48 protein-coding genes (2 of these 48 cut by a window edge) are annotated in these 57,671 nt (G+C 73.1%); 28 read left to right on the forward strand and 20 right to left on the reverse strand.

Translation table 11 applies throughout. From position 1 onward, the window contains the following. The 3 genes from AB0F62_RS13780 to AB0F62_RS13790 all read right to left on the reverse strand — a co-directional run. A protein-coding gene (locus AB0F62_RS13780; RefSeq protein ID WP_361796837.1) for a glycosyltransferase family 39 protein crosses the window boundary here: on the reverse strand, window positions 1-1,459 show its 5' portion. The gene continues 17 nt to the left of window position 1, outside the view; only the first 1,459 of its 1,476 coding nucleotides appear in the window; it begins with the start codon at window positions 1,457-1,459; its stop codon lies off the left edge, out of view. Between the two features lie 820 nt (window positions 1,460-2,279). Beyond that, window positions 2,280-3,074: a class I SAM-dependent methyltransferase gene (locus AB0F62_RS13785; protein WP_361796840.1), complete on the reverse strand. Its 795-nt coding sequence runs from the start codon at window positions 3,072-3,074 to the stop codon at window positions 2,280-2,282. Window positions 3,075-3,092: 18 nt separating this feature from the next. Beyond that, window positions 3,093-3,707 (reverse strand): helix-turn-helix domain-containing protein, encoded by a 615-nt coding sequence (locus AB0F62_RS13790; protein ID WP_361797017.1) that lies wholly within the window; start codon window positions 3,705-3,707, stop codon window positions 3,093-3,095. A 104-nt stretch (window positions 3,708-3,811) separates the two neighbouring features. Between AB0F62_RS13790 and AB0F62_RS13795 the strand changes: the two genes are divergently transcribed. Next, window positions 3,812-5,023: a pyridoxal phosphate-dependent aminotransferase gene (locus tag AB0F62_RS13795; RefSeq protein WP_361796843.1), complete on the forward strand. Its 1,212-nt coding sequence runs from the start codon at window positions 3,812-3,814 to the stop codon at window positions 5,021-5,023. Window positions 5,024-5,447: 424 nt separating this feature from the next. Beyond that, window positions 5,448-7,670, forward strand: a complete 2,223-nt coding sequence (locus AB0F62_RS13800; RefSeq protein WP_361797020.1) for an MMPL family transporter — start codon at window positions 5,448-5,450, stop codon at window positions 7,668-7,670. Window positions 7,671-7,765: 95 nt separating this feature from the next. On the opposite strand, the gene AB0F62_RS13805 is transcribed toward AB0F62_RS13800, so the two are convergent. From AB0F62_RS13805 to AB0F62_RS13830, 6 genes are all read right to left on the reverse strand, one after another. Continuing rightward, window positions 7,766-8,314 (reverse strand): hypothetical protein, encoded by a 549-nt coding sequence (locus AB0F62_RS13805; protein WP_361796846.1) that lies wholly within the window; start codon window positions 8,312-8,314, stop codon window positions 7,766-7,768. Window positions 8,315-8,924: 610 nt separating this feature from the next. Beyond that, window positions 8,925-9,290: a tetratricopeptide repeat protein gene (locus AB0F62_RS13810; RefSeq protein ID WP_361796849.1), complete on the reverse strand. Its 366-nt coding sequence runs from the start codon at window positions 9,288-9,290 to the stop codon at window positions 8,925-8,927. Then, on the reverse strand, window positions 9,287-10,276 hold the full coding sequence (locus tag AB0F62_RS13815; protein WP_361796852.1) for a pirin family protein: 990 nt from the start codon (window positions 10,274-10,276) through the stop codon (window positions 9,287-9,289). The genes AB0F62_RS13810 and AB0F62_RS13815 overlap by 4 nt, the downstream gene beginning before the upstream one ends. 153 nt (window positions 10,277-10,429) lie before the next feature. Beyond that, window positions 10,430-10,753: a GNAT family N-acetyltransferase gene (locus tag AB0F62_RS13820; protein WP_361796855.1), complete on the reverse strand. Its 324-nt coding sequence runs from the start codon at window positions 10,751-10,753 to the stop codon at window positions 10,430-10,432. A 10-nt stretch (window positions 10,754-10,763) separates the two neighbouring features. After that, on the reverse strand, window positions 10,764-11,396 hold the full coding sequence (locus tag AB0F62_RS13825) for an FMN reductase (RefSeq protein WP_361796858.1): 633 nt from the start codon (window positions 11,394-11,396) through the stop codon (window positions 10,764-10,766). Next, entirely contained in the window at window positions 11,393-12,505 is a 1,113-nt protein-coding gene (locus AB0F62_RS13830; RefSeq protein WP_361796861.1) for an LLM class flavin-dependent oxidoreductase, read from the reverse strand. Before AB0F62_RS13830 ends, AB0F62_RS13825 begins: the two co-directional genes overlap by 4 nt. 630 nt (window positions 12,506-13,135) lie before the next feature. Between AB0F62_RS13830 and AB0F62_RS13835 the strand changes: the two genes are divergently transcribed. From AB0F62_RS13835 to AB0F62_RS13860, 6 genes are read left to right on the forward strand one after another with little or no spacing between them, the layout of a single operon-like run. Beyond that, window positions 13,136-14,407 (forward strand): cytochrome P450, encoded by a 1,272-nt coding sequence (locus AB0F62_RS13835; RefSeq protein WP_361796864.1) that lies wholly within the window; start codon window positions 13,136-13,138, stop codon window positions 14,405-14,407. After that, window positions 14,404-15,645, forward strand: coding sequence for an aminotransferase class I/II-fold pyridoxal phosphate-dependent enzyme (locus AB0F62_RS13840; RefSeq protein ID WP_361796867.1), 1,242 nt, complete (start codon window positions 14,404-14,406; stop codon window positions 15,643-15,645). Before AB0F62_RS13835 ends, AB0F62_RS13840 begins: the two co-directional genes overlap by 4 nt. Then, on the forward strand, window positions 15,642-16,790 hold the full coding sequence (locus tag AB0F62_RS13845) for an N-acetyltransferase (RefSeq protein ID WP_361796870.1): 1,149 nt from the start codon (window positions 15,642-15,644) through the stop codon (window positions 16,788-16,790). Before AB0F62_RS13840 ends, AB0F62_RS13845 begins: the two co-directional genes overlap by 4 nt. Window positions 16,791-16,798: 8 nt before the next feature. After that, complete coding sequence (locus AB0F62_RS13850) at window positions 16,799-17,698, forward strand: NAD-dependent epimerase/dehydratase family protein (RefSeq protein WP_361796873.1); 900 nt, start codon at window positions 16,799-16,801, stop codon at window positions 17,696-17,698. A 42-nt stretch (window positions 17,699-17,740) separates the two neighbouring features. Continuing rightward, window positions 17,741-19,024: a condensation domain-containing protein gene (locus AB0F62_RS13855; RefSeq protein WP_361796876.1), complete on the forward strand. Its 1,284-nt coding sequence runs from the start codon at window positions 17,741-17,743 to the stop codon at window positions 19,022-19,024. Between the two features lie 55 nt (window positions 19,025-19,079). After that, a complete protein-coding gene (locus AB0F62_RS13860; protein WP_361796878.1) occupies window positions 19,080-20,156 on the forward strand; it encodes a glutamate--cysteine ligase in 1,077 nt (358 codons plus the stop codon). 37 nt (window positions 20,157-20,193) lie between these two features. Here AB0F62_RS13860 and AB0F62_RS13865 read toward each other — a convergent pair whose 3' ends face one another. Beyond that, complete coding sequence (locus tag AB0F62_RS13865; RefSeq protein WP_361796881.1) at window positions 20,194-20,784, reverse strand: TetR/AcrR family transcriptional regulator; 591 nt, start codon at window positions 20,782-20,784, stop codon at window positions 20,194-20,196. A gap of 719 nt (window positions 20,785-21,503) precedes the next feature. On the opposite strand from AB0F62_RS13865, the gene AB0F62_RS13870 reads away from it, so the two are divergent. Continuing rightward, window positions 21,504-24,245, forward strand: a complete 2,742-nt coding sequence (locus AB0F62_RS13870; protein WP_361796883.1) for an AAA family ATPase — start codon at window positions 21,504-21,506, stop codon at window positions 24,243-24,245. Window positions 24,246-24,306: 61 nt separating this feature from the next. Here the strand turns inward: AB0F62_RS13870 and AB0F62_RS13875 are convergent, their stop codons facing one another. Further along, window positions 24,307-25,110, reverse strand: coding sequence for an SDR family NAD(P)-dependent oxidoreductase (locus AB0F62_RS13875; RefSeq protein ID WP_361796886.1), 804 nt, complete (start codon window positions 25,108-25,110; stop codon window positions 24,307-24,309). 619 nt (window positions 25,111-25,729) lie between these two features. Between AB0F62_RS13875 and AB0F62_RS13880 the strand changes: the two genes are divergently transcribed. The 5 genes from AB0F62_RS13880 (at window position 25,730) to AB0F62_RS13900 (ending at window position 31,547) form a co-directional block, all read left to right on the forward strand. Beyond that, window positions 25,730-26,551, forward strand: a complete 822-nt coding sequence (locus tag AB0F62_RS13880; protein ID WP_361796889.1) for an alpha/beta hydrolase — start codon at window positions 25,730-25,732, stop codon at window positions 26,549-26,551. A gap of 213 nt (window positions 26,552-26,764) precedes the next feature. Next, window positions 26,765-27,610: an alpha/beta hydrolase gene (locus AB0F62_RS13885; RefSeq protein WP_361796892.1), complete on the forward strand. Its 846-nt coding sequence runs from the start codon at window positions 26,765-26,767 to the stop codon at window positions 27,608-27,610. Between the two features lie 137 nt (window positions 27,611-27,747). After that, window positions 27,748-28,503 carry an IclR family transcriptional regulator gene (locus AB0F62_RS13890; RefSeq protein ID WP_361796895.1) on the forward strand — a complete coding sequence of 252 codons (756 nt, stop codon included), beginning with the start codon at window positions 27,748-27,750 and terminating at the stop codon, window positions 28,501-28,503. A 373-nt stretch (window positions 28,504-28,876) separates the two neighbouring features. Beyond that, a complete protein-coding gene (locus AB0F62_RS13895) occupies window positions 28,877-29,929 on the forward strand; it encodes a PP2C family protein-serine/threonine phosphatase (RefSeq protein WP_361796898.1) in 1,053 nt (350 codons plus the stop codon). Between the two features lie 115 nt (window positions 29,930-30,044). Beyond that, window positions 30,045-31,547 (forward strand): ATP-binding SpoIIE family protein phosphatase, encoded by a 1,503-nt coding sequence (locus AB0F62_RS13900; RefSeq protein WP_361796901.1) that lies wholly within the window; start codon window positions 30,045-30,047, stop codon window positions 31,545-31,547. A 73-nt stretch (window positions 31,548-31,620) separates the two neighbouring features. Here the strand turns inward: AB0F62_RS13900 and AB0F62_RS13905 are convergent, their stop codons facing one another. Continuing rightward, entirely contained in the window at window positions 31,621-32,400 is a 780-nt protein-coding gene (locus AB0F62_RS13905; RefSeq protein ID WP_361796904.1) for an alpha/beta hydrolase, read from the reverse strand. Between the two features lie 294 nt (window positions 32,401-32,694). On the opposite strand from AB0F62_RS13905, the gene AB0F62_RS13910 reads away from it, so the two are divergent. Together AB0F62_RS13910 and AB0F62_RS13915 are read left to right on the forward strand one after the other, a co-directional pair. Further along, complete coding sequence (locus tag AB0F62_RS13910; RefSeq protein ID WP_361796907.1) at window positions 32,695-33,555, forward strand: aminoglycoside phosphotransferase family protein; 861 nt, start codon at window positions 32,695-32,697, stop codon at window positions 33,553-33,555. Window positions 33,556-33,622: 67 nt separating this feature from the next. After that, a complete protein-coding gene (locus AB0F62_RS13915) occupies window positions 33,623-35,263 on the forward strand; it encodes a hypothetical protein (RefSeq protein WP_361796910.1) in 1,641 nt (546 codons plus the stop codon). Here AB0F62_RS13915 and AB0F62_RS13920 read toward each other — a convergent pair. From AB0F62_RS13920 to AB0F62_RS13935, 4 genes are all read right to left on the reverse strand, one after another. Next, window positions 35,244-35,957, reverse strand: a complete 714-nt coding sequence (locus AB0F62_RS13920; protein WP_361796913.1) for a 3'-5' exonuclease — start codon at window positions 35,955-35,957, stop codon at window positions 35,244-35,246. The genes AB0F62_RS13915 and AB0F62_RS13920 overlap by 20 nt on opposite strands. Window positions 35,958-36,182: 225 nt before the next feature. Next, window positions 36,183-37,430, reverse strand: a complete 1,248-nt coding sequence (locus tag AB0F62_RS13925; RefSeq protein WP_361796916.1) for an SAV2148 family HEPN domain-containing protein — start codon at window positions 37,428-37,430, stop codon at window positions 36,183-36,185. A 123-nt stretch (window positions 37,431-37,553) separates the two neighbouring features. Further along, entirely contained in the window at window positions 37,554-38,846 is a 1,293-nt protein-coding gene (locus tag AB0F62_RS13930; protein ID WP_361796919.1) for a copper amine oxidase, read from the reverse strand. 19 nt (window positions 38,847-38,865) lie between these two features. Continuing rightward, window positions 38,866-39,708: a Tat pathway signal sequence domain protein gene (locus tag AB0F62_RS13935; RefSeq protein WP_361796922.1), complete on the reverse strand. Its 843-nt coding sequence runs from the start codon at window positions 39,706-39,708 to the stop codon at window positions 38,866-38,868. Between the two features lie 234 nt (window positions 39,709-39,942). On the opposite strand from AB0F62_RS13935, the gene glgX reads away from it, so the two are divergent. The 4 genes from glgX (at window position 39,943) to AB0F62_RS13955 (ending at window position 45,978) form a co-directional block, all read left to right on the forward strand. Then, the gene (gene glgX / locus AB0F62_RS13940; protein WP_361796925.1) at window positions 39,943-42,063 is read left to right on the forward strand and encodes a glycogen debranching protein GlgX; all 2,121 of its coding nucleotides are present in this window, start codon (window positions 39,943-39,945) and stop codon (window positions 42,061-42,063) included. A 52-nt stretch (window positions 42,064-42,115) separates the two neighbouring features. Next, a complete protein-coding gene (treY, locus tag AB0F62_RS13945; protein WP_361796928.1) occupies window positions 42,116-44,512 on the forward strand; it encodes a malto-oligosyltrehalose synthase in 2,397 nt (798 codons plus the stop codon). Between the two features lie 396 nt (window positions 44,513-44,908). Further along, entirely contained in the window at window positions 44,909-45,391 is a 483-nt protein-coding gene (locus AB0F62_RS13950; protein WP_361796931.1) for a VOC family protein, read from the forward strand. A gap of 44 nt (window positions 45,392-45,435) precedes the next feature. Then, window positions 45,436-45,978 carry a hypothetical protein gene (locus tag AB0F62_RS13955; protein ID WP_361796934.1) on the forward strand — a complete coding sequence of 181 codons (543 nt, stop codon included), beginning with the start codon at window positions 45,436-45,438 and terminating at the stop codon, window positions 45,976-45,978. 19 nt (window positions 45,979-45,997) lie between these two features. Here AB0F62_RS13955 and AB0F62_RS13960 read toward each other — a convergent pair whose 3' ends face one another. Continuing rightward, on the reverse strand, window positions 45,998-46,552 hold the full coding sequence (locus AB0F62_RS13960) for a DUF1707 and FHA domain-containing protein (protein WP_361796937.1): 555 nt from the start codon (window positions 46,550-46,552) through the stop codon (window positions 45,998-46,000). A gap of 238 nt (window positions 46,553-46,790) precedes the next feature. Between AB0F62_RS13960 and AB0F62_RS13965 the strand changes: the two genes are divergently transcribed. From AB0F62_RS13965 to AB0F62_RS13975, 3 genes are read left to right on the forward strand one after another with little or no spacing between them, the layout of a single operon-like run. After that, window positions 46,791-47,699 (forward strand): GNAT family N-acetyltransferase, encoded by a 909-nt coding sequence (locus AB0F62_RS13965; protein WP_361796940.1) that lies wholly within the window; start codon window positions 46,791-46,793, stop codon window positions 47,697-47,699. Window positions 47,700-47,727: 28 nt separating this feature from the next. Next, window positions 47,728-49,485: a malto-oligosyltrehalose trehalohydrolase gene (gene treZ / locus AB0F62_RS13970; protein WP_361796943.1), complete on the forward strand. Its 1,758-nt coding sequence runs from the start codon at window positions 47,728-47,730 to the stop codon at window positions 49,483-49,485. Window positions 49,486-49,498: 13 nt separating this feature from the next. After that, on the forward strand, window positions 49,499-49,636 hold the full coding sequence (locus AB0F62_RS13975) for a hypothetical protein (RefSeq protein ID WP_361797023.1): 138 nt from the start codon (window positions 49,499-49,501) through the stop codon (window positions 49,634-49,636). Between the two features lie 21 nt (window positions 49,637-49,657). On the opposite strand, the gene AB0F62_RS13980 is transcribed toward AB0F62_RS13975, so the two are convergent. From AB0F62_RS13980 to zapE, 3 genes are all read right to left on the reverse strand, one after another. Next, complete coding sequence (locus AB0F62_RS13980; RefSeq protein WP_361796946.1) at window positions 49,658-50,536, reverse strand: PPK2 family polyphosphate kinase; 879 nt, start codon at window positions 50,534-50,536, stop codon at window positions 49,658-49,660. A 65-nt stretch (window positions 50,537-50,601) separates the two neighbouring features. Beyond that, window positions 50,602-51,981 (reverse strand): alkaline phosphatase PhoX, encoded by a 1,380-nt coding sequence (locus AB0F62_RS13985; RefSeq protein WP_361796949.1) that lies wholly within the window; start codon window positions 51,979-51,981, stop codon window positions 50,602-50,604. A 142-nt stretch (window positions 51,982-52,123) separates the two neighbouring features. Then, the gene (gene zapE / locus AB0F62_RS13990; RefSeq protein ID WP_361796952.1) at window positions 52,124-53,245 is read right to left on the reverse strand and encodes a cell division protein ZapE; all 1,122 of its coding nucleotides are present in this window, start codon (window positions 53,243-53,245) and stop codon (window positions 52,124-52,126) included. 79 nt (window positions 53,246-53,324) lie between these two features. Here zapE and AB0F62_RS13995 point away from each other — a divergent pair, with 79 nt between their 5' ends. From AB0F62_RS13995 to AB0F62_RS14015, 5 genes are all read left to right on the forward strand, one after another. Next, window positions 53,325-54,083 carry a pyrimidine reductase family protein gene (locus tag AB0F62_RS13995; protein ID WP_361796955.1) on the forward strand — a complete coding sequence of 253 codons (759 nt, stop codon included), beginning with the start codon at window positions 53,325-53,327 and terminating at the stop codon, window positions 54,081-54,083. Window positions 54,084-54,278: 195 nt separating this feature from the next. Then, a complete protein-coding gene (locus AB0F62_RS14000) occupies window positions 54,279-54,752 on the forward strand; it encodes an indole-3-glycerol phosphate synthase (protein WP_361796958.1) in 474 nt (157 codons plus the stop codon). A gap of 79 nt (window positions 54,753-54,831) precedes the next feature. After that, window positions 54,832-56,223, forward strand: a complete 1,392-nt coding sequence (gene murC / locus AB0F62_RS14005) for a UDP-N-acetylmuramate--L-alanine ligase (RefSeq protein WP_361796961.1) — start codon at window positions 54,832-54,834, stop codon at window positions 56,221-56,223. A gap of 14 nt (window positions 56,224-56,237) precedes the next feature. Further along, window positions 56,238-56,645 carry a peptide-methionine (R)-S-oxide reductase MsrB gene (msrB, locus tag AB0F62_RS14010; protein ID WP_361796964.1) on the forward strand — a complete coding sequence of 136 codons (408 nt, stop codon included), beginning with the start codon at window positions 56,238-56,240 and terminating at the stop codon, window positions 56,643-56,645. A 97-nt stretch (window positions 56,646-56,742) separates the two neighbouring features. Next, window positions 56,743-57,671, forward strand: partial view of a spermidine synthase gene (locus tag AB0F62_RS14015; protein ID WP_361796967.1) — the 5' end (the start) only. The gene runs 1,150 nt beyond the window's last position; the window shows 929 of its 2,079 coding nt (coding positions 1-929); it begins with the start codon at window positions 56,743-56,745; its stop codon lies off the right edge, out of view.

The following is a 57,671-nucleotide window of genomic DNA, read 5'->3' on the forward strand; positions in this document are numbered from 1 at the left end:
GTGACGGCCACAGCTGCGACCAGGGCTCTTTCGGGCCCGTGCAGAGGACGATCACGGCGTCCTGTTCCTCGTTGTCGATGTCTCGCCCGTTGTTGACATGGCCGGCCCCCTCGCAGCCGGTGAAGTGGCGTTCGACGGGGTCGGCTCCCACCTGACGCACCAGCAGTACCGGACCGGTGGCGGAGTCCGGCGGTGGGCCCCAGTCGGCGAAGCCCATGTGGGCGGAGTAGGGAGCGGGCAGGCCGCGGATGGCTCCGTGGTAGGCCAGAGCACCGGCCTCGCCGTAGTTCTGGGCGAAGATGACGGCACGGGGCCGGTCTGCGGCGGGGACCCCGGACCATGCCTGGTCGACGGCGACGGCGAGTTCGGGCCAGCCGATCTGCTCGCCCTGCTCCTTGTTGACGGCGTTCACGACCCCCACCTCGCCCGGCGGGAGCACCGGCAGCGAGATCAGGGCGCTGACGACCGCCGTCACCGCGACGGCCGGCCACATGGCGCGCGGCCGGGAAGCGGCCGTGACGCAACCCGCGGCGAGCAGCACCAGCAGCAGCGGCAGGCAGTAGTACGGCTTGCCGCCGGAGGCCACGACCACGACGGCGAGGATCAGGTAGGCCGGGGCGAACGCGCGGGCCCAGCGCAGCGCGGGATCGCGCCACAGCCGCAGGCCGCCCGCGATCCACACCGGGACGAACACCGGTGAGAGGAAGACGATCTGCTGGGGCACGAACAGAATGCGGTTCTCGGTGCCGTCGTCCGCGCTGATGCCGCCCGCGACAGTCAGCTGGGGCCAGCCGTGGGCCGCCTGCCACCACAGGTTGGGCAGGGCCACCGCCAGCGCGACGGCGGCGCCGGCGAGCGGCCACCGGCCGCGCAACACGTCCCGGGGACCGGTCGCGAGCAGCGCCGCCAGCAGGGCGAAGGCCAGCAGGGCGACCAGGTACTTGTTCTGCATGCCGACGCCGAGGGCCGCGCCCACCGCGAGCCACAGGCGGCGGTCGCCGGTGCGCAGCAGCCTCAGCAGCAGCCAGCAGACGACCACCCAGGCGAGCATGTCGAAGGTGGCGGTGGAGACCAGGTGGCCGACGGCGAGGACGAAGCCGGAGACCGCCGTGCACGCCGCCGCGAGCACCTGCGCCGCGCGCCCGCCGCCGAGTTCCCTGGCGATGGCGGCGACGACCACGACGGTCGCGGCGCAGGCGAGGGTCGCCACCACGCGCAGCCCCGAGGGCGTGTCGCCGAAGACGGCGGTGGAGAGGCGGGCGGCGAGCGGGGTCAGCGGGGGCTGGTCGACGTAGCCCCACGCGAGGTGGTCGCCGGCGACGAGGAAGTACAACTCGTCGCGGTGGAAGCCGTAGCGGCCGGAGAACACGGTCAGCACGGCGGCTACCGCGGCCGCGACCCCCAGGACCGGCGCGGCGGCGAAGGACGCCACCTCCGCGCGGACGTACGTAGCGGACATCCCCCACCCCCGGTGTTCCCCCGCTGTTCCCCCCGACGACGGTACCGGGGCGGCGGGCCGGGGGCCATGGGAAACGGGGCGCCGGGGGTGACGCGGTGCCGGTGGTCACGCGGTGCCGGTGGTGATGCCGGTGGGTGGGTGCGGGTTCGTCTCGCTCCCTTCGGTCGCACAGCGGCGGGCTGCGGATGGGAGGGTGGGGGCGGGAGCTTCGTTGCGGTGTGCGGGTGGGTGCGTGGTGGGGGTTCAAGCTCCGGAGCGGGGTCCGTTGTTCATGGGCGCGGGTCTCGTCGCCGTCCGCGGGTATAGATGGCTGGTTGCCACGCCTACTCCCGGTGGTGGGCGCGCCCGCCGTGACCGGCGTCTGCGGCTGATTCGAGGTGCTGTCGAGCCGTTGACCGGAGATCGGGCTCTGTTTCGCCGATATGTTCGGCGGAACAGAGCCCGATCTCTGCGCCGGGGGAGATCGGGCCCGCTTTCGCCGACATAGTCGGCGAAACAGATCCCGATCTCGAAAACCGACCTGCCGAACCCGATCCCTGTAGGGGAATTACCCGCAGACGCCGGTTACGGCGGGCGCGCCCACCACGAAGGGTGGGCGTGGAAGCGGCCATCTATACCCGCGGACGGCAACGAGCGGCCAGCCGCCGGAAAGGGACCCCGCTCCGGCGCCTGAACACCCGCCACGCACCCACCCGCACACTGCCGAGGAGAGGAGCCACCACCCTCCCATCCGCAGCCCGCCGCTGTGCGACCGAAGGGAGCGAGACGGCGGGACAGCCGCCCACACACAATCCACCCCGCCCGACTACCCCGAGTACCCCTACAACCCGTCGACGTCGAAGCGGCTCAGCCGCGACCCCCGGGCGCGCGAGGCCCGGTCGAGCAGCGCGCAGAGGACGCGGCGCCCCGGGGTGAGCCGGGCGCGGGCCTCGCGCGGGAGGTCCCACAGGGTGCGGGAGTCGCGCAACCGCAACCCCCAGAGGGCGAGTTCACCGGGATCGTCGCAGCTCCAGCCGACGTTCACGGCGCGCGGGCGGCGGGCCTCAGCGGAGCCGACGGTGTCCATCAGGAGCACCGAACCGGGGAACCGGTCGCGGATGACGTCCACGGCGGCACGGGCCCCGGCCTCGGTGAGGTAGATGAGCACGGCCTCGGAGACGAAGAGGTAGGGGCCGGGGGCTGCCGCGACGGCCGCCGCCCAGTCCGGTCGGGCCGCCGAGCCCTCGACCATGCGACGGCGGTCGTGCTCCGCGAAGAGCTCGCGGCGCAGCGCGATGACGTCCGGCAGGTCGATCTCGACCCAGGTGGCGGTGCCGTTGTCGAGCCGCTCGTGGCGGGTGTTGAGGCCGACGCCGATCTCCACGACGGTGCCGGAGGGATGCTCGTCCAGGAACTCCCGTACCCAGCCGTCGAGGACGACCCCGCGGCAGACGGGGCCGAGCAGTCTCAGCCGGCCGCCGACGCGCGAGAGGTCGCGGTCAAGGGCGTCGGCCACCTCCACCGACCGGGGGTCGCTGGTCAGCGGGCGCCTTCGGCGCGTCTCGGCCGCACGGGCGTGCAGCGGTATGAGCAGGGTCTCCTGGACCGGGCCGAGTGCCACGCGGTGACGCTCCATCCCGGCACCGTACCGCGGTCAGGCGCCGCGCAGGGCGTCCGCGAGGGGGCCGTCGCCGGTGACCTTCGCGCCGTCCGCCGGCAGGGTTCCGCCGAGGTCGTGGAGGGCGCCCGGGGGCAGGGCCAGCACCGCGTCGGGGCGCTCGGCGGGGCCGTCGGCGTACGAGGGGCCCCCATCGCCGAGTTCGATGTGGAAGGCGCCCTCGTCGAGGCGGACCTCGACCACCCCCGACGGCACCCCCGGGAGCGCGGCGAGGTGGCGCATGAGGGGCAGGGCGGCCCAGTGGGCGCGGACCGCGTCGGTGGGCCGGGGATCGCGCAGTTCCTCCGCGCCCCACTCGGCGAGGGCGCCGAGCACGGCGAACAGTTCCCGTCCGCGCCGGGTGAGTTCGTAGACGTACGCGGCACCGGGCGGCGCGAGGCGGCGGCGGGTGACCAGGCCGTCGCGCTCCATCTCCTTGAGCCGGGAGGCGAGGACGTCGGTGCTGACGCCGGGCAGATCGGCGTGGAGGTCGGTGTACCGGCGGGGGCCCGCCAGCAGCTCCCGGACGATGAGGAGCGTCCAGCGCTCCCCGACCGTGTCGAGGGCCCGGGCGACGGCGCAGTACTGGTCGTAACTTCGGCGCGGCATGATCCCCAGTGTAGACAAGGAGTTGGACTTTCCAAGCGCGCACTTGGTAAAACCAAGGAGAGCAGCGTACCGAGCAGGATTGTGGGACCGGGTCGGGAGGCCGTCGCATGGAGTACAAGCAGTCGAGCAAGCTGGCCGAGGTCTGCTACGAGATCCGCGGGCCCGTGATCGAGCACGCCAACGCGCTCGAGGAGGCCGGGCACAGCGTCCTGCGGCTCAACACCGGCAATCCCGCGCTGTTCGGCTTCGAGGCGCCCGAGGAGATCCTGCAGGACATCATCCGCACGCTCCCCGCGTCGCACGGCTACAGCGACTCGCGCGGCATCCTGTCGGCACGCCGGGCCGTGGCCCAGCACTACCAGGAACGGGGGCTCGCCGACGTCGACGTGGACGACGTCTTCCTCGGCAACGGCGTCTCCGAGCTGGTGCAGATGGCCGTCCAGGCCCTCGTCGACGACGGCGACGAGGTGCTCATTCCCGCACCCGACTTCCCGTTGTGGACGGCCGTGACGAACCTGGCCGGCGGCAAGGCCGTGCACTACCTGTGCGACGAGCAGGCGGACTGGTTCCCGGATCTCGACGACATCGCCTCGAAGATCACCAGCCGCACGCGCGCGATGGTGATCATCAACCCCAACAACCCCACGGGCGCCGTGTATCCGCGCGAGCTGCTGGAGGGCATGCTCGACCTGGCCCGCCGCCACCACCTGGTCGTCTTCGCCGACGAGGTCTACGACAAGATCCTCTACGACGACGCCGTCCACCACACGGCGGCGCTGCTCGCCCCCGACGTCCTGTGCCTGACCTTCAGCGGCTTGTCCAAGGCCTACCGCGTGGCGGGCTTCCGCTCCGGCTGGCTGGTCGTCACCGGCCCCCGGCAGCACGCCAAGAGCTACCTCGAGGGCCTGACGATGCTGGCCTCGATGCGGCTGTGCCCCAACGTGCCGGCCCAGCAGGCGATCCAGGCCGCGCTCGGCGGCCGGCAGAGCATCAAGGACCTGATCCTGCCCGGGGGGCGGCTGCACGAGCAGCGCGACAAGGCCTGGGAGAAGCTGAACGAGATCCCCGGCGTCAGCTGCGTCAAGCCCAAGGGCGCGCTGTACGCCTTCCCGCGGCTGGACCCGAAGGTGCACCGGATCCACGACGACGAGAAGTTCGTGCTCGACCTGCTGCTCCGCGAGAAGATCCAGGTCGTCCAGGGCACCGGCTTCAGCTGGCCGCGCCCGGACCACTTCCGCATCCTGACCCTCCCCCGCGCGGACGACCTGGACGCCGCCATCAGCCGCATCGGCCGCTTCCTGGCGGGCTACCGGCAGTAGGAGGGGGGCCGGACCAGCCCCCTGAAGAGAAAGCGGGGGCGGGGAGTGGGCGCGCTCGGGTTCTTTTTGCAAAAGAGGGAGAAGGAAGCACGCCGCGGAGCCGCCCCCGCGTACCGCCCAGCCTAGCGGCGAGGCCCCGGGCCCCCGCATCCCGTTTTCGTGCGGACGGGGCACCGGAACCGGGGTCGTTGTAGGGGGCAACACTACGGCGGGCGGGGGTTTTCCCCACTCCCTGGGGAGGAGAACCCCGCCGCGGGTTCACCTGTCAGCCGGATGGGGCGGCGTCCCGTGGGCCCATAGCGTCGAGGGTGAGGCGGTGGTGAGGATCCACCGCCCGGCTTCGAGGGGGTTCGCAACCGTGGCAAGCGCACACGGCAGGGTAGGTACCGGGGGAACGGTACGCGGGCAGGGCATCGCCGCCGCCATGGGCGGCTGGAGCGCCCGGCACCGCTGGGCGGCCGTCGGGGGCTGGCTGCTCTTCGTCGTCCTCGCGCTGGTCATCGGCTCGATGGCCGGGCGGGTCGATCTGACGGACAGGGAGGAGGTGCCCGGCGAGTTCGGACAGGCGGTCGCCATCCTGGACGACGCCGGGCTGAACGACGGACCGGCCGGCGAGATGGTGCTCGTCCAGTCGGCCGGTGGCTCCCTGAAGGCCACCGACCCGGCCTTCCGCGCCGTGGTCGGCGAGGTCGTCACCGCGGTGAAGGGCACCGGCGAGGTCACCGCCGTCCAGTCGCCGTACGACAGCGGGGCGGTCTCCGAGGACGGCCGGTCCGCGCTGGTGAAATTCGACATGCGCGGCGCCCCGGACACGGCGCCGGACCGCGTCGAACCGGTCGTCGACGCCGTGAAGCGCGTCCAGGACGAGCACCGGGACCTGAAGGTCGAGCAGTTCGGCGCGGCCAGCTCCGAGAAGGTCTTCAACGACGCCTTCGGCAGCGACTTCCAGCGCGCCGAGTACTCGGCGCTGCCGGTGGCCCTCGGCATCCTGCTGATCGCCTTCGGCGCGCTGGTGGCTGCGCTGCTGCCGGTGGCGCTGGCGATGACGGCCTTCCTCGCGACAACCGGTCTGGTGGCGGTGGTGAGCCACGCCGTGCACATGAGCGACACCGCCAACTCCGTGATGCTGCTGGTCGGTCTCGCCGTCGGCGTCGACTACTGCCTGTTCTACCTGCGGCGTGAGCGCGAGGAGCGGGAGGCGGGGCATGACCCGCAGACGGCGCTGCGGATCGCGGCGGCCACCAGCGGCCGAGCGGTGCTGGTCTCGGGTGTGACGGTGATCGTCGCGATGGCGGGCATGCTCTTCACCGGCATCGGCGACTTCAAGGCGATGGGCCTGGCCACGATGATGGTGGTGGCCGTGGCGATGTTCGGCTCGGTGACGGTGCTGCCCGCGTTGCTGTCCCTGCTGGGCGAGCGGGTCGAGAAGGGCCGGATCCCCTTCCTGCGCCGCCGGGGCAACGGGGCGAGCGGGGAGTCCCGATTCTGGCGGGCGGTCCTCGGGGGCGTGCTGCGCCGCCCGGTGGTGTCGGCGGCGGTCGCCGGCGGGGCGCTCGTCGCGCTGGCCCTACCGGCGGTGGGCATGAACACCGCGAACCTGACGCTCAGCCAGGAGCTGGGCGACGGTCTGCCGATCGTCCGGGCGTACGAGGACATCAACGCGGCGTTCCCCGGCGGCCCCGACCCGGCCCAGGTCGTCGTCAAGGCCTCCGACATCACCTCGCCCGAGGTGCGTCAGGCCATCGCCGACTTCTCGAAGGAGGCCGCGGCCAAGGGCGCCTCCCCCGGGCCGGTGGAGACGGAGCTCCACGAGAAGGCGGGCGTCGCCGTCATCAAGGTGCCGCTGACCGGGGGCACCGACGAGGAGAAGGCGGAGACGTCGCTGAAGGTGCTGCGCGACGAGGTGCGCCCCGGCACCCTGGGCGAGGCGGCCGGTGTCACCGCGCCGATCGGCGGCTCGACCGCGGCGTCGCTGGACTTCACCGACAAGATCGGCGACGCGGTGCCCCCGGTCTTCGGCTTCGTCGTGGCCTTCGCCTTCCTGCTGATGCTGCTCTCCTTCCGCTCACTGACCATCGCGGTCACCTCCATCGTGCTCAACCTGCTGTCGGTGGGCGCCGCCTACGGCATCCTCACCGTGGTCTTCCAGCACGGCTGGGGCGCCGGCCTGGTGGGCGCCGAGGGCGTGGGCGCGATCGTCGCGTGGCTGCCGCTGTTCCTGTTCGTGATCCTCTTCGGGCTCAGCATGGACTACCACGTCTTCGTGGTCTCCCGGATCCGCGAGGCGCGGATGCGGGGGCTGACCACGCAGGGCGCGATCCGGCACGGCATCACGACGACCGCCGGTGTGGTCACCAGCGCGGCGATCATCATGGTGGCGGTCTTCGCGATCTTCGGCACGCTGTCCATGCAGAGCATGAAGCAGATGGGCGTGGGCCTGGCGGCGGCGGTGCTCATCGACGCCACCGTCATCCGCGGAGTGTTGCTGCCCGCCGTGATGGCGCTGCTCGGCGAGCGCAACTGGTACCTGCCCAAGTGGCTCGCCTGGCTGCCGGACATGACCCACGACGAGGCCGGCGCGGCGCCGGCACCGGCGCGACCGGCCGCCTCGCCGGCACCGGCCGAGCCCTCGGGTGTGGGCCGCTGATCCCGGCCACCCGCCCACCACGCTCCGGCCCGGCCCCCGACACCACGGGGGCCGGGCCGCCACGTGTCGGCGGCCCCGGGAGGCCCGGCCGTCGCTCAGCGAACGGGCAACCCGATGGCGCCGAGCAACGCTTCGAAGACCAGCTCCCCCGTGTGGGCGGCGCCCGTCCCGAAGGCGGCCGCCAGCAGATACCCCACAGCGGCGTCCTCCGCCGACGGACACGCGCTCTCGGGTCGCCAGGCCGCCGACAGCTCGTCCTCGGCGTTCACGAACGCGGCCACCTGATGCCCGTTGCGCCGCAGCACGCCGCCGAACGCGCTGGTGGGTTCGAGGACGTAGGCCCGGCCCGGGAGCTCGGCGGACACGCTGAACGAGGAGCGCGTCAGCCGCCCCGCACCCAGGTGCAGCCCGGCCGTGTCGCCGCCCACCGTCATGGTCAGCCGGGCCGCGTCGCGCGTGCCCACGGGGGCCTGGGGGTGATCCCGCACCTCCCCGGTCCGGACGAGCGTCGCGGTCGGCACCCCCGGACCCTCCACCCTGACGACGGCCGAGTCCTCGTCCGGCAGGGTGACCCTCACCGAACCGAACCACTCGTCCTGCACCAAGCGCTCGGACGCTGAACCGGCGGCCGATGCCTCGTCCATGATCCTCACCGTCCCGTCCGGTGCGGTGCGGCCGGCAGGCCGCCTCTCCACCGTAAACCCGTGCGGACCCGCCCCCGCGGGGCCTTCGCTAGCGCCCGGCCGGGTGGCCAGGGGCTATGGCCTCGTGGCCGGGACGATCCACCGCGGGCGCGGCTGGGGCCGTGGCCGCGCCCGCGGGGCCAGGGGCCCGGAACGGATCGAGGGCCGGTGCCGGACCGCGCATATGGAGCGGCGCGGTCCGGTCGGGATCGGAGAAGAGGTCTCGCTCATCGCCTGAAGTCGACATGCCCGCAGCGTATCCGGTGTTCGAATATATGTGCGATCCCCCGGAAGAGTTAACGACCGGAGGCCCTGAGCCTGCCGATCTCCGGTGCAGCCCCCGGCTCGTACGGCCGCCACGCTGCACGCCCCGCACCGACCGGCCGCCCCGTGGCTGCGAGCGCGGCGAGCGCACCGCCGAAGGCGCGGGCGAGCGCCCGGTAGCGCGCGGCGCCGCCGACCGGACCGGGGATTTTCGCCCCGGTCCGGGCACGGCGGCGCCAGGGGTGCCGCGGGGAGTCCCGCCTCCGGGCCCCGGACAGGGCTCCGGTACGCGGGCTCCGGTACGCGCTCAGTCCTCCGGCGGCAGTTCGCCGGCGAAGGCCGCGGCCAGCCTCAGCCAGGGGGCGGCCTCCGCGTCGCGCCCCTGCCGCTCGAGGGTGCGGCCCAGCATCAGGTGCGCGTAGTGCTCGACCGGGTCGCGCTCGACGACCGCGCGCAACTGCTCCTCGGCGCGGCCGAGCTGGGCGGAGTGGTAGTAGGCGCGGGCGAGCAGGAGGCGCGGGGCGACCTGCTCGGGCACCTCGTCGACGACGGCCGTGAGCAGCCGGGCCGCCTCGGCGTACTCCTTGGCCTCGAAGAAGAGCCCGGCGCGCGCCCAGCGCTCCGCCGTGGTCTCCTCGTGGGACGCGTAGGACCCGTGGGTGGTGGTGTTCACGAGAGCTCCTCTCCGGGGACGGTGTGCGGCATGGGTCCGGCCGGCTCGAGGCCGAACCGGCCCCGCTCGAAGTCCTCGACCGCCTGCATGACCTCGGCCTTGGTGTTCATGACGAACGGGCCGAAGTGCGCGACCGGTTCGCGGATCGGCCGGCCGCCGAGGATCAGGACGTCGAGGGCGGGGGTGCGGCTGTCGGGGTGGTCGGTGGCCTCCAGGGTCAGTGTGTCGCCGCCGCCGAACACGGCCAGTTGGTGCGCGTCCAGCGGACGCCGCTCGGCTCCGGCGGTGCCACGCCCGGACAGCACGTAGGCCAGCGCGTTGAAGTCCGGCCGCCAGGGCAGGACCAGCCGTGCGCCCGGGCTGACGGTGGCGTGGACCAGCGTGATCGGGGTGAAGGTGCTGCCCGGTCCCGCGTGGCCCGCGACGTCACCGGCGATGACGCGCACCAGGGCGCCTCCGTCGGGCGAGGACAGCAGCGCCGCCTCGGGCCCGTCGATGCTCTGGTAGCGCGGGGCGTTCCACTTGTTCGCGCGCGGCAGGTTCACCCACAGCTGGACGCCGTGGAAGAGCCCGCCGGAGACGACCAGTTCCTCCGGCGGCGCCTCGATGTGGAGGATGCCGCTGCCGGCCGTCATCCACTGCGTCGCGCCGTCGGTGATCGTGCCTCCGCCGCCGTGCGAGTCCTGGTGCTCCATCCGTCCGTCGATCATGTAGGTGACGGTCTCGAAGCCGCGGTGCGGATGCCACGCGGTGCCCTTGGGCTCGCCCGGCGCGTACTCGACCTCGCCCATCTGGTCCATGTGGATGAACGGGTCGAGCTCCCGCATCGGCACGCCCGCGAAGGCGCGGTACACCGGGAAGCCCTCGCCCTCGAAGCCCTGCGGCGCGGCGGTCACCCGGCGGACGGGGCGCTGTGCGGCGGTCACCGCGTCGGGCTCGGTGACACGGGGCAGCAGCAGGGTGTTCTCCACGGTCACGGCAGGCATGACGCCCTCCTCGGGAGTCTCGGCGGGCCCGGGCTCGGGCTCCGTACGGCTGGTTTAACATTCAACCAAACGGATCCATTCCCCGGGCCTTCCGAACTCCCGCGCCCGCCGGGCCTCTCGGACCCGCAGGCCTTCCCTGCCCAGCCGACCCGGTCAGAGGCCGAAGCGCTCGCGCTTCCCCTCCGGTACGAGGTCCACGTACTCGGGGTGCTTGCCGATCCACCCGCGGATGAAGGGGCAGTACGGGAGGACGGCGAGCTTCCGCTCGCGGGCCGCGTCCAGCGCGGCCCGGGCGAGCGCGCCGCCGAGACCGCGGCCGCCGAAGCGGGGGTCGACCTCGGTGTGGATGAACGCGATCTCGTCCCCGTACAGGTGGTACTCGGCGAAGCCGGCCACCTCCTCGGCACCGCCCTCCTCCGCCGCGTCGTGGATCTCGAAACGGGACTTGTCGGGGTTGTCGGCGACGCGCAGTGCCATCGTCTGTCTCCTAGTCGGGCCGCAGGGCGGCCAATTGCTGCTCGAACGGCACGACCGTATCGGCCGCGATTGCGGGGGCGGACGGCCGCGTCACCAGCAGCGCCGCCAGCTCGCCCGCGGCACGGGCGATCCGGGTCGGCAGGGTGTCGGTGAGCGCGTCGCCGCTGCCGCCCCAGTCCTCCGACGCCGCGTACACGGCGGTGGGGACGACGACGGCCCGCAGGTAGGCGAAGAGCGGGCGGACCGCGTGCTCCAGCGCCAGCGAGTGCCGGGCCGTGCCGCCGGTGGCGGCGATGAGCACGGGCTTGCCGGACAGCGCGTCGTTGTCGACGACGTCGAAGAACGACTTGAACAGTCCGCTGTACGAGGCGGTGAAGACCGGCGTCACGGCGATCAGGCCGTCCGCCTCCGTCACGGCCGCGATCGCCTCGGCCAGGGCGCGGCCGGGAAAGCCGGTGACCATGTTGTTGGCGATGTCCACCGCGAGGTCGCGCAGCTCGATCACCCGCACGTCGACCGTGCGGCCGTCGTCCGCCACGGCCTGCCGTACGGCCTCGGCGAGCCGGTCGCCGAGCAGCCGGGTGGACGACGGGGAGCTCAGCCCCGCCGAGACCACCACGAGCCTCAAGGGCGCGCCGCTCACTTCGCGGCCTCCTTCTCCTTCGGCTGCGGTGCCCGCGCATCGCGCCGGGCGAGCAGCGACGCGTGCGTCGGGGCCTCCGGCACACCCGCGGGGCGGCCCTTGGCGAACTCCTCGCGCAGTACGGGCACGACCTCCTCGCCGAGCATGTCGATCTGCTCCAGCACCGTCTTGAGCGGCAGTCCGGCGTGGTCCATCAGGAAGAGCTGGCGCTGGTAGTCGCCCGCGTACTCGCGGAAGCTCAGTGTCTTCTCGATGACCTGCTGCGGCGAGCCCACGGTCAGCGGGGTCTGCTCGGTGAACTCCTCCAGCGACGGACCGTGCCCGTACACGGGCGCGTTGTCGAAGTACGGACGGAACTCGCGGACGGCGTCCTGCGAGTTCTTCCGCATGAACACCTGGCCGCCGAGGCCGACGATCGCCTGCTCGGGCGTGCCATGGCCGTAGTGCGCGTAGCGCGCGCGGTACAGCTCGACCATCCGCTTGGTGTGGTCGGCCGGCCAGAAGATGTTGTTGTGGAAGAAGCCGTCCCCGTAGTAGGCGGCCTGTTCGGCGATCTCCGGCGAGCGGATCGAGCCGTGCCAGACGAACGGCGCCACGCCGTCCAGCGGCCGGGGCGTCGAGGTGAAGCCCTGCAGCGGGCTGCGGAAACGGCCGGACCAGTCGACGACGTCCTCGCGCCACAGCCGGTGCAGCAGCGCGTAGTTCTCGATCGCCAGCGGTATGCCCTGCCGGATGTCCTGGCCGAACCAGGGGTAGACCGGCCCGGTGTTGCCGCGCCCCATCATCAGGTCGACCCGGCCGTCGGCCAGGTGCTGCAGCATCGCGAAGTCCTCGGCGATCTTCACCGGGTCGTTCGTGGTGATCAGCGTGGTCGAGGTGGAGAGGATCAGCCTCTCCGTGCGGGCGGCCACCCAGCCGAGCATCGTGGTCGGGGACGACGGCACGAACGGCGGGTTGTGGTGCTCTCCGGTCGCGAAGACGTCCAGCCCCACCTCCTCGGCCTTCAGCGCGATCGCGGTCATCGCCTTGATGCGCTCGCGCTCGCTCGGCGTCCTGCCGTTCGTGGGGTCGGCGGTCACGTCACCCACCGTGAAGATCCCGAACTGCACCGGCCTCACCCTCCTCCGTCATCCGTACCTGCGGCCTATGTTGTTGATTATTCAACCACCCCCTCCAACGAGATGCCCCACCGGCCTATTCCTCGGCCGGTGAGCGGTGCGGCCGGTGCGTCGCTCTCCATGGCCGGGCACCGCGGCCGGGCACCGCGGGCGGCCGCCGCACACCCGCGGTACCTCACGCGGCGACCCTCGGTGACCGGCACGCGCCGGACAGGTCCCGGGAACGGAAGAGCGCGCGGCCGCCACACCCGCCACCCCGGGCGGTTTCCGCAGGAGGTCCGCGTCGCGCCCCCGAAGGCGCCGGCACCTCTCGGAGGGAGCGGCCGGGCGGGCGTCGTCCACCCGACCCCGCCGCGCGGCGTCCGGGCGGCCGCCTGCGGGGTTCGCGGGGCGGTTGAGACACGGAGGGTCGACCGTAGCGGACCGCGTGAGGGAAAGGCGAATTACGTTCACGGGTGGGTGAAAAGTGCCCATGTGACTGGATCGGAACACGCCCGGCAGAGCACTCTCGGGGGCGCCAACCCGAAGTACACCGCCCTGTGCGCCCGCCCCGCCCCCCTGTGACGCTCCCCGTCCTCCGCCCGCCGAGCCGAAGTCCGTTCCTGACACATGAGCCATGTGATGCTTCCCCCGAAGCCCCCCGCCCTCGACGCGCGTTCCGCGGCGGGCCTCGTCCGGCAGTGGCGCAGGGCCGTGGAGCCGGAGGCGCTCGCGGCGGCGTACGACGCGCTGGCCGGGGCCGGGCCGCTCGTGCCGACCCCCTGGGGCGCCCTGCTGGTGACCGGGTACGAGGAGTGCCGGCAGGTGCTCACCGGGCGCGAGTGGCTCACCCTCGGCGCGCGGTGGCGCGATGCCCACCGCCCCGGCTGGCGCGCGAGCGCGAGCACGGTCGGGCTGTGCGAGACACCCCTGCAGCAGGATCCGCCCGAGCACACCGCGCGCCGCCGCCCCCTCAACGCCGTGCTCTCCCCCCGGGTCGTACGGGAGGCGGCCGAACGGCTCGTGGAACCGCTCACGGAGCGCCACGTAGGGGAGTTCGCCGCGGCCGTACGCCGTGACGGCACGGCCGACGTCGTCGCCGGAGTCTGCAGGCCGCTGCCCACCGCCCTCCTGGCGGAGATGGCCGGACTGCCGGAGTGGATCGACCGCGGGTGGCTCGCCGCCGAGAGCGCCGCCATGGTGCGCGTGGAGGAACTCGCCGCGCCGCCCAGCGTCGTACGGCGGGCCGACGCGGCCGCCGGCACGCTGCTCGACGCCTACGACCGCGCGCTGGCCGAGCGCCGCCGGCGCCCCACCGGGGACCTGCTGTCCCAATGGGCCGCCGAGGACCCGGCCGGGGCCCGCTACCTGCTGCTGACGCTCTTCTCGGCAGGGGTGCCCACCACGGCCGCGCTGCTGGGCGGCACCGCCCTGGCGCTGACCACCCGGCCCGCGCTTGCCGAAAGGATCCGCCGGGACCCGGGGTTCGCGGTGCCGCTCACCGAGGAACTGCTGCGCTGGGACCCACCGGGGCGGGTGGTGACCCGTGTGGCGGGCGCGGACACCGCGCTGGGCGACCGCCCGGTGCCCGCCGGGCGGGTCGTCCACGCGCTCATCGGGGCCGCCCACCGCGACCCGTCGCGCTTCCCCGACCCGCACCGCTTCGACCCGCACCGCTTCGGCCCCGGCCGCCCGGCGCAGCGGCTGCTCGCCTTCGGCGGCGGTCTGCACTACTGCCTCGGGTCCCATCTGGCCCGCGCGCAGGCCCTCGCGTTCGCCCGGGCCTTCGCCCGCGAGCTGCCCGGCGCGCGGTGTGCCGCCCCGCCGGTGCGGCACACCGGGCCGAGCATGGCCGACATCGCCCGGCTGACCATCCACTCGCCCCTCACCTACAGGGAGACCGAAGGCCAGTGACCGAAATCCACGACGCCACCGACGCGTTCCGCAAGGACCTGTCGTCGTCGACCTTCGTACGGGCCATGGTGGAGACGGGCGTCCGGCCCTTCTACCGGCCCGTGCGCCCGGCGGGCGACGGCGAGGCCCTCGTCGAAGGCCGGCAGGTCGTCATGGCGGGCTGCAACGACTACCTGGGACTGTCCACGGATCCCCGGGTGACGGCCGCCGCGGCCGAGGCGCTGACCCGCTACGGAGCCTCCTGCTCCGGCGCGCGCACCCTCAACGGCACCCTCCCGCTCCACGGCGAACTGGAGGAGCGGATCGCGGACTTCCTCGGCACCGAGGCGGCCGCCGTGGTCACCACCGGCTTCCAGGCCAACCTCGCCGTCGCCGCCCTCCTCGGCCGCGGCGACATCGTCTTCAGCGACATGTCCAACCACGCCTCGCTGGTCGACGGCATCCGGCTCGGCGCGGGCCGCCGCGTGTTGTACCCGCACTCGGACACCGAGCGGCTGGACACGCTCCTGGAGCAGGCCGCCGCCGCGGCACCGGCCGCGGGCAAGATCGTCGTCACCGACGGGATGTTCTCCATGGACGGCGACCTGTGCCGGCTCCCCGAACTCACCGACCTCGCGGCCCGGCACGGCGCCCGCCTCGTCGTGGACGGCGCCCACGACATCGGGCTGCTCGGCCCGGGCGGACGCGGTGTCGCCGACCACTTCGGCCTGATGGACCGGGTCGACCTGTTCACCGGCACCCTGTCCAAGTGCTTCGGCTCCACCGGGGGGTTCCTCGCCGGGCCCGCGCACGTCGTCGACTACCTGCGCTACAGCGCCCGTTCCATCCTCTTCTCCGCCTCGATGCCGCCAGCGGCCCTCGCCGCCGGGCTCGCCGCGCTCGGCATCGCCGCGGCCGAGCCGTGGCGCCGCCGGCGCGTGCTCGACCTGGCGCGGGGACTGCGCGAGGGGCTGCGGGCGCTCGGCTACGACACGGGGGACTCGGTCACCCCGGTCGTGCCCGTCCTCATCGGGGACGCCACGGCGTGCGCCCGCATGTGGCAGGCCCTGCTGGACGAAGGCGTCTTCACCAACGCGGTCGGTGCCCCGGCCGTCCCCGAGGGCCACTGCGTGATCCGGGTGACCGTCCAGGCCACCCACTCCGACGCCCACCTCGAGCGGATCCTGAACGCCTTCGCCGCCGCCGGCCGCCGGGTCGGGCTGATCCCGGACCTCCCCTCCCAGGCGGCCGCCCGATGAGCGCGATCACCATCGCCCCCGTCGAGGGCCGTGCCGCCACCACGGCCTTCATCCGGTTGCCGTACGCCCTCTACCGCGACGACCCGCACTGGGTCGCTCCGCTGGAGCGCGAGATGCGCGCCTTCCTGGACCCGGACCGCAATCCCTTCTTCGACACCGGGGAGGCGCGGCTCTTCCTCGCCCGCCGGGGCGGCCGTGCCGTCGGCCGGATCGCCGCCGTGTCCGATCCCCGCTTCCAGGAGCGGCACGACTACAAGTGCGGCCACTTCGGCCTCTTCGAGTGCGCCGACGACCCCGAGGCCGCCCAGGCGCTCTTCGACGCGGCCGCCGCATGGCTCGCCGAGCGCGGGCTGACCCGGATGCTGGGCCCGCTCAGCTTCTCCGTCAACGACGAGTGCGGGTTGCTCGTGGACGGCTTCGACGGGCCGCCGAGCGTGGGCATCCCCTACAACCCGCCGTACTACGCCGGGCTGCTGACCGGCTGCGGCTTCGCCAAGGCCAAGGACCTGCTGTCCTGGCTGGTGCCCATGCCCCCGGACGGCGAGCCGCCCGCGGCGATCGCCCGGGTCGCCGCGCGCACGCTCGCCGACCCCGCCGTGCGGGTGCGGCCGCTCGACCCGGACCGCTACGAGGCCGACATGGCCGCCGTCAAGGACATCTACAACGACGCCTGGGCCGAGAACTACGCCTCGGTGCCGCTGACCGACGCCGAGTTCCTGCACATGGCCGCGCAGCTGAAGTCGGTCGTCCACCCGGAACTGGTGCGGATCGCCGAGGTGGACGGCGAGCCCGCCGCCTTCACCCTGTGGGTGCCCGATGTGAACCAGGCGCTTCGCGTCGCGCGCGGCAGGCTCACCACCGGGGGGCTGCCGATCGGCATGCTGCGGATCAGCCGGGCCATGGGGCGCATCACCCGTGTCAGGGGCGGCACCTCGGGCGTCCGGAAGGAGCACCGCAGCCGCGGGCTGGTGGCCGTGCTGCTCGCCGACGCGCAGCGCGCCGCCTTCCGGCTCGGCTACACCGAGACCGACCTGTCCTGGATCCTGGAGGACAACCGCGGCTCCAACCGGCACGCGCAGGCGATGGGCGGGGCGCACTTCAGGACCCACCGGCTGTACGAGCGCGACGGCGGCGGTCTGCGGTGAGGTACCTCGTGACCGGCGCGACCGGATTCGTCGGCGGCCACCTCGTCCGCCACCTCACCGCGCGCGGCGACGAGGTGACCGCGCTGGTGCGCGGCGGCCGCGCCGTCCCGGGGGCCCGCAGCGCCCCCGGGGACCTCGCCACCGGCGCCGGCCTGGCCGCCGCGCTGCGCGGGGTGGACCGCGTCATCCACCTCGCCGGGGTCACCAGGGCCGGCGACCCGCGCGCCTACGCTGCCGTCAACGCCGCCGGCACCCGGCGGCTGTGCGAGGCCGCCGCGGCCCTGGGTGTGCCGCCCCGGCTGGTGTACTGCTCGTCGCTGGCCGCCTCCGGCCCCGGGCGGCGGCGCCACGAGGACGCGCCGCCGGAACCGGTCTCCGCCTACGGGCGCAGCAAGCTCGGCGGGGAGTGGGCGGTACGGGACGCGGCGGACCGGCTGCCGGCCGTCGTGGTCCGGCCGCCGATCGTCTACGGCCCCGGCGACCGGGAGTTCCTGCCGCGGCTGGTGGCGGCGGTGCGCACCGGGTTGCTGCCGGCGGTCGGCCGCCCCGGCCCGCGGCACTACTCGCTGATCCACGTCGACGACCTGTGCCGGGCCCTGATCACCGCCGCCGACCCCGGCACCACACCGGTGGGCACCTACCACGTCTGCGACGGTACCGAGCACCGCTGGGAGGACATCGGCGCCGCCGTCGCGGCCGCGCTCGGGCGCCGCGCGCCCCGCGTGGTGCACATCCCCGGGCCGCTCGCGATGGCCGCGGCGAGGCTGTTCGGCCGGTCGTCGGCGCTCAACCCCGACAAGGTCGCCGAGGCGCTGCATCCCGCGTGGACCTGCGCCCCCGGCGGCCGGCTGCCGTACCGCCCCGCCGTCGCGCTCCCCGAGGGGCTGCGCGGCGCCCTGAACCGCTGACCGAGGCCGCGACCCGGCCCCGTGAGGAAGGGGGACCACCCCATGCGCCGCCGACTGTCCCCGTACGAACGCGTCATCTGGGCCGCGGGTGAGCGGCTCCCCGTCAACATCGCGGCCGTCGCCCGGGTCGAGGGCCGCACCACGCCCGAGCGCGTCCGGGCGGCCGTGGCGGCCGTCCGGCGTCGCCATCCCCTGCTCGGCGTCCGCATCGCCGACCCGGGGCCGTGGCAGGGACGGCTCACCACGGCGGGGGTACCGGATCCGGGGGTGCGGGTGATCCGCGCCGCGGACTCGGGAGGCTGGTCCCGCGTGGTGGAGGAGGAGCTGCCGCGCCCCTTCGACACCCCGGCGGGACCGCTCGCCCGGTTCGTGCTCGTCGACGCGGGCGACGCCTTCGACCTCGTCACCGTCTACCACCACCTGGTGGCCGACGCCGTGTCCGCGGGCGTCGTCATGCGCGATCTGCTGACCCGCCTCGCGGAGCCGGACCCGGCGGGCCCGCCCTCGTACTCCCCGGCAGGGCCCTCCGGCCCGCCGCGGCGGGCCTCGGCGGACGGGGACGCCGCGGGGCCCGGGCCCGTGCTGGCGGCGCCCGCGGACGAGCTCATCCCCGGCCCGCGCGCCCGCCCCGCGGACCTTCTGAGGACCGCCCGCGCCCTGGGCGGCCCGGTACGGGCGCCGTACCCCGGCGACGGACGGCTCGCCTACCGGGCGTGGTCGGTGGAGCGCGAGGAGACGGAACTGCTGCTCAAGCGGTGCCGGGCCCGTGGGGTGACCCTGCAGGCGGCGCTGTGCGCGGCCTTCGCGCGGGCCGCCGCGCCCGGCCGCCCCGCGCGGATCGCGGTCGCCGCCGACCTGCGCCGGGTGCTCGACCCGCAGCCCGGGGAGGCCATGGGCCTGTACGCGGCGAGCTTCGTCGTCCCGGTGGACGGCGGGACCCCCGACCTGTGGGCGTCCGCGCGCGAGGCCCGGGCCGCGATCCACGCCCGGCTCACCCCTGAGGAGCTGCGGCCGCTGGTGCGCGTCTTCCGGCTGACGTCGTTCCTGCCGCATCGCGCGGTCGGCGCCCTCCTGCGGCGCGGCGAGTCGCGCGGCCCCCGGTTCGACGTGTCCGTGAGCAACACGCGCCTGGACCTCCCCGAGGAGTACGGGCCGCTGCGGCTCACCGCCGTGTACGGCGCCGCGCACACCAGCCTGTCGGGGGCGCCGCTGGTGATCGTGGTCGGCCTCGGCGGGCGGCTGTACCTCAGCGTGACGTCCACGGCGGGCGAGGAGGCCGCGGGGCTGTGCCGGCGCGCCATGGAGCACCTGCTGTCGGCCGGATGAGGGTCCCCGACGACCCCCTGCGGATACGGACGGGCTGAGCGGGTATCCGAAGGACGTGGCACGCACCGTGGGAGTGGAAGAAGAGCTTCTCCTGGTGGACGCGCAAACCGCGGAACCCCGCGCGGTGGCGGACGCGGTGCTGGACGGCGGCCCCTGGTCCCGTGAACTGGTGGCCGAGTTGCAGCAGCAGCAGCTCGAACTGAACAGCTCTCCCTGCGTCACCCTGGACCAGCTGCGGGAGGAGCTGCGCGCGTGGCGCGGCCGGGCCGCCGGGCTGGCCAGTGCTCAGGGGGTCGCGGTCGCGGCCCTGGGCACCTCCCCGGTGCGGGTGCCGCCGCGGCTCACCCCCAGGGGCCGCTACCGCAGGATGGCCCAGTCCTTCGGCCTCACCGCCCAGGAGACCCTGACCTGCGGCTGCCACGTCCACGTGGGGGTGGAGTCCGACGAGGAGGGCGTGGCGGTCGTCGACCGCATCCGGCCGTGGCTGCCGCCGCTGCTGGCGCTCAGCTCCAATTCGCCGCTGTGGCAGGGCGCCGACACCGGGTACGCGAGCTACCGCTACCAGGTCTTCGGCCGCTGGCCCACGGCCGGTCCGACGCGTGGCTTCGGCTCGGCCGAGGGATACCGCGCCGCGGTGTCCCGCCTGCTGGCCACCGGAATCCTGCTCGACCAGGGCATGGTCTACTTCGACGCGCGCCTGTCGGCGAAGTTCCCCACGGTGGAGGTCCGGGTCTGCGACGTCTGCCCGGATTACGAGGACGCGGTGGTGCTGGCCGCACTGGTGCGCGGTCTGGTCGAGACCGCCGCCCGGGACTGGGCGGACGGCCGCCCCGCGCCGGGCGACGACCTGGCGCTGCTGCGGCTCGCCTCGTGGCGGGCCAGCCGCTCCGGGCTGGACGGCGCGCTGCTCGATCCGCGCACCTTCCGCCCGGCGAGCGCGCACGACGTCGTCGAGACCCTGGTCGCCCACGTCGAGGACGCCCTCAAGGACGCGGGCGACCTGTACACCGTCCGGGCCGGTGTGGACCGGCTCGTGTCGCAGGGCTCGGGTGCCCGCTGGCAGCGGGAGGTGTACGCCGACGGCGGGGCCGCCGCGGTCCTCCGCGACGCGGTCCGCCGCACGGCGGCCTGACGGATCCCCGGCGGCCGAGCCTCCCGCCGGGACGCCGTCAGCCCGATGCGACGACCAGGTCGACTCCCCGGACGAGCGTGCGGGCCGCGGACCGGGAGTCGCCCAGGTAGCCCGCGACCATCGCTCCGTCGCGTAGGGCGACCACCAGGTCGGCGGACTGCCGGGGGTCCGCGACGCCCATGGTCGCGAGGGCGTCCTCCAGCACCTGGTGGAACCACTCGCGGTGCGTCAGCACGGCTTGGTGGATCGGGCACTCCCGATCCGGGTACTCCGCGGCCGCGTTGATGAAGGGGCAGCCCCGAAACCCCGGACCGCAGATCTCCTCACCGATGCTGTGCGCGACGACACCGAGCAGGGCCGCACCTCCCCCCGTCTTCTCGGCCGCGACGGCCACCCGGGCCCGGATGCCCTGATCGGTGGCGTCCAGGTAGCCGCGCACCAGGTCGTCCTTGCCCTCGAAGTGCCGGTAGAAGGTGCCGCGCGCGACGTCGGCCTCCGCCATCACCCGGTCGACGCCGACAGCGCGGATCCCCTCCGTGTAGAAGAGCCTGCTCGCCGTGGTCAGCAGCCGCTCCCGTGCCGCCGACTTGCGGGCGGTCGTGGCAGGCCCGCTCTTCGTCTCGCTCATGGAGGCATTATATAGAACGTTCCTTCCACGATCTGGGGCAGGCGCAAGCAGGCACCTGGGCCACAGCACCATCGGGACAACGCGGCTGGGCCGCCGAACGGCCGCCGGTATGTTCCCCGGGCGCCGTCCGGCATTCCCGTCGGGAAGGTGCGGGCGGATGCGCGGACTGGCGCGCAAAGGACGCGCGGTCAATGCACGGGCCGAGGGCCGAATATTCCCCGGCAAGAGGGCGGGAAATTAACGTGAAGGACGAATGACCTCTGGCCGCCGGAATGGGTGCGCGCCGCTCACGGAACGACGGGGCGCCTTTCCACTCCCGGCGTCTTGCACGTTCCGGTATTTCTCGCCTGGCCGCCCCTGCCGTCGGACACGCGCCTGACGGCCGCTCCCACCTGGGCGGAGATCGTCGCAGCGACGGGGTTTCCGGCGGATGATCGTGTGCCCGGACGGCACACTACCCCCCGCAGACGCCCACCGGGTTCCCCCTTTCACTCAGTGAAAGAATTTTCTCCCGAGTTATCCAGGCCGCCGAAGGGACTGGTCGAAATACGGCTCGGCAACGTGATTCCGGAAGTTCGCGCGGTAGCATGAACTTCCCCTTGCCAGTGAATTCAAGGAATATCCGACCGAGTGGAACCCGGGCGGACGAGGACAGCTGACGGGAGTGTGTACGTGTGGGTTACGGCAACCCTTTCGATGACGGAGCCGCCGGCGCTCTTGTGGGGCGTGCCAAGGAACTGGATCGCATACGCGGCTTCCTCGGCGCCACCGACCGTGGCGGGGCGCTCCTGCTGTCGGGGCAGGCCGGGGTAGGCAAAACGGTCCTGCTCAACGCCGTGGCGGAGGCGGCGTCCGCGACCGGGACGCGGGTCCTGCGCGCGGCCGGCGTCGAGTTCGAGGCCGACGTGAGCTACTCCGGCCTCAACCAGCTCCTCTTCCCCCTCTCCGAGACGTTGGGTGATCTGGACAGCACCCATCAGGAGGCCCTTCGTGTCGCGCTGGGCTTCGGCAGCGGAGCGTCGCCGAACCGGCTCGTCGTGTCCAGCGCCACCCTCATGCTCCTTCGCCAGGTGGCCGCGCCCGGCTCCCTGCTGCTCGTCATCGACGACCTGCAGTGGGTGGACCGCGCCAGCGCCGCCGTGTTCGGTTTCGTCGCCCGCAGGCTCGGCGGCAGCCGGATCGGCTTCCTCGGCGCCGTGCGCCAAGGAAGCGAGACCTTCTTCCATCGCGGTGGACTCCCCGAGTACGAGGTGCCACCGCTGGACGAATCGTCGTCGCGGGCACTGCTCGACGCGCGATTCCCGAACCTCGCCGAACGAGTGCGGCGTCGGCTGCTGTCCGCGGCCGAAGGGAACCCGTTGGCTCTGCTCGAGTTGCCCAGGGTGCTGAGCGGGCAGCAGCGCATGGCGCTGGAGAACCTTCCCGCCGTCCTGCCGCTGAGCCGGCGGCTCCAGGCGCTGTTCGTCTCCCGGGTCTCCGGGCTCCCGGCTGCCGCCCGCCATCTGCTGCTGCTCGCCACGATGGACGGGACCGGCGATCTCGGGGTCCTGCACGCGGCGGCGCGGCAGGACGGTTGCGACGCCGACCTCGAAGATCTCGCCCCGGCCGAGCAGAACCAGCTGGTCACCGTCGACGAGGGCACCCGTAGGCTGGTCTTCCGCCACCCTCTGATCCGCTCGGCCGTCGTCGACGCCTCCTCCAGCGCCGAGCGCCGCGCGGCGCACCGGGCCCTGGCCCAGGCTCTGGCGCACCAGCCCGAGCGCCGGGCCTGGCATCTCGGAGAAGCGACCGTCGAGCCGGACGAGCAGGTCGCCACCCTGCTGGAGCAGGCCGCCCACCGCATCACGGCGCGCGGCGACGCCCTGGGGGCGGTTGCGGCGCTGAAACGGGCGGCCGATCTGAGTCCGCAAAGATCGGACCGGGCCCGCCGCCTGGCCGAGGCCGCCTACATCGGCGCCGACGCGACGGGGGAGCTGCGCGGCGTCTCGGAGCTGCTCGAGGACGCCCGTCGCGCCGACCCGGACCTGGCCGGGTCCCTGCACTCCGCGGCTGCCGCCGTCTATCTGGTCATCAACGGCGACGGGGACATCGACACGGCCCACCGCCTGCTGGCGGGCGCGATCGAGTCCGGCACCCACCAGTACGACGCCAAGGACAACGCCGTCGTCGACGCCGTGCACCTGCTGCTGCTCCTCAGCTTCTTCAGCGGTCGTGCGGAGCTGTGGGACCCCTTCTACACCGCGCTCTCCCGGTTGCGCCCGGAGCCGCCCGCACTGCTGTCCGTGGCCGGCAGGACCTTCTCCGACCCGGCGCGTTCGGGAGCGGCTGCGCTGGACCAGCTGGAGGGCATCCTCGGCGGACTTCCCGAGGAGACCGACCCCGGCCGCATCGTCAGGGTCGGCACCGCGGCGCTCTACCTCGACCGGTTGTCGGCCCTCCGCGAGCCCTCGTGGAAGGTCGTCCGCCAGGGACGGGACGGCGGCCCGGTGCGCCGGCACCTCGGCGCCTTGATGCACCTGTGCCTGAACGACTACCTGACCGGCAGGTGGGACGAGTGCGTCGAGCTGGCCGACGAAGGAGTCCAGCTCTGCGAGGACTCCGGATACCGGTTCTTCACCTGGTACTTCTGGTACTGCCGGGCTGTCGTCGCCGCCCCCCGCGGGGAGGACGCGACGGTCGGCCTCCTTACGGGCCGCATCACGCAGTGGGCCGCACCGCGGGGCGTAGGGACGGCACTGCACTACGCCCGGCACGTACGCACCGTGGCCGACCTCGGACGCGGCGACTTCACCAGCGCCTACCGGCACGCGACGGCGATCAGCCCGGCGGGCACCTTCGCCTCCCACGTGCCGCACGCCCTGTGGGTGATGATGGATGTCGTCGAAGCCGCGGTCCGCACCGACCGGCCGGCGGAAGCGGCCGCTCATGTGCGCGCCATCCGGGACAACGACATCGCCGCGCTCTCTCCGCGCCTCGCGCTCCTCGCCGGCGCTTCGGCCGCTCTGTGCGCCACGGACGACGAGGAGTCGGTGCGTCTGTTCGGCGAGGCACTGGCCCTGCCGGAAGTCGAGCAATGGCCGTTCGATCTGGCCCGGGTGCGGCTGGCCCACGGTGAACGGCTCCGACGGGCCCGGGCGAACGCGGAGGCCAGAGCACAGTTGGCGCTGGCCCACGACGCCTTCGCCGAGCTTCGTGCCCGCCCCTGGATGGATCGTGCGGCCAAGCAGCTGCGGGCCGCCGGATGGGTTGCGCCGAGGACCGAAGCGGGCGGGAAGGTGCTCACGCCGCAGGAGCGGGAGATCGCGGACCTGGCGGCATCGGGGCTGAGCAACAAGCAGATCGCCGAACGGCTCTATCTCTCGCACCGGACGGTCGGGGCGCACCTGTATCAGATCTTTCCCAAGCTCGGCATCACCTCCCGGGCAGCGCTCCGCGACGCGCTCGGGGCTTTGGGGGAATGAGGCCCACGCGCACGCCGGGTACCTTTCCGCTTCCGCCCTGACCGCGCCCTTCCGCGTCCGCCTAACCGCCGTCACCGGGCGCACCGGCGGTGACCCGCGGCGGGCGAGTGCCCTTCGGGCTGTCCACCACGGCTGCGACGGCCTGGGCCGTGCGGGCGAGACGCGCCGCGGTGACGGCCTGATCAGCGAGGTGGGCGTCGACTCGCTCGACCAGGCCGGGATACCGGCCCTCGTACGCCTGCGCCGCGTCGAGGTCGTCCGGACGGACCAGCCGCAGCCGCCGGCCGGTTGCGGACACGATCAGGTCGGCCACGACGGCCGTGGCCTCCACCCCGAAGCCGGCCAGCTCCTTCGCGTAGCTCGCCGCGAGATGGCCGATCGCCGCGACGCCTTCGGAGTGCAGGGCGAGATAGGGGGCCTCGCCCGCGGGGCCGCCGCCGGACGCCACCCAGACCAGCAGGCCGTCCCGGCGCTCGCGCATCTGCGGCAGTACGGCACGGTTCACCCGCTGGGTGGACAGCACGTTCGCGTCGTAGATCTGCGCCAACTGGTAGGGGGTGAAGGACTCGATTGGGCCCCGGGGCACAGGTCCCATCGTGTGGACCACGCAGTCGATTCGCCCGGCTTCCGCCGTGATGTCGGTGACCGCGGCTCTGACCGAGCGCTGATCGGCGACGTCGAGGTCGATCGGACGCGGCCGAGCGCCCCGGTGGCCCGTGGCCCGGTCCGGTTCGGCGGCGATCGGCGGACGGCCTGAGGTCGCGCCCATTCCGGCGTAGATGATGTGACCGGCCTCGGCCAAGGCCTGGGCGGTCGCCGCCCCGAGGCCGCTGGACGCCCCGGTGACAAGGATGATCTTCGACATCATGCTCCTCGGCGCATGGTGGGAGCGGTGAGGCGGCGGTAGTCCTGGCCGCGGACGGGCCATGACGGATCCGGCACCGGCGTGTGACCGCACGGGTACCTGCTCAGTATTGGTGCGGGTGGGACCGGCCCGCATAAGTCGTCCGACAGTGCCGACGACTGGGGTTCATGGCGGGTCCCGGTCCAAGTGGCGGGGCGGAATCCGCTCGCCCGGGCTCCGGGTGCCCACTCCTGGACCTTGCGCCCGAGGAATCCGGACCTTGCACGGTCCGCGGCGCCCGCTCCGCCGCCCGGCGACCGGGCGGACACCTGGCGCGCTGTCGAAACGACTGCCCGGCACGGCTCGGCGACCGGCCTTTCCGCAGGCGTTCGACGGATGTGGGCCCGGTGCCTACGGCGACACTCTGGGGGCGCTGCGGGAGGCCGGCGCGTACTGCCCGGCCTGGCGCGGTCCGGATTCGTGCTCGGTACAGGGGGACGCGGGCTCGGCATGCGCCCGCTCGTACGCGCCGGCCATGTTCCGACGGTTCGCCCCGTGCCTTCATGGCTCCGCTTGCGTGCCGACACCGGCCCGGCTAGCGTTTAGTGAACAGAACGTTCTATTCGTTTTGGAGGTCCGCATGAGTGAGCCCCATGCCCACGAGGCAGGCACGATCGTGCTCATCCACGGTCTGTGGGTGAACCCGCGCAGCTGGGAGGGGTGGAAGCACCACTACGAGGCGCGCGGGTACAGAGTCCTGGCCCCCGCCTGGCCCGGTCTCGACCGCGAGGTGGAGGAGCTGCGGCGCGACCCCTCGGGCATCGCCGGGGTCGGCCTGCTCGAGGTGGTCGACCACTACGAGCGGATCATCCGCGACCTGCCTCATCCGCCCATCCTCATGGGCCATTCGTTCGGCGGCACCATCGTGCAGATCCTGCTCGATCGGGGCCTGGGCAGTGCCGGGGTCGCCATCGACTCGGCGGCCGTCAAGGGTGTGCTTCCGCTGCCGCTGTCGACCCTCAAGTCGGCGTGGCCGGTGCTGGGGAACCCGGCCAACAAGAACAAGGCTGTCTCCCTCACAGCGCGGCAGTTCCACTACGCCATCACCAACACGCTCAGCGAGACCCAGTCCGACGCCCACTACGAGCGCTACGCCGTCCCCGGATCGGCGCGGGTCCTCTTCCAGGGGGCGTTCGCCAACTTCAACCCCCGGGCCGCGACCCGGGTCGACTTCCGCAACAACCGCAGGGCCCCGCTGCTGTTCATCGCGGGAGAGGCCGACCACATCGTCCCGCCCAAGGTGAACAGGGCGAACTGGCGCCTGTATCGCAAGTCCCCCGCCGTCACCGAGTACCAGGAGTTCCGCGGGCGCTCGCACTTCATCATCGGCCAGGACGGCTGGAAGGAAGTCGCGGACCACGCATTGAACTGGGCCGAGGAACACCTTCCCGCCCACGTGTGACCGCGGACCGCGGACCCGCGGATCGCGGGACCCGCCGGCCGCCGGCCCTGATGTGCCGGTCTTTGACCTCATGAACGCGCCGTCCGTCACCGGCGGTCCGGCGCGGCGCCCCCGCCGCCCGCGGGGGCTCTCCCGGGGACGCGATCGTCGTGTGCCCCGTCAGCGCGGGCGTGTGTGCCCGCCACAACAACCCCATCGCACAAGGAGAAATCCATGCTTCGCCGCCGTACGTTCCGTATCGCCGTTCTCACGGTGACCGGTGTCGCCCTTGCCGGCGGGGTGACCGCATTCGCGTCGGCCTCTCCCGCCCGCCACTCGGCGCCGAAGCCGACCGTCGTCCTGGTCAACGGCGCCTGGTCCGACGCCGCCGGCTGGAAGGGCGTCATCAACCGCCTGCAGAAGGACGGCTACCCGGTCGTCGCGCCGCCCACCGGTCTGCGCGGCGTGTCCGCCGACTCCTCCTACCTGGCCGCCTACCTCAAGACCATCCAGGGCCCCGTCGTCCTGGTCGGCCAGTCCTACGGCGGCTCGGTCATCACCAACGCCGCCACCGGAAACAAGAACGTCAAGGCGCTCGTCTACATCTCCGCCTTCGCACCGGACAAGGACGAGTCCGTCGAGGGCCTGACCAAGAAGTTCCCCGGCTCCCAGATCAGCAACGACCCCGACGCCCAGATCCCCACCGCCCTCTTCCCCGTCCCCTTCCCCAAGGCCGACGGCAGCACCGGGGTCGACCTGTACGCCAAGGCCGACCAGTACCGCAACCTCTTCTTCAGCAACCGCGTCAGCGCCAGGACCGCCGCCGAACTCGCCGCCACCCAGAGCCCCGCCGCCCCCGAGGCGCTCGGCGAAGGCTCCGGCGAGCCCGCCTGGAAGACCATCCCGTCCTGGTACCTCGTCTCCAAGGACGACCATGTGATCCCGCCCGCCACCGAGCGCTTCATGGCCAACCGAGCCCACGCCCACACCGTCGAGGCCGACACCCCGCACGCCGCGCAGGTGACCGACCCCGGCATCGTCACCGACCTCATCAAGAAGGCCGCCGGAACCGTCCACTGACGGCGGCCGGGCCGCGGCGTCGCCCGGCGGCCCGGCGCACCGCCCCGCACGGCGGCCCAGGTCGTCGTGCGGGGAGGGGCCGTGGCCGGTCGCCCGGCGAACGGCACGGAGTCCGTCCCGCACACGAAGGAAGGGGCATGGACATGTCCGATGAGCACGGCATGTCGGTGACCGACAAGGTCCTGGCGCTGCTCGGGGCCTTCTCGTACGAAAACCCCGCACTCACCCTCACCGAGTTGTCCAGGCGAACGGGGCTGTCGCTGCCGACGGTTCATCGTCGTGCTGCCGAACTCCTCGCCTGGGGAGCCCTGGAGCGCGGACCCGACCGGCGCTACCGGGTGGGTCTGCGGCTGTGGGAGGTGGCCACCCTCGCGCCTCGCGGCTTCCCGCTGCGCGATGCCGCTCTGCCGATCCTGCAGGACCTGTACGACGTGACGAAGGAGCACCACATCCATCTCTCCGTGCGAGACCACCTGGACGTCGTCTTCCTGGAGCGGCTGAGCGCGCCGGGCGCCCCGCAGGCCGACAGCCGGGTGGGAGGCCGCTTCGGCGCATTCGCCACGGGAGCGGGACTCGTCCTGCTCGCCCACGCGCCCGACGACGTCCAAGAGGAGTACCTGAGCACCCCACCGCGTCGCTACACCAGCAACACGGTCACCTCTCCCGCCCGGCTCCGCTACCTGCTGGCCGAGGTCCGCAGGGACGGGTACGCCAGCAGCGACAGAATGGTGGGGCCGGACGTCCACTGCGTCGGAGCGCCGATCCACGGTGCGGGCGGCTCGGTCGTGGCGGCCCTGTCGATCGCCTTCAGGGCGGGCAGCCAATCCCCCCAGTCGCTCGCTCCCGTCGTTCGCGCGGCGGCACGAAGAGTTTCCCTCGCCTTGCGCGAGTGAACCCGCCGCGGGTCGGTCGACGGCCGCGACCGAGCCTCCTCGGCGGCCACGAAGAGGCCGGCGGCGACGCACCGAGGTGCTGACCGCTCAAGCCGCCAAGCTCGTCGGGGCCTCAACTCACCCTTCCAGCCCGCGATGGCACGAAAGCCGCGCCATGTTGATACGACACCTTGCTTCCAGGAACATCCGGCCGCTCCTCGGACTCGTGATGCCGCGCCGCCCGCTCGCTCCCGTCTCCGCGCCTGGAAGCGATGACGGAGCCCGCTTGCACCAGACGTCCGGCCCCGGAGTCCCCCAGCGGCCGAAGGCACATGGCCGTGGCGCCGGACCGTTGGGCACGCGCGGCCAGGCTGTGACTCCGCTCCTGCTGATCGTGACCATCACCTTGGGTGCGTCGTTCGCGCCCCTGGCGGTGCACCTGTCCCCACTGCTCGTGGCCGCCCCCACGTGCACGGCGACATTCGCACGAACACGCTTCACGGCCGTCGTCGCGCTCCTGGCAGCCGCGGCGGTGCTCCTCGTGGACCGTCACGACGGCCTGCTGCACTCACCGCTGCTGCCCATTCACATCGGCGCGATGCTCATGGTCTCCGCGTTCGTCATCGCCGCCCGGGCGCTGCATGACCGCGACTTGCGGGAACTGGCCCAGGTACGGGCTGTCTCCGAAACGGCCCAACGTGTGCTGTTGCGGCCGATCCCCCCGGAGCTGGGCCGCTTCCGTGTCGCCTCGATGTACCGCGCCGCGACGGCACACGCGCTGGTGGGCGGTGACCTGTACGCAGCGGCCCGCACCGGCCGGGCCACACGTCTGCTCATCGGAGACGTCCGCGGAAAGGGCCTGCCGGCCGTCGATGACGCCTGCGCCGTCCTGGGTGCTTTCCGTGAGGCCGCCCAGCAGTACCGCACGCTCCCGGAACTCGCGGCCTCCCTGGAACGCAGCGTCCGCAGGCACCTGGGCGAGCTGACCGCGATCGCGCCCGACAGCAGCGAGCGGTTCATCACCGCCCTGCTGATCGAGCTCCCCGACGACGAGGAGATCGTGAGGGTGGTCAGCTGCGGGCACCCGCCGCCCCTGCTGCGCCAGGGCGACCAGGTCACGCTGCTGCCGGTCGCCCGGCCCGCCCCGCCGTTGGGGCTCGCGGCGGACACGCCCAGCGCCTTCCGCCTCGACACTGTCGCCTTCGGTCCGGGAGACACGCTGCTTCTCTACACCGACGGACTGGCCGAGGCCCGGGACTCCGCCGGCGAGTTCTTCCCCGTCCTCGACCGTGCCGCTACGTGGACCTGGGACTGCCCCCGCCGTCTCGTACAGCACGTCGGCCTCGATGTGGACCGGTATGTGGGCAGGAACCTCCAGGACGACCTGGCCCTTGTCGCCGTCCATCACGCAACGCACCCCGTCCACGCCGGACAGGCGCCACCGTGAACATCCAGAGCCCGAAGACCCGCACACCCGCGTACTGCCCCCTCGCCCTTGCGCCACCCACCGTGCGCATCAATCTCAGGCGCTGCGCGTCACGTCAGAAGGGACGGTGACGAGAATGGCCACGTCCAGACTCCTCCTGCTCCGGCACCCGAGCGCGCTGCTCGCCGTCTATCTCGCTGCCGCCTGCGCACTGCAGCTGGATGCCTCCGCAGGGGGCTTGGTCCGCTGGTCGGACTACTCGGTCCTGGCACCCGTGATGGCGGCGGCCCTGCTGCCCTTCAGGCACACCCTGATCGTCGGGGCTTCCACGCTGGCGACCAGCGTGGTCATCTACGGTTTCGTGATTCCGGGCGTGTCGGACGGCGGGCGGGCGGTTGTCATCGCCGCGGCCCTCCTTTCCCTGGGCATGAGCCTGGCCATCTGCCGAGTCCGGGTCCGCCGGCAAGCGAGGTGTGCCTTCGCCGTGCCTGCGCCGAGCGGTGAACGGACGAGCCGGATCGCCTCTGCACCACGTCAGGCACCCGGCGGTCTGTGCGCCTCCCTGCCGGCCGGGGGGCCACCGCCCGGGCGCCTGCCGCAACCGGCGCCCGTGGATCTCGCATACGGCCGGGCCGACGACGGAAGGCCACAGGCCCACTGGCTGGACGTCATCCCCCTGCCCGGAGCCCGGGTGGCGCTGGTCGCCGCCAGCGTGACCGAGGACGGAGAACCGGCCCCCATCCTGGTGCCCGAACTCCGCGCCGCGGTGCGCACGCTGGCGGACATCGACATGCGACCGGACGAGATGCTCAGCCATCTGCAGGACGTCCTCCACCGGCTGCAACCGGACGACGCCGCCCACGACGTCACGGCACGCTGCCTCTACGCCGTCTACGACCCCGTCACGGCGGACTGCACCCTCGCCTGCGCCGGGCATCCCGCGCCCATCGTCATCAGCCCCGACGGTGTGACCATCGCCGTCGACCTGCCCTCCGGAACACCGCTCGGACGCGCACGAGCACATGTCGCGACCGCGGAGATCCGGCTCGGCAAAGGCAGCGTGCTCCTGCTGCACACACACTCCGGGAAGCGAACCGGTTCCGAGACCGGGGCCGATGGATCCCCCGTGCGCGAACGACGCATCGAACCCCGGTCATCGCTCGCAGCCACCTGCCGTACCGCCCTGCGGGCCCTTGCGACAGAGGGCGGCCCCCGTCAACTGCGTGTGCTCGCCGTACGGACCCGCACACTCGACACCACCACCGTGGCCACGTGGGACCTCACCGCCGAGCCGGCGGCCGTCTCCGCCGCGCGCAAACATGTCACCGCCCAGCTGACGGCATGGGGCCTGGACGAGGCCACTCCCACCACCGTCCTGATCGTCAGCGAACTGGTCACCAACGCCATCCGCCACGCGCAGCCGCCGCTGCGTCTCCGCCTGATCCGCTGCGACACCAGCCTGACCTGCGAGGTCACCGACGGCGGCACCACATCCCCGCACCTTCGACGCGCCCGCACCTTCGACGAAAGCGGCCGCGGGCTGTTCATCGTCGCCCAACTCACCCAGCGCTGGGGCACCCGCCATCACCCGCAAGGAAAGACCATCTGGGCCGAACACACCCCGCAACACGAGACATAGAGAGCGCACCGTGCGTTGCCTCAGAGCAGGCACTCGTCCGGGGCGACGCCGTGGGCGTGTCCGGACGGCACGGTTACGGAATGCCGACAGATCGCGGCGGACGGCCGGGCCGCTCGGGGTCTGCGCTCTGCGCGGTCCTGCTCCTTGGCCTCCTCGCGCCTTGGACGGCCATCTCCTCCCGTATCAGGCGGGCCAGTTCCGCGGGGTGCGAGAGGAACGGCGAGTGCCCGCTGTCCATCGAGCGGACGCGGTCGGCCTGCCGGGCCATGGAGTACTGGAACGCGGCAGGAATCGCGCGGTCCTGCTCGCAGACGATGTACGAGCTCGGTACGTCGCGCCAGACGGCCCGGGTGAGAGGCTGGGTGACCGAAGCGAGCGACTGCTTGCGCAGAGTCGCCGCGACGGACTCCGCCAGTTGCGGGTCGACGCCGTTGTACAGCACTTCCACCGGATCGGACACGCCGAAGCAGCCCGGACGGTCGCCTTCCTCCTCATCGACGTCCCAGTACGGGGGATGCACGCCTCCCGTCGGTGTCAGCACCGTGTCGCCGACGTCCTGCATCATCGCCACCAGGTAGATCACCCGCACGATGCCGGCCCCCGCCGGCGTCTGCGACACGGGCGCTCCCCCGTAGGAATGACCGAGGACCACCGCTGGTCCTCCGATCTCCCCCAGGGCGGCTTCGATGCGAGCCGCATCCGCGTACAGGTCCCCGAGGAGTTCGGGGTCCTCCCCGGTACTGGGCAGGCGCACGGCCCTCACGTCCACATCGGGGAGACACCGGGCCAGGAACCGCCAGGCGGGGAAGTCGTGCCAGGCGCCGTGGACGAGGAGCAGAGCCGGAAGTGGCATGAGAGAACTTTCGGGTAGGCAGGGGAATCGGGCGGGCCGAGCCGATCACAGGCGGCCGAGGTCCGGATCACGGGATGGTCGATGAGTGCACGTCGCATCGCCGGGCAAGCGGCACCGTGACGGGGACGTCCTGGCCGGGCATCGTCAGGGGGTGCAGGTGGAGGCCTGCAGGAACCGCCTCGGCGCTGCCCCCGGGTCGCTCGCGGCGTCCCGTAGCTCCGTCAGCATCTCGCAGAAGGCCATGACGTCTTCCTCGGTCACCGGCTCAACCTACTGATCTGCGATCATCGCCGTATGGCGTTCACCGAGGAGCTCGCCCGGGCCGTGCTCGCGGCGGACGGGCAGGACGGCGCGAAGCTGATCGCGCTCGGGGAGAACGCGGTCTTCGAGCTCGCGGACGGCGTGACCGTCGCGAAGGTCGGCCGCGGTCCCGAACTGCTGGAGCGGGCCGCCCGCGAGGTGCGCACGGCGTCCTGGCTGGCCGGCCGCGGTGTCCCCGCGGTGCGTGCGGCGGCGCCGGAGGCCCGGCTGGTCGAGGGGCACCCGGTGACGTACTGGGAGCGGCTGCCGGACACCGTGCGGCCCGCGGAGCCCACCGACCTCGCCGCGCTGCTGCGGCTCGTACACGCCCTGCCCGAGCCGGACTTCGCCCTGCCGCGCCGCGACCTGCTGGACGGCGTCGAGCGGTGGCTGCGGCTGGCCGGAACGGCGATCGAGCCCGCGGACGCCGCCTATCTGCGCGAGCGCAGGGACGGCTTCGCCGCCGCGGCCGCCGCGCTGAGCCCGCGTCTGGCTCCGGGGCCGATCCACGGCGACGCGCTGCCGCGCAACGTGCACGTGGGCCCCGACGGGCCGGTCCTGGTCGATCTGGAGACCTTCTCCGGCGATCTGCGCGAGCACGACCTGGTCGTCATGGCGCTCAGCCGGGACCGCTACGGCCTCGATCCCGCCGCCTACGACGCCTTCACCGCCGCCTACGGCTGGGACGTGCGCGAGTGGGACGGCTGCGCGGTGCTGCGCGGGGCACGGGAGACCGCCAGTTGCGCCTGGGTGGCGCAGCACGCGCCGGGCAACCCGGCGGCGCTCGCCGAGTTCCGCCGCCGTGTGGCCTCGTTGCGCGACGGCGATCCGTCGGTGCGCTGGTACCCCTTCTGACCCCTTCCGACCCCGTCGCGCCGGCCCGGCTGGGAGGATGGGCGCTCCTCCAGCCAAGGTGGTGTCCATGCCGGATCCGCTGATCGTCCGCCGTGTCCTCGCCGACCGTCCCTTCGCCGAGATGGGCGAGCCGAGCGTCGCCGCGGCGGACCCGCGGCTCGGGTGCGTCGTCGTGGGCGGCGACATGGGGTGGATCCACTGGCCGAACTCGGGGCGGGCCCCGATCGACCGGTGGCCGCAGTACCGCATCGGTGTCTACGACGCCGACGTCCCGCGCTGCCGTCAGGTGTACGACTGCCGGTGGCCGGTGAACTCGGTCGCCTTCCACCCGTCCCTCCCGCTCGTGGCCGTCGGCACCGGGCGGTACGACGGCAGTTGGGACTTCGAGGGCCAAGCGTTTCTGATGGACCTGGAGTCGGGGGAGATACGGCCGCTCCTCGACGGCGGGCGGGAGGTCTCCTCCGTCCGATGGCTGGACGACCGGCGGCTGCGGCTGGTCGTCTCCCCCGAGGACAAGGAGTACGAGTACGCCTTCAGCCATGGCTTCGAGGCCGTCCTGGAACGCGACGACTGGCCGGCCGTGCCCGCCCGTTCCTTCGGGTACCGCGACCTGATGGGCCCGCGCGTCCGGTACGAGGACCCCCGGGACCAGGTGCGCGCCCGTGCCGGGGAACTGCTCACGGAGCTCAGCGGCGCCCTGGGCACGGCGTGGGCGCCGCGCCGCCAGGTGCGGGCGGTCGAGGTGCTCGCCGACGGACGGGTGCTGGCCACGGCCGAGGGCGCGCGGCTGGAGTGCTGGCTGCCGTCGGGGGAGCTCCAGTGGAGCGTCCCGGACCCGGACGGCGCCCGGCAGATCCATGTCGCCGCCGACCAGGCCTCGGCCTGGGTCAACGTGCAGCACACCGTGCGCCGGGCCGGGTCGGGATGGCAGGGCCACGGCACCCTGGTCGAGCGGTTGTCGCTGGCGGACGGAGGCTCTCTCGCGGCCTTCGAACCGGGTCACGCCGTGACGTTCGCAGGGAGCCGCGACGGGCGGCTGGTCATCCGGGCGGGAGCGCCGGCCCAGCCGGGCGGTGAGACCCGCCTCCTCGGACCCGACGGAACGGAGGCGGCCCGCTTCACGCTGACGGCGAGCGACTTCCGCCTGCGGCGCGGCGCGGACCCGCTGTTCGTGGAGGACCTGCACACGCATCCCAAGGGCCAGGCGTGGATCGGCGCGCTCGCCACGGGCGAGCCGGGCGCCGATCCCCACCTGCGCAGGCTCTTCGCCCTGGACTGGGAGTCCGGGCGCGGCTCCCACCTGTTCCCGGGCCCGGCCGTCCAACTGGACGGCGGAGCCCTGGTGCAGGCCGCCGTGGTCAGGGACCACGGGGAGGCGCTCGCGCGGAACGCCTTCGTGGTCCGGCGCCGCCTCCCGGACGGCGCGCCTCAGTGGGTGTTCGCCGCCGACGGGCCGGTCACGGCCCTGGACGGGGACGAGGACACCGTCTTCGCCGCCCACCGGTCCGGGGAGATCACGGCGCTCGACGCACGGACCGGCAGCCCGCGCCGGCGGTACCGGCTGCGCGCCGGCGGGCACGTGGTCGTGCCCCTGTCGCTGACGGCGGCCGGCGCCGGCAGGTTGCTGGTCGGCACCGTGGACGGGCGGATCCTCGACTGCGAGACCTCCGGACCGGCGGACCCCGCGGTCACCTCGGCCGGGGGATGACCGGCCAGGCCCTTTCGACGACGGCCGCCGGGTCGGCGGTGCGCCGCAGATAGGCCTGCAGGGAGGCGGACTGCTCGGCCGCCGCGCGGACCTGAAGGTCGTGCAGGTCCGCCAGCGACATCAGGCCGACGGGCTGGTGCCGCTCCCCCAGCCGGCGCACCACGCGGGCCGCGGCCAGTGCGTCCGCCCGCGCGTCGTGGGCGCCCTCCAACGGCACGCCGTAGTGGGCGCACAGCGCCTGGAGGGCGCGCCTGCCCTTGCGGTACTTGTCGACGTGCTTGTCGATGACCAGCGGGTCGATGACCGGCGAGGGGACGCTCCCCAGCCGTTCGCCGACCGATGCGACGCCGTGCCGCCGGCACTCCCGGTCCAGCAGGGACAGGTCGTAGCGCGCGTTCATCACCACCAGCGGTGTCCCGGAGCGCAGCACCTCGGCGACGTCGTGGGCGATCTCCTCGATCGCCGCTCCGGCCGGTGCACCGTGCGCGCGGGCGTGCGCGGTCGAGATGCCGTGGATGGCGGACGCCTGTTCCGGTATCGCCACACCGGGGTCGAGCAGCCAGGTCCGTTCCTCAGAGACGGCCCCGTCGGCCTCCAGCCGCAGGACGGCGGCGGTGACGATGTGGTCGGTCTCGACGTCCGTGCCGGTGGTCTCCAGGTCGAAGGCGACCAGCGGGCCGCTGATCCAGCTCATCGCGCGGCTCCCGTGCCCGCGGTGCGGGCGCTCCCCGCGCCGCGCGGGCGGGCGCCCGCCGCCCCCCGCCCGAAGCCGGCCGGCCGTGTCCGGCGTCGTCCCATGCTCATTGGCGTATGTCCTTCCCGCTGTTCCCCCGTGTGCCGCTCCATCATCCCGCGCGCCACTGACACTCCTCCGGCCGGGCTGCGGGGGCCGCCGGCCGGGCGCGGCTCCGGCTGCCCGTCAGGAGACCGGACGGGAGTCGGTCCAGACGCCCTCGAACTCCTCACGATAGATCTCGAACAGCCCGTGCTCGGCCTCGGGGGTCTGGTCGGCCTTGGTCTGGACGAGGTCCCGCGGCCCCCCGCGCAGGATGAGGACCGGGGCCTCCATGCCGCGCGCCTTGCGCAGGTAGGGCTGGACGACCGCGATGCCGTCCGAGGTGTCGCCGTCCACGAGGTAGGCGGTGAAGCGCGGGGTCTCGTCGAAGACCCGGATCTCGAACGCCGCGGTGTCCCGCAGCCGGGCCCGCACCCGCCGCATGTGCATGATGTTCATCTCGACGGAGCGGCTGAGCTCGCCGCGGCCGAGTCCGAGTTCGCGCTCACGGCGGCGGACGGCGCTGCTCGCCGGGTTGAGGAAGAGCAGCCGCACCCGGCAGCCGGACTCCGCCAGGCGCACCAGCCGCTTGCCCGAGTAGTTCTGCACCAGCAGGTTGAGCCCGATGCCCACGGCGTCCAGCCGCCGGGCGCCTCCGAACAGGTCCTCCGCGGGAAGCTGCCGCTGCAGTCGCACCCGGTCCGGGTAGATGCCGACGACGTCGGCGTAGCGGTCGGCGACGAGTTCCTCGACGGCGTCGACGGGCAGCCGCTCGGCGGACGGGTAGCCGGGCCCGGAGCCGAGCATGTCCAGCAGCCGCGCGGCGGCCCGCTCGGCCTGGTCCAGGACGGTGCGGGACAGGGCGCGGTTGCGGGAGACGACGTGCCGGGCCACCTCCAGTTCGTCCAGGGCGAGTTCGAGATCGCGGCGGTCGTCGAGGTAGGGCTCGAAGCACGGCCAGTGCTGGATGGCGAGCTCGCGCAGTTGCGGCAGCGTCAGGAAACTGAGGATGTTGTCGTCGGCGGGGTCGAGCAGGAATCCCTTGCGGCGGCTGACCTCGCGCACCGCCGCGGCCCGCTGGACCCACTCGTGGCCGGCCGGGCCGGCGGCCGCGACCACCCATTCGTCGCCGTGCACGGGTTCGTAGATCGGGCGCAGCACGGCGTTCACGACGGCGCGCAGTCGCTGCTCGACGAGGTTGAGCCACACATATGCCCGTCCGGCGCGCCGGGCGCGGGTGCGCACCTCGGCCCACTCGTCGGCGCCCCAGTCCAGTTCCGCTCCGATCTCCAACGGCAGCGCGAGGGAGGCCGTACCGGTGCTTCCTTCGCCGATGCCGCCGCCCGGGTCCCCCTGATCACCACCACCGGGGAGCACCAGACCTCCCGACATCACGACTGCACCCGCCTTCCCGCCCCCGTCCACGATCAAGGAAGGGTACTGCGGGGCGGGAGGCGGTGCAGCCGTAACGACGCTACTTCACCACATGCTTACCGGGTTCGCCGGACAACACCCCTAGTGTCCCTGCCCGTTGTGACCCGAGAGCTCGTCCGGGGTGAGCGGGCTCATCGCGGTCACATCGCGCGGCGCGAGCTGGAAGCCCTGCCAGTGGATCGGCATGGGGCTCTGGTCCTCGTCGCGCGGGATGTGGTGGAAGCCGACGTTGACCCACATGACCGGGTGCCTGAGGGCCTCGCCGTCCGCCCACTTGTCCACCGAGGTCCCCCGGCCGTTGCACGCCGGGTCGCTGTTCCCGCTGGCCAGCTGCTCGCAGGCGCGGTACTGGGTGACGTACACGTCCTTCGAGGTGTAGGCGTGGACGTCGTAGCGATCGGAGTGCTGCCGGACCAGTTCCCAGGAGCGCGGGTGTCCGTCGGCGTTCCGGCCGGCCGCGGAGACCACCCGCCACCAGCGGCGCAGTGCGGAGTTGGCGGCGAGCTCCTTGGTGACGGGGGTCCTGGTGGTCTTCAGGATGGCGGAGCCGGCCCCCTGGCCCGCCTTCTTGGTGTCGTACTGCTCGACCTTGGCCCGGGTGGAGCCGTCCAGGCCGAAGTTCAGCCGCCAGAAGACCGAGTGGTAGTGGCTGGTGGAGTGGTCGTGGTCGCCCTCGCCGATGGGCCAGCCGGTGCCCTCGCCGCTGTAGTCGCCGGGCGAGAGGTCGCCCGTGGCGCCCATCTTGGCGGTGATGGTGCCGTCGTCGGAGAAGTTCCACTGGGTGACGTACTCGTACCAGCCGAGCTGGGAGACGGAGAAGACCACCAGGTCGCTGCCCTGCTTGGTGTACTTCTTCGTGTTGCCGCGGTCGTCGCCGACGTCGCTGCGGTAGGCGTAGCCGCGCGGCGCGGTGGTGGTGCACAGCGCCTTCACGTTCCGTTCCTGCTGCGGGATGTAGGCGGAGCTGATGGTCCCGCCGGGGCACTCCTCGGGGCCGATGTCGACGGCGGTGTTGCCGAATCCGATGTCGGACAGGTCGTTGTACTCGGTCAGCCCGGAGTCGTAGGGGACGTTGACCTGCGCGAGCGTGGCCGAGGTCAGCACCTTGAGGGGCTGCGGTTCCTTCCTCGGCTTGTACGCGATCTTCTCCAGGACCAGCCCCTTGGTGCCGCTCATGCGCCAGCACATGCTCCAGCCGGTGCCGTTCGGCAGGGTCTTGGTGATGGCGGTCGCGGTGCCGCAGTCCACCGCGGCCGCGGTGCCGGCCCGGGGGGCCGCGGCGGCCTCCCCGGACGTGGAGCCCGCGACGAGAGCGGGCAGCATCAGGAGCGCCGAGGCCGTACCGAGGGCCCGGCGCGCATTCGTGGTGCGCATGGTTGTGAGGTCTCCGCTCTCAGTGGATTCGGCCGACGGTGCGATCGCTGAGGTCGACGACCAGATTGGTCGTATCGATCCACGGCCCGTCCTTCACCTGCGTGAACAGTCGTACGCACCGGTGCTCCCCGCACTTGCCCAGACCGGCGGGTGCGGACTGCTCCGCGGTGTTGAACGAGATGCCGCGCAGGCGCAGCTGGTCGGGCGAGGTGAGTTCGCGGCCCTTGGTGGCGGCCGTGAAGTCGGCGCGGAGCCCCTTGCCGAGGGCGTCCGCGATCAGCAGCGCCGCCGCCTGCCGGGTCTCGTCGTTCGACGGCGGCGGCTGCATGCCGGTGGCGGTGTCGGTGCGTTCGACGGTGCCGGTGGTGAGGTTGACGGTCTTCTTCACGAGCCGGTCGTGCCCGTAGTCGTAGAAGAGCACCTCGACCCGGCGGGCCTCGCCGGCCTGTGCCTGCGGCCCCGTGGTGTCGGCCGGTTCGGCGAGGTCGGTGTCGAGGTACTCCGGCCCGCGCTCCCCGCCCACGTCCTCCGCGCTGCGCAGCGCGTCGCGCCGCAGGGCTATGGACTTCGCACGGTCGACCTCGGCCTTGGTCAGAGGCCCGCGACCGCTCTGCCCGCCCCGCGGGGCGTCGTTCCGGCTCACTTCAGCGCTGCCCGTGCCCTGCCGTTCCGGCGCTCCGGACGCAGCGGCCGGGCCGCCCGTCGTGGAGTGGTCGTCGCCGGAGGCGTCGCGGGGCAGGGTGATGCCGATCATCACGGCGGTGGCGGCGACGGCGACGCCGCCACCCCACAGGGCGCGCCTGACGCCGCGCCCGAACCCTCCCCTTCGCGCTAAGAAGCGGCCTTCCCCCTGGTCTGTCACGTAGGTCTCCCCTGTGTCGTACTGTCACTTGTTCTGACGGGATCACGACGGCACAGGTTGCCCGAGGACGCCCGATTCTTGCGGCAGGCAGGGGAAATGGGACACCCGTAACGGGGAAGATGTTGGCGATTCCATGCCCGGAGGGGCCCACTTGCGTGACGATGCCCTTTCGGCACCGTTGTGACCGGGGTGCGGCCTACCGGCGCCCGGCGGAGAAGTGGAAGAGTCGACGACATGCAGGTCTGGCCGGGTCAGGCATATCCCCTCGGCGCCACGTACGACGGCGCCGGCACCAACTTCGCGGTCTTCTCGGAGGCCGCGGAGCGGATCGAGCTGTGTCTGCTGCACGACGACGGCTCGGAGACCGCCGTCGAACTGCGCGAGGCGGACGCCTTCGTCCGCCACGCCTACGTCCCGGGCATCATGCCCGGTCAGCGCTACGGCTTCCGGGTCCACGGCCCCCACGAGCCGACCCGGGGGCACCGCTGCAACTCCGCCAAGCTGCTGCTCGACCCCTACGCCAAAGCGATAAGCGGCACGATCGACTGGGACGAGGCGGTGTACGGCTACCGCTTCGGGGAGCCCGAGTCCCGCAACGACCTGGACTCGGCGCCCCACACCATGACCTCCGTGGTGGTGAACCCCTACTTCGACTGGGCCGAGGACCGCAGCCCGCGCATCGACTTCCACCGCACCGTCATCTACGAGGCCCACGTCAAGGGCCTGACGATGCTCCACCCGGAACTGCCGGAGGAGATCCGCGGCACCTATGCGGCGCTCGCCCACCCGGCGGTCATCGCGCACCTGGTGGAGCTGGGCGTCACGACGCTGGAGCTGATGCCGGTCCACCAGTTCGTCCACGACCACCGGCTGGTGGACTCGGGGATGCGCAACTACTGGGGCTACAACACGATCGGCTTCTTCGCCCCGCACAACGCCTACGCCTCGATGGGCGACCGCGGGCAGCAGGTGCTGGAGTTCAAGACGGCGGTGCGCGAGCTGCACCGGGCGGGCATCGAGGTGATCCTCGACGTGGTCTACAACCACACCGCCGAGGGCAGCCACCTGGGCCCGACGCTGTGCTTCCGGGGGATCGACAACGCCTCGTACTACCGGCTGGCCGACGACCCGCGGTACTACACGGACACCACCGGCACGGGGAACTCGCTGCTGATGCGCAGCCCCCACGTCCTGCAGATGATCATGGACTCGCTGCGCTACTGGGTCACCGAGATGCACGTCGACGGCTTCCGCTTCGACCTCGCGGCGACCCTGGCCCGGCAGTTCCACGAGGTGGACCGGCTGTCCTCGTTCTTCGACCTCGTGCAGCAGGACCCGGTGGTCAGCCAGGTGAAGCTGATCGCCGAGCCCTGGGACGTCGGCGAGGGCGGCTACCAGGTGGGCAACTTCCCGCCGCTGTGGACCGAATGGAACGGCAAGTTCCGCGACACCGTGCGCGACCTGTGGCGCGGCGAACCTGCCACGCTGGCCGAGTTCGGCTCCCGGCTGACCGGCTCCTCGGACCTCTACCAGGACGACGGCCGCCGGCCGTTGGCCTCCATCAACTTCGTGACCTGCCACGACGGCTTCACGCTGCGCGACCTGGTGTCGTACAACGACAAGCACAACGAGGCCAACGGGGAGAACAACCGGGACGGCGAGAGCCACAACCGCTCGTGGAACTGCGGCGCCGAGGGCGAGACCGAGGACGAGGACGTGCTCGCCCTGCGCGAGCGCCAGATGCGCAACTTCATCGCCACCCTGATGCTCTCCCAGGGCGTGCCGATGCTCGCCCACGGCGACGAGTTCGGCCGTACCCAGGAGGGCAACAACAACGCGTACTGCCAGGACAACGAGCTGTCCTGGGTGCCGTGGCCCAAGGAGGGCGACGCCGACACCGAGCGGCTGCACGAGTTCACCCGCCAGATGGTGTGGCTCCGCCGCGACCACCCGGTCTTCCGGCGCCGCCGCTTCTTCCACGGACGGCCGGTCGAGGGGACGCACGACGAGCTCTCGGACATCGCCTGGTTCACCCCTGAGGGTGAGGAGATGATCCAGGACGACTGGGAGGAAGCCCAGGCCAACGCCCTCGTGGTCTTCCTCAACGGCAGCGCCATCTCCGAGCCGGGCGACCGCGGGGAGCGCATCACCGACGACTCGTTCCTGCTGATGTTCAACGCCTGGTACGAGCCGCTGGACTTCGTGGTGCCCGTGAACCACGGCAAGGAGTGGCAGGTGGTCGTGGACACCCAGCGCCCCGAGGGCGTGGCCCCCGGCTCGGGACGCAAGGTCACCCAGGGCGACCGGCTGCGGCTGGCGGACCGGAGCATGATGGTGCTGCAGCGCCCGGCGTAACCGGCACGCCCGATGTGATGGGCATACCGGTCGGCGGGGTAGGCACTCCTCCATGACAGAAAGCGCCGCGACCCCGCCGACCGCTGTCGTCCCCTCCGTGCCGAGCGCCACCTACCGGCTCCAGCTCCAGCCCGACTTCCCCTTCGCCGCGGCCGAGGCCGTCGTCCCCCATCTGGCCGCGCTCGGCGTCTCCCACCTGCACCTCTCCCCCGTACTGCAGGCCGTGCCGGGCTCCACCCACGGCTACGACGTCGTCGACCACACGCGGGTGCGCGAGGAGCTCGGCGGCGAGAAGGGGCTGCGCTCGCTGGCGCGCACCGCCCGGGCACACGGCCTGGGGCTCGTCCTGGACGCGGTGCCCAATCACATGGCCGTACCGGCACCGGAGTATCTGGCCCGGCCGCTGTGGGAGGTGCTGCGGGACGGGCCGCGCTCCCCGTACGCGCACTGGTTCGACATCGACTGGGCGGCGCAGGGCGACCGGCTGCTGCTGCCGGTGCTGGGCGCGCCCCTGGACGAGGTGCTGGGCGACCTGCGCGTCGAGCGGAACCCCGCCGTCGGGGAGCGGGTGCTGCGCTACCACGACCACGCCTTCCCGCTGCGCCCCGGAACGGAGGAGCTGCCGCTGCGGTCGCTGGTCGACGCCCAGTGGTACCGGCTCGCCTGGTGGCGGCAGGCCCGCACCGAACTGAACTACCGTCGCTTCTTCACCATCTCCGAGCTCATCGCCGTCCGCGTCGAGGACGACGAGGTCTTCGCCGCCACCCACGCCACGCTGCTGCGCCTGCTGGACGAGGGCGTCGCCGACGGCCTGCGCGTCGACCATCCGGACGGCCTCGCCGACCCCGCCGGCTACCTGCGGCGGCTCGCGGACGCCTCCGGCGGCCGCTGGACGGTCGTGGAGAAGATCCTCACCGGCGACGAGCGGCTCCCGGCCGGCTGGGCCTGCTCCGGCACGACCGGCTACGACGCCCTCGACCGGCTGGACGGGCTGTTCACCGATCCCGTGGGCGTCGAGGAGATCGTCCGCTGCTACCGCGAGTTCACCGCCGCCCCGGCCGACGCGGGCGGCGCCTGGGCGCCGACCGTACGGGCCGCCGCCGAGCACATCGTCACGCACGACCTGGCCGCCGAGGTGGACCGGCTGACCCGGTCCGCCGTCCGCGCCGCCGGGCTGGAGCCGGCCGCGCTGCGGGAGGCGATCGAGGCGACGCTCGTCCGGCTGCCGCGCTACCGCCCGTACGTCGTCCCCGGTCAGCCGGCCGGCGCGGCGGACACGGCCCTGCTGGAGGAGGCGGCCGGAGCCACCGGGCACCCGGCCGCCGGCGTCGTGTGCGACCTGGCTCTGGGACGCCTCCAGGGCGGCGGGGAGGCCGCGGCGGACTTCGCGGTGCGCTTCGCCCAGGTCTCCTCGGCACTGCGCGCCAAGTCGGCCGAGGACACCGCCTTCTACCGCTACCACCCGCTGCTCTGCCTCAACGAGGTCGGCCGCGAGCCGGACCGTCCCGCCACCTCGCCCGAGGACTTCCACGCCTTCTGCGAGCGCCTGCGACGCGACTGGCCGCACACGGGGACCGTGCGCTCCACGCACGACACCAAGCGGAGCGCGGACGTACGGGCCCGGCTCGCCGCGCTGACCGAGCTGCCCGGCGAGTGGGCCGGCTGGCTGGGCGAGGTCTCGGGAGACCTGCGGGAGTACCTGGAGCACCGCGGGACACCGTTCCCGGAACGCCATGTGGAGTACCAGGCCTGGCAGTACGCCGCGGTCTTCTGCGACGGCGGCGCGGCGGACCTGGTGGCCGCCACCATGCTCAAGTCCGAGCGCGAGGCCGGTCTGCGCACCGCGTGGACCGACCAGCGGCCCGAGTACGAGCAGGCCATGACCGGCTTCGTCCGCGAACTGGTCGGCGGCCCGGCCGCCTTCGCCACCGAGCGCATCGACCGCGCCCTGCGCGGCCCCGAACGCGTCAACGTCCTCGGCGCGCACCTGGCGCACCTGACCATGCCGGGCGTGCCCGACGTCTACCAGGGCGACGAGGAGCGGCAACTGCTCCTCGTCGACCCGGCCAACCGCCGTCCGTACGACCCGGGCACGGCCGGGGGCGAGGTGAGCGAGAAGCGGCGGGTGACGGAGTTCGCGCTGCGTCTGCGCCGGGCCCGTCCCCAGTGGTTCACCGGCCCGGAGGGCACCTACGAGCCGCTGTACGCGCGCGGTCCGGCCGGCGAGCACTGCGTGGCCTTCGTCCGCGGCGGACGGGCCCTGACGGTGGTCACCCGGCTGTCCCGGCGGCTCGCGGACGCGGGCGGCTGGCGCGGGACGGAGCTGGTGCTGCCGGAGGGAATCTGGACGGAGGTGCTGTCGGGCCGTCCGTTCGAGGCCGTGGTGCCGCTGGCGGAACTGCTGGACCGGCTGCCGGTGGGTCTGCTGGTGCGCGACGTGGACGAGTAGGAGGCCGCGCGGACAGGCGGGGTGGGGCAAGGAGCGGGTCGAGGGCCGAGCCTGGCAAGGCGGAGCGGGGAGACGCAGCGGTGGGGCGCCTCCCGGGCGCGAAGGCCCACGGGGGACCGCGGGGGACCGCGGCGACCGACGACAGCGCCGCCAGGCGAGAGCCATCGGCACGCGACACTGTCCCGCCGGTCCGCGCAGCCTCCAAGGCCGCGGCGGGCGGGAGAGATCCGGTACGGGCGGCCACGGGCACGAAGGCCGGTGCCGTCCCGCCCGTTGAGCGCCGTCGGGGCCCCCGGCGGCACGGTCGGCAGGCGCGCTGACGATCCGTCAACCACCGTGCGGCGCGCCGCTGCTGCCCCCGCGTCGCACGACCGGGCGCGCTGTACGGTATGCGACATGTATACCGATATTCCCTTCATCCCACGCCTGGCCGGGGTGCACCACGTCACGCTGCCCGTCGGCGATCCCGCCCGGTCGGAGGCGTGGTACGAACGGGTCCTCGGCCACCACCGGATCGCGGAGTTCACCGAGGGCGGCGCCTTCGCCGGCATCGCGATGGCCCACCCCGGCGGCGGGCCCGTGCTGTGCCTGCGCCACGACCCCGCCCTGGCCGCCGCCAGCGCGGGCTTCGCGTGGTTCTCCCTGGGCGTCCCCGACCTCCCCGCGCTGGAGGCGCTGGCCGCCCGCCTCGACGCCCTCGGCGAGCCGCACGGCGCCGTCGTGCGCACCGCCCGCGGCTGGCTCCTGCCGCAGCTGCGCGACCCGGACGGCCACGAACTGCGCTTCGCGACCGCCGACGAGGGGCCTCCGCCGAGCCGCGGGCAGGTCGTGCGCCTCGCGGGCAGCCGGGAGCCGGTGCTGCGGTTCCGCACGGCGTGAGGATCCCGGGCCGGATTGTCGGACCCCGCTGCTAGCGTCCTGCCATGGACGCCTCGGAAGCCCTGCTCACCCGCATCGAGAACGACCCGGCCGCGGCGGCACGCCTCGCGTGGCCCGGTGACTTCGACATCGCCCGCCGCGACCCGATCGAGGACGTGCGCCTGCCCTCGGGCCTCGCGATGCGCCCGATAGCCGGCGACGGCGCGGGCGGCACCTTCTTCCTGTGCGGTGAGTCCGGGGACGCCGAGCGGCCCGTGGTGTACGCGGACTCCGAGGGGCAGGCGGCGCTGATCGGGGCCGACCTGACCGAGGCGGTCGAACTGATCGCGGTCTGTGCCATGTGGTGGAGGGACGCGCACTCGGACTTCTCCCCCGAGGAGTTCGACGCCGGGATCCGCGAGGACCACCCGGATCTGGACCTGGACCGGGAACGCGAGGAGCTGACCACGGCCCTCGGGCTGACGCCCCCTCCGGTCGAGGAGGTCGTCGCCCGGCTGCGGACGACCGCGGCCCGCACGGCCCCCGCCTTCCTGCCGTACGTGGACGACGACGACCATGTGCCGTACGAGCCGCTGTTCGGGCCCTGAGGCGGGCCCCGGCGCGCGCTCAGCCCGTGGTGAGGCGGAAGCTCATCGCCCCGAAGGTCACCTGGTCGCCGGGGCGGACGGCGGCCGAGCCCATGACCCGGCGGCCGTTGACCCAGGTGCCGTTCATCGAGCCGAGGTCGCGCAGGACCCACAGCCCGCCCTCGTGGCTGAGCTCCGCGTGGAAGCGCGACGCAGAGGAGTGGCTGAGCCGGAAGGTGCAGGACAGGTCCCGGCCGATCCGCACCGGGAAGGGGGCGGGCGCGGGCAGCAGCAGGGGAGGCAGCTGCTGGACGGCCCAGGCGTCCCGCATGCGGGCGCGGAAGGCCGACGTCTTGGTGACGGCGCGGACGACGGAGCCGGTGAACCGGGCCCAACGCCCCTGCGGACGCGGCAGGTCGGCGATGAGTGCGGCCAACTCGTCGGAGTGGCGCGCCTTGAGGGCGAGTCCCATGCGGCGTACGAAGGTGTCGTGCGACAGCCGTCCGTCGACGGCACCCTCGCGAAGTACCTCGATGGCGCGCTCGCGTTCGGCGTCGGTGGGACGCGCCGGGTGTGTCGGGAACTCGTAGCTCACCTGCGTGATTGTCGGGCCGGGGAGGCCGGGGTGTCCAGAAGGTGCGGCCCGTGGGGCGGCGCGGTCAATTGCGTGGACACCGCGGAAAGGAGATGACTAGGGTGGGCGCACGCCCTGGACCGAGGAAGGAGGCGGAAGCCATGAACACGTTCGCCGTTGCGCGCTCCCGCCCCGTTGTCCGCAGGGCGTACTCCGTCTGACCGGGAGCGCTCCGCTCTCCCGTGAGGACTTCACCTTCATGACCGATCTGGTCTTCCGCCCGCTCGTCGCGGGCGAATCGCATCTCTTCCACTCCCTGACCCCCGGTGACGACGGCCTGGTCGGCCGGTCCCTGATGGGTCACTCGTACGCCATGGTCGACGAGGGCGGCGAATACCGTCCCGAATGGACCTGGGTGGCCCTGCGCGACGGCGTCGTGGTCGCCCGCGCGGCCTGGTGGGCCGCTCCGGCGGACGACAAGCCGATAGCGCTGGACTGGTTCGACTTCACCGACGCCGACGCGGCCGTGCGGCTGCTGCGGACGGCACCGCTCAAGGCCCAGTACGAACTGCTGCTGCCGCCCGGATGGCGGGAGCGCAGGGAGGTCCGCGAGGCCGCCCAGGCCCGCATCGACGCGGCGATCGTCTCCGGAATGGAGTTGCTCGTCGAGCGCTACCGCTACACCTGGACCCCCGAGTGCGGGCTGCCCGAGCGCACCGGACGCCTGGAGTACCGGCCCGAGCCGGACGACGCGGTGATCCTGGACGTGCTCAAGCGCATCGGCGTCGGCAGCCTGGACGCCCACACCCGCCGCATGGTGCGGCTGCACGGCCCGGACGCGGCCGCCCGCGAGGAGCTGGAATTCCTCGACTGGCTGCAGTCGCCGCGCGAGTGGTGGCGGCTGGCGTACACCCCGGAGGGCGAACTCGCCGGCATCCAGGTGCCGGGGCGCAACCCGGGTGCGTTCTGCGTCGGCTTCATCGGTGTCCTGCCGGAGCAGCGCGGACACGGCTACGCGTACGACCTGCTGCTGGAGTGCACCCACGACCTGGTCGCACACGGCGCGACGGAGATCGCCGCCGCGACCGACCAGGGCAATCTGCCGATGGCGGCGCACTTCGCCAAGGCGGGATATCCGGTGAGCCAGGAGCGCGTCAACCTGGTGTGACCCCCGGACGGCGGGCAGCATGGTGCCCATGCGCTTCGACGTGTGGGCACCGGACGCCGGTGAGGTGGAGGTACGGGTCGACGGCCGGGCTCACGACATGGAGCGCGACCCCGAACGCCGGGGCTGGTGGTACGCGGACGTGCCCGCCGGGCACGGTTCGCGCTACGCCTTCGCGCTGGACGAGGGCCCGCCGCGGCCCGACCCCCGCTCCCGCCGCCAGCCGGACGGGCCGGAGGGCCCGAGCGCGGTCGTCGACCACGACCGGTTCGCCTGGGCGCACGCGTGGGCGGGCCGTCCGCTGCCCGGCGCGGTCCTCTACGAGCTGCACGTCGGCACCTTCACCGCCGCGGGCACCTTCGACGCGGCGATCGAGCACCTGCCCCACCTCGCCGGGTTGGGGATCACGCACATCGAGCTGATGCCGGTCTGCCCGTTCCCCGGCGTCCACGGCTGGGGGTACGAGGGCGTGTCGCTGTGGGCCGTGCACGAGCCCTACGGCGGCCCCGACGGGCTCAAGCGCTTCGTGGACGCCGCGCACGGCCACGGACTCGGGGTGGTGCTGGACGTCGTCCACAACCACCTCGGCCCCTCGGGCAACCACCTACTCGCCTTCGGCCCGTACTTCACCGACCGCCACCACACCCCGTGGGGCGACGCCGTCAACCTCGACGCCCCCGGCTCCGACGAGGTGCGCGACTTCCTCGTCGGCAGCGCCCTGTCCTGGCTGCGCGACTACCGCCTGGACGGGCTGCGGCTCGACGCCGTCCACGCCCTCGTCGACACCCGCGCGGTGCACCTGCTCGAGGAGCTCTCCACCGCCGTCGACGCCCTGTCGGCCGCGGTCGGCCGCCAGCTCTTCCTCATCGCGGAGTCCGACCGCAACGACCCGCGCACCACCGACCCGCGCGAGGCGGGGGGCCTGGGCGTGCACGCCCAGTGGAACGACGACTTCCACCACGCCCTGCACACTGCCGTCACCGGCGAGTCGCAGGCCTACTACGCGGACTTCGCCGTCTCCCCGGTGACGGCCGTGGCCAAGGCGCTGCGCCGGGTCTTCTTCCACGACGGCACCCACTCGAGCTTCCGCGGCCGCGCCCACGGCCGGCCCGTCGACCTGACGACCACCCCGGGCCACCGCTTCCTCGTCTACACCCAGACCCACGACCAGATCGGCAACCGCGCCACCGGTGACCGCCTCGGCGCGAGCGTCCCCCCGGGGCTGCTCGCCGCTGCCGCCGCGCTCGTCCTCACCTCCCCGTACACGCCGATGCTCTTCATGGGCGAGGAGTGGGGTGCCCGCACGCCCTGGCAGTTCTTCACCGACCACGACGACCGCGAGCTGGCCGCCGCCATCACCCGGGGCCGCCGCCGCGAGTTCGCCGAGCACGGCTGGAGGGCCGAGGACATCCCCGACCCCCAGGACCCGGCGACCCGGCTGCGCTCCTGCCTGGACTGGTCGGAACCCGCCCGGGAGCCGCACGCGGAACTGCTGGCCTGGTACCGGCGGCTGATCGCGCTGCGCCACGCCGAGCCCGAGCTGACCGACCCGGCCCTGGACGCCGTCCACGTCACCGCGGGTGAACACACCCTGCGGCTGGACCGCGGACGTTTCCGGATCGCCGTCAACTTCTCCCCCGACGAGGCGCTGGTCCCCCTCCACCACCCCGGCCGCACCGACCCGCCGGGCTACGTCACGGTCGCCGCCTGGCGTCCCTGCCCACCGCCCACCGACACCGGCTGCCTCCACCTGCCCGGCCACTCGGTCGCCGTGCTCCGTGAACGCTGATTACCCTGAACGGGTGACGACCGACGACGAACCCCGCGCCACCTGCGTCCACTGCGGCGACCCCACCGAGTACCCCGACTCGCAGCCGGGCCTCACCCTGTGCCCGGTCTGCGCCTGGCACGAGGCCCAGCGCACGGCCTGCAGCGGCTGAGCCGCGCGGCCCCGAGGGCGGTCAGTCCTCCAGCAGCAGCTTGCGGGCGGCCTCGACGTCGAAGGACGCGGGCGGGCACACCGGGTCTATCAGTTCGAGGTGCTCCATCAGCAGCCGGCCGACGGCCCAGTTCCGGTACCACTTGCGGTCGGCGGGGACGATGTACCAGGGGGCGGCCTCGGTGGAGCACCGGGTGAGGACGTCCTCGTACGCCGCCTGGTAGGAGGGCCACAGGGCCCGGTCCTCCAGGTCGCCCGGGCTGAACTTCCAGTGCTTGCAGGGGTTGTCCAGACGCGCCAGCAGGCGGGTGCGCTGCTCGTCGCGGCTGATGTGCAGGAAGACCTTCACGACGCTGACGCCGTCGTCGGCCAGCGAGGCCTCGAAGGAGTTGATGGTCTCGCAGCGCTCCTCCCACACCGAGCGCGGCGCCCGGCCGCGGACCCGCGGCACGAGGACGTCCTCGTAGTGGGAGCGGTCGAAGACTCCTATCCGCCCCCGGCCGGGCAGGGCGCGCTCCACGCGCCAGAGGAAGTGGTGGACCTGCTCCTCCGCGCTCGGCGCCTTGAAGGCGGTGATGCGGCAGCCCGCGGGGTCGAGCAGGCTCGCGAGGTGCCGCACCGAACCGCCCTTGCCCGAGGTGTCCATGCCCTGGAGGACGACGAGGACGGAACGCGGGTCGCCCGCCGTGCTCTGGGCGAAGAGCCGCTCCTGCAGCGCCGTGATCCGGTCCCGTGCGTACGGCACGCAGCCCAGTGCCTCGGTCTTGCCCGCGGGACCGCCGGGGGTGGCGCGCGGGTCGTACGACCGCAGCCGTACGGGGCCGCCGCCCGAGGGGACCCGCAGTTTCGCGCGCAGCCCCGATGTGCCGCCGGAACCGGCCTTCGGGCTGTTCCTCGTCACCGCGCCTCCCTCCGTGACGACGGTCACCGCGGGCGGCTGACCGGTTGATCCGATGGTGCGACGGATCAGCCGTGCCCGCCAGCGCGCCCCCAGGGGCCCGTGACGGCGAAGGTGGTGCCGGGGTTGTAGCAGTTCACGTACATGGTCCGGCCGTCCGGCGCGAAGGTGACCCCGGCGAACTCACCCCATTCGGGAGCGTCGGCGGTACCGATGTTCTGGCGGCCCCGCGCCATCGCGTAGACCTCGCCGCGCCGGGTGAGGCCGTAGACGTGCTGGGCGCCCTCGCCGTCCTCGCAGATCATCAGGCCGCCCTGCGGGGCGAGGGCGATGTTGTCCGGGGACTCGCCCGGCAGCCGCACATCGGTCGCGGGGCCGAAGACGACGACGAGGGTCAGCCGCCGCCGGGCCGGGTCGTAGCGCCACACCTGGCCGAAGTGGGTGGCCGCCGAGCCCTCGGCGCGGTGCGCGAAGCTGGAGACGAAGTAGACGCAGGTGCCGCCCCAGTAACAGCCCTCCAGCTTCTGGGCGTGCGTGATCCCGCGGGGGCCGAAGTCCTGCAGCCGTACCGGGGTCTCCTTGGCCAGGGGATCGGGCACGCGCACCCATTCGATCCCGTCGAAGTGGGCGCCGGTCTCCTGCACGGCCGACAGGTCGGGGACGCCCGGCACCCGCATGGCCTCCAGGGTGCCGCCGGCCCGCAGGGAGCCGCGGCCGCCGAGGGGCTTGCGCGGGTGGAAGCGGTAGAACATGCCGAAGGGGGCCTGGAAGGCGTCCTCCGTCTCGTAGACCGTGCCGTTGCGGGGGTCGACGGCGATGGCCTCGTGCTGGAAGCGGCCCATGGCCGTGAGCGGCTCGGCCCCCGTCCTCCGCGGGTCGTAGGGGTCGACTTCGAAGATGAAGCCGTGGTCCTTGGCGTAGCCACCGGTACCGGCCTTGTCCTCGTTCTCCTCGCAGGTCAGCCAGGTACGCCACGGGGTCGGTCCGCCCGCGCAGTTCACGGCCGTACCGGCGATGGCCACCCGTTCCGAGGTGACCGCGCCGCCGCGGTCGAGGGCGAGGACGGTGCAGCCTCCCTTGGCACCGGGGTCGTAGACCAGCCCGTCGACGAGGGGGACGGACGTGGTGGCGGTGGCGCGGTTCTCGTGGTTGCGGACGAGGTGCACCCCGTCGCCGCGGCGGGCCGGGAACGCGGCCATGCCGTCGAAGTTCCCGGGCACCGGCCCCTCCCCGGAGCGCAGGGGGTCGCCCTGGCGGGACAGCACGCGGTACCGGAAGCCGCGGGGGAGGTCGAGGAGGCCGTCGGGATCGGGGACGAGAGGGCCGTGGCCACCGGTTCCCGCGGCGAAGGCCGTACCGGCGAAAAGCTCTCCGACGCTGCCGGCGAAGGCGATCCCGGCGCCCACCGCCCCGGTGGTGGCGATCATCTGACGTCTGGTCACGGACATGGGTCACTCTCCCTGCTGGCGGACAGGCGATTGACCCGAGTGTGTCTAGCACGGCTCCGGACGCGGGGGAACACGGCGCCCCGTCCCGGGCGGCCCGGTCCGGCCGGTGATCCGTGGTCCCCGGCGGCGCCGGGGTCGCGGTTCAGGCGCCGTTCGGGGCGGCGAGACGCCGGGCGTCGCGGGCGAGGGCGGTGAGCCGGGAGATGGCCCGGAAGTACTTCTTGCGGTAGCCGCCCGCGAGCATCTCCTCGCTGAAGATGCGGTCGAAGGGCAGGCCGGAGGCCATGACCGGGACCTCGCGGTCGTAGAGCCGGTCGGCCAGGACCACCAGGCGCAGCGCCGTGGCCTGGTCCTCGACGGGCCGGACGCCGCGCAGGAAGACGGCCTCGACGCCGTCGCAGAGCGCGCCGTAGCGGCTGGGGTGGACCCGGGCGAGGTGGGCCAGGAGGACGCCGAAGTCGTCGAGGGAGGCGCCGGGGGTGCGGTCCGCGGCGGCGGCGACCTCCTCGTCGGCGTACGGCGGCGGGGCCTCCGGCAGGCCCCGGTGCCGGTAGTCCTCGCCGTCGATGCGCAGCGACCTGAAGCGGGCGGACAGGCCCTGGATCTCGCGCATGAAGTCGGCGGCGGCGAAGCGGCCCTCGCCGAGCTTGCCGGGGAGGGTGTTGGAGGTCGCGGCCAGCTTCACGCCGGCGTCGGCCAGTTTGCCCAGCAGGGTCGAGACGAGCACGGTGTCGCCCGGGTCGTCGAGCTCGAACTCGTCGATGCAGACCAGTCGGTGGCCGCTGAGCGCCTGGACGGCCTGCTGGAAGCCGAGGGCGCCGACGAGGTTGGTCAGCTCCACGAAGGTGCCGAAGGCCTTCTGCTCGCGCGGTGCGGGAGTGGCGTGCCACAGCGAGGCCAGCAGGTGCGTCTTGCCGACGCCGTAGCCGCCGTCGAGGTACACCCCTCCGGGGCCGGCCGGCACGGCCGTCGCGGCCTGGCGCCGGAACCAGCGCCTGCGCCCTCCGTCGGCGGGCGTTCCCAGCCCCTCCGCGAAGGACCGCAGCACGCCCACGGCCTCGGCCTGGCTCGGCTGCTTCGGGTCCGGGAGGTAGTTGTCGAACCGTACGGAGTCGAAGCGCGGCGGCGGCACCATCTCCGCCACCAGCCGGTCCGCCGGGACGTGCGGCTCCCGTCCGCTCAGCGGGACGGGCGGCGTCCCGTCGGCTATCGGACGGGATGCGTGCGCGGCGGCGGAGGGCGAGGACGGCGAGGACACAGCCATCCAGCCTAGTGCCTCGCCGGCGGTCCGCCCGCCGCCGTGTGGCCGACCCCACTCAGGGGGCCCGTGGAAGACTGCTGCCATGCGCCGCCTCTTCCCCGCCCCCGCACCCGCCGAGACCCTCGACACCCCGGAATCGCTGGCCGACGCGTACGCGTATCCGGAGCCGCCGGGCGGGGAGCCCTGGCTGCGGGCGAACATGGTGTCGTCGCTGGACGGCGCGGCCCGGCACGACGGGCGGTCGCAGCCGTTGTCCTCGGACGCCGACATGCGGGTCTTCGGGGTGCTGCGGGCACTGGCCGACGTCGTGGTCGTGGGCGCGGAGACCGTCCGGCAGGAGGGCTACCGCCCCGCCCGGGCCCGCGAGGCGTTCGCGGCCCGCCGGGCCGCGGCGGGCCAGGGACCGGCCGCCACGATCGCGGTGGTGAGCGCCCGGCTCGACCTCGACTTCTCCCTGCCGCTGTTCACCGAGCCGCTGGTGCCGACCCTGGTGCTGACCGGCGAGGACGCCCCGGCCGACCGGGTCGCGGCGGCCGAGAAGGCGGGGGCGCGGGTCGTGCGCGCCGGCACGGGCAGGGGCGTGGATCCGGCCCGCGCGGTGCGGGAGCTCGCGGCGCTCGGGCTGCGCCGGATGCTGGCCGAGGGCGGGCCGCGACTGCTCGCCCAGTTCGCCGCGGCCGGGGTGGTCGACGAGCTCTGCCTGACGATCGCGCCGCTGCTGACCGCCGGGGACGCCATGCGCATCATGAACGGCCCGGGCATCGCCGATCCCGTCCGCTTCTCCCCGGTGTCGATCCTGGAGGAGGAGGGCTTTCTCTTCACCCGCTACGTACGCGGCTGAGGGCCGTCCCGGAGCGGGCGGCATCCGCCGGGACCGGCCACCCCGCCGGTTTCACCCGGATGGTGCCGATTGTCCGCCCCGGCAGGTCCGCCTGCCGCGGCGGGGGAACACATGTCCCCGCGTGCCCCGCGCCCGGACGGGGCAGGATGGTTTCCGTGGCAGGCCCGACGGCCCGCGAGAGAGAAGGACGCGTCCGTGTTCACGACCGTACTCATGATCGAGCAGCCGCTCGTCCCCGCCGACGTGGAGCTGGTCACCACGCTCCACGGCGACGAACCCGTCTCCTTCGTCGTCCTGATGCAGCCGCGCGGCGACCAGGACCGGCTGCTGCGGGCCATCGACGACGTCGTGCTGGGTGAACTGGACAAGGCCGTCCACGAGCGCGAGCGCCCGGAGGGCGACAAGGCCCTGCTGCCCGCCGAGCGCGCGCTGCACCACAGCCTGACCGCGCTGCGCGAGGCGGGCTGCGAGGCGGTGGGCGAGGTGGTCGAGCGGCACCCCATCGAGCTGATGAAGTCCGTGGTCGAGCAGACCCACGCCGACGAGGTGATCGTGCTGACCGCCCCGCACCTGGTGGAGGAGTTCTTCCACCGCGACTGGACGTCCCGGGCCCGGCACAAGGTCGGCGTACCGGTGCTGAAGCTGTTCGCGCACAACGCGGAGGACTGAGCGGACGCCGCGCCCCCGACTGGTGGAAGAATCGGGGACGGCCGACAACCGACCCCGTGAGTTCCAGGGAGCACCTCGCATGAGCCCCACCCTTCCCCCCGGCATGGACCGACCGCACTTCATCGGGATCGGCGGGGCCGGGATGTCGGGCATCGCGAAGATCCTGACCCAGCGCGGGGCGGACGTCGCGGGCAGCGACGCGAAGGACTCGGAGACCGCGGAGGCGCTGCGCGCCCTGGGCGCGACGGTCCACATCGGCCACGCCGCCGCCCACCTCGCGCCGGACGCGACCTGCGTGGTCGTCTCCAGCGCCATCCGCGACGACAACCCGGAGCTGGCCGCCGCCCGCGAGCGCGGCATCCCGGTGGTGCACCGCTCGGACGCGCTGGCCGCGCTGATGCGGGGCCTGCGCCCGATCGCCGTGGCCGGCACGCACGGCAAGACCACGACCACCTCCATGCTCGCGGTGAGCCTGTCCGCGCTGGGCCTGGACCCGTCGTACGCGATCGGCGGCGACCTGGACGCCCCGGGCTCGAACGCCCACCACGGCACCGGCGAGATCTTCGTCGCGGAGGCGGACGAGAGCGACCGCAGCTTCCAGAAGTACGACCCCGAGGTCGCGATCGTGCTCAACGTGGAGCTCGACCACCACGCGAACTACGCGTCGATGGACGAGATCCACGAGTCGTTCGAGATCTTCGTCGGCAAGATCGTCCCGGGCGGCACCCTGGTCGTGGGCCAGCACGCCGGGGCACGCGAGCTGGCCGCCCGGGTGGCGGGCCGCCAGGGCCTGTCCATCGTGCGCGTCGGCGAGGACGAGGACGCCGACGTGCGGATCCTGCGCGTCACCCCGCACGGGATGTCCAGCGAGGTCACCGTCCGCATGGACGGCGAGGAGCACACCTTCACCGTCTCCGTCCCCGGCCGGCACTACGCCCACAACGCGGTGGCCGCCCTCGCGGCGGGCGCCGCCCTCGGCGTCCCGGCGGACGGCCTGGCGAAGGCGCTCGGCACCTACACGGGCGTGAAGCGCCGGCTCCAGCCGAAGGGCACCGCCGCGGGCGTCCAGGTCATCGACTCCTACGCGCACCACCCCACCGAGATGACCGCCGACCTGGAGGCGCTGCGGGAGGCCGCCGGCGACCGGCGCATCCTCGTGGTCTTCCAGCCGCACCTGTTCAGCCGCACCCAGGAGCTGGGGCGCGAGATGGGCGAGGCCCTCGCGCTGGCCGACGCCTCCGTGGTGCTGGACATCTACCCGGCCCGCGAGGACCCGATCCCCGGCATCACCAGCGGCCTGATCATCGACGCGGCCGCCGCCCGCGGCGCCGACGTCACCGCGGAGCACGACAAGGACGCCGTCCCCGGCGTCATCGCCGGAATGGCCAAGCCCGGTGACCTTGTTCTCACCATGGGCGCGGGCGACGTGACCGATCTCGGTCCGCGCATCCTCGCGCGCCTGGAGAACTGAGGAGAGGGAGGACCATGGCGTACGAAGTCGACAAGTCCGAGGAGCAGTGGCGTCAGGAGCTGACGCCGCAGGAGTACGCGGTCCTGCGTCAGGCCGGGACGGAGCGGCCCTTCACCGGTGAGTACACGGACACCAAGGCGGAGGGCGTCTACTCCTGTCGCGCCTGCGGTGCCGAGCTGTTCACCTCGGACACCAAGTTCGAGTCGCACTGCGGCTGGCCGTCCTTCTACGACCCGAAGGAGAGCAAGGCCGTCGAGCTGATCCAGGACCGTTCGATGGGCATGGTCCGCACCGAGGTCCGCTGCGCCCGCTGCGGATCGCACCTGGGGCACGTCTTCGAGGGCGAGGGCTACCCGACCCCCACGGACCAGCGCTACTGCATCAACTCGATCTCGCTGCGGCTGTCCCCCGAAGGGGACTGATCACGAAATCCGACGGATAGTCCCCCCGCGTGGGCCTGGGCGCCACGCGGGGCGCGTCCGTCGACTCGCCGCCCACCGGCTGGCAACGTGGCCCGGCATGGAACACCACGTACGGGCCAGGTTGCTGCTGGCCAGCGCCACCATGCTCTTCGTCGAACTGGCGCTGATCCGGTGGGCGGGCGCGAACGTCGTCCATCTGAGCTACTTCTCGAACTTCATCCTGCTCGGCTCCTTCCTGGGGATCGGGCTGGGCTTCCTGATCGCCGCCGAGCGCGGGCAGTGGCTCAAGCGGTGGGCGCCGCTGCCGCTGGCCGTGCTCGTCGTCCTGGTGCGGGAGTTCCCGGTCCAGGTGCGGCAGAGCAGCGGCGACATCATCTACTTCACCGCGGTGAAGACCACCGGGCTGCCCCAGTGGGTGACGCTGCCGGTGCTCTTCCTGCTGGTCGCGGTCGCCATGATGGCCATCGGCAAGATCACGGCCGATCTGTTCCGGCAACTGCCGTCGCTGGAGGCCTACCGGTGGGACCTGCTCGGCTCGCTGACCGGTTCGGCGGCCTTCGCCGGGTTGTCGTGGCTGCGCGCCCCCTCCCTGGTGTGGGGGCTGATCGCGGCGGCGGCGCTGCTGGTGCTCGGCGGGCGGCGGAACACGCTGCGGTACGCGCTGCCGCTGGCGGCGATGGTCACGGCGCTGCTCTTCGAGTCGCTGGCGCCGGGGGTGTCGTGGTCGCCGTACTACAAGATCGAGCTGACCCGCCCCGAAGCGGGCACCAGCTCGCGCACGTACAAGATCGCCGCCAACGGCGTGCCGCACCAGAGCATCGCCCCGCTGAAGGTGCTGCAGCGGGAGAACTCGCCGTACGAGCAGGCCTACCGCGAGACGCCCGGCAATCCGCACGGCAAGGTGCTGGTGATCGGCGCGGGCAACGGCAACGACGTCGCCGTCGCTCTGGCCAACGGGGCGCAGTACGTGGACGCCGTCGAGATCGACCCGCGGCTGCAGGAGATCGGGGCGAAGCTCCACCCCGC

The sequence above is a fragment of the Streptomyces sp. NPDC026673 genome, from assembly GCF_040638135.1.
In the GTDB taxonomy this organism is placed as follows: Bacteria; Actinomycetota; Actinomycetes; order Streptomycetales; family Streptomycetaceae; genus Actinacidiphila.

Excerpts from the sequence above, each read along its gene's own strand:
- AB0F62_RS13785 (WP_361796840.1), bottom strand. The coding sequence starts at position 3,074 with ATGGAGCGTCACCGCGTGGCACTCGGCCCGGTCCAGGAGACCCTGCTC.
- AB0F62_RS13795 (WP_361796843.1), top strand. The coding sequence starts at position 3,812 with ATGGAGTACAAGCAGTCGAGCAAGCTGGCCGAGGTCTGCTACGAGATC.
- AB0F62_RS13800 (WP_361797020.1), top strand. The coding sequence starts at position 5,448 with ATGGGCGGCTGGAGCGCCCGGCACCGCTGGGCGGCCGTCGGGGGCTGG.
- AB0F62_RS13805 (WP_361796846.1), bottom strand. The coding sequence starts at position 8,314 with ATGGACGAGGCATCGGCCGCCGGTTCAGCGTCCGAGCGCTTGGTGCAG.
- AB0F62_RS13815 (WP_361796852.1), bottom strand. The coding sequence starts at position 10,276 with ATGCCTGCCGTGACCGTGGAGAACACCCTGCTGCTGCCCCGTGTCACC.
- AB0F62_RS13820 (WP_361796855.1), bottom strand. The coding sequence starts at position 10,753 with ATGGCACTGCGCGTCGCCGACAACCCCGACAAGTCCCGTTTCGAGATC.
- AB0F62_RS13835 (WP_361796864.1), top strand. The coding sequence starts at position 13,136 with ATGCTTCCCCCGAAGCCCCCCGCCCTCGACGCGCGTTCCGCGGCGGGC.
- AB0F62_RS13845 (WP_361796870.1), top strand. The coding sequence starts at position 15,642 with ATGAGCGCGATCACCATCGCCCCCGTCGAGGGCCGTGCCGCCACCACG.
- AB0F62_RS13855 (WP_361796876.1), top strand. The coding sequence starts at position 17,741 with ATGCGCCGCCGACTGTCCCCGTACGAACGCGTCATCTGGGCCGCGGGT.
- AB0F62_RS13865 (WP_361796881.1), bottom strand. The coding sequence starts at position 20,784 with ATGAGCGAGACGAAGAGCGGGCCTGCCACGACCGCCCGCAAGTCGGCG.
- AB0F62_RS13875 (WP_361796886.1), bottom strand. The coding sequence starts at position 25,110 with ATGTCGAAGATCATCCTTGTCACCGGGGCGTCCAGCGGCCTCGGGGCG.
- AB0F62_RS13880 (WP_361796889.1), top strand. The coding sequence starts at position 25,730 with ATGAGTGAGCCCCATGCCCACGAGGCAGGCACGATCGTGCTCATCCAC.
- AB0F62_RS13885 (WP_361796892.1), top strand. The coding sequence starts at position 26,765 with ATGCTTCGCCGCCGTACGTTCCGTATCGCCGTTCTCACGGTGACCGGT.
- AB0F62_RS13890 (WP_361796895.1), top strand. The coding sequence starts at position 27,748 with ATGGACATGTCCGATGAGCACGGCATGTCGGTGACCGACAAGGTCCTG.
- AB0F62_RS13900 (WP_361796901.1), top strand. The coding sequence starts at position 30,045 with ATGGCCACGTCCAGACTCCTCCTGCTCCGGCACCCGAGCGCGCTGCTC.
- AB0F62_RS13905 (WP_361796904.1), bottom strand. The coding sequence starts at position 32,400 with ATGCCACTTCCGGCTCTGCTCCTCGTCCACGGCGCCTGGCACGACTTC.
- AB0F62_RS13910 (WP_361796907.1), top strand. The coding sequence starts at position 32,695 with ATGGCGTTCACCGAGGAGCTCGCCCGGGCCGTGCTCGCGGCGGACGGG.
- AB0F62_RS13915 (WP_361796910.1), top strand. The coding sequence starts at position 33,623 with ATGCCGGATCCGCTGATCGTCCGCCGTGTCCTCGCCGACCGTCCCTTC.
- AB0F62_RS13920 (WP_361796913.1), bottom strand. The coding sequence starts at position 35,957 with ATGAGCTGGATCAGCGGCCCGCTGGTCGCCTTCGACCTGGAGACCACC.
- AB0F62_RS13925 (WP_361796916.1), bottom strand. The coding sequence starts at position 37,430 with ATGTCGGGAGGTCTGGTGCTCCCCGGTGGTGGTGATCAGGGGGACCCG.
- AB0F62_RS13930 (WP_361796919.1), bottom strand. The coding sequence starts at position 38,846 with ATGCGCACCACGAATGCGCGCCGGGCCCTCGGTACGGCCTCGGCGCTC.
- glgX (WP_361796925.1), top strand. The coding sequence starts at position 39,943 with ATGCAGGTCTGGCCGGGTCAGGCATATCCCCTCGGCGCCACGTACGAC.
- treY (WP_361796928.1), top strand. The coding sequence starts at position 42,116 with ATGACAGAAAGCGCCGCGACCCCGCCGACCGCTGTCGTCCCCTCCGTG.
- AB0F62_RS13950 (WP_361796931.1), top strand. The coding sequence starts at position 44,909 with ATGTATACCGATATTCCCTTCATCCCACGCCTGGCCGGGGTGCACCAC.
- AB0F62_RS13955 (WP_361796934.1), top strand. The coding sequence starts at position 45,436 with ATGGACGCCTCGGAAGCCCTGCTCACCCGCATCGAGAACGACCCGGCC.
- AB0F62_RS13965 (WP_361796940.1), top strand. The coding sequence starts at position 46,791 with ATGACCGATCTGGTCTTCCGCCCGCTCGTCGCGGGCGAATCGCATCTC.
- treZ (WP_361796943.1), top strand. The coding sequence starts at position 47,728 with ATGCGCTTCGACGTGTGGGCACCGGACGCCGGTGAGGTGGAGGTACGG.
- AB0F62_RS13985 (WP_361796949.1), bottom strand. The coding sequence starts at position 51,981 with ATGTCCGTGACCAGACGTCAGATGATCGCCACCACCGGGGCGGTGGGC.
- zapE (WP_361796952.1), bottom strand. The coding sequence starts at position 53,245 with ATGGCTGTGTCCTCGCCGTCCTCGCCCTCCGCCGCCGCGCACGCATCC.
- AB0F62_RS13995 (WP_361796955.1), top strand. The coding sequence starts at position 53,325 with ATGCGCCGCCTCTTCCCCGCCCCCGCACCCGCCGAGACCCTCGACACC.
- murC (WP_361796961.1), top strand. The coding sequence starts at position 54,832 with ATGAGCCCCACCCTTCCCCCCGGCATGGACCGACCGCACTTCATCGGG.
- msrB (WP_361796964.1), top strand. The coding sequence starts at position 56,238 with ATGGCGTACGAAGTCGACAAGTCCGAGGAGCAGTGGCGTCAGGAGCTG.